47 protein-coding genes and 1 riboswitch (2 of these 48 cut by a window edge) are annotated in these 57303 nt (G+C 72.8%); of the genes, 28 read left to right on the plus strand and 19 right to left on the minus strand.

The window, feature by feature from the left end; all coding sequences use genetic code 11:
- Window positions 1-405 carry the final stretch of a hypothetical protein gene (locus ACFZCD_RS12890; RefSeq protein ID WP_391829955.1) on the plus strand. Its footprint begins 1668 nt before the window's first position, so 405 of the gene's 2073 nt are visible here — the last part of the coding sequence; the start codon falls outside the window, past its left edge; the stop codon is at window positions 403-405.
- Here ACFZCD_RS12890 and ACFZCD_RS12895 read toward each other — a convergent pair.
- Complete coding sequence (locus tag ACFZCD_RS12895) at window positions 353-955, minus strand: TetR/AcrR family transcriptional regulator (RefSeq protein WP_391829957.1); 603 nt, start codon at window positions 953-955, stop codon at window positions 353-355. The genes ACFZCD_RS12890 and ACFZCD_RS12895 overlap by 53 nt on opposite strands.
- Window positions 956-1155: 200 nt before the next feature.
- Here ACFZCD_RS12895 and ACFZCD_RS12900 point away from each other — a divergent pair, with 200 nt between their 5' ends.
- Window positions 1156-2832 (plus strand): MFS transporter, encoded by a 1677-nt coding sequence (locus ACFZCD_RS12900; RefSeq protein ID WP_391829959.1) that lies wholly within the window; start codon window positions 1156-1158, stop codon window positions 2830-2832.
- 99 nt (window positions 2833-2931) lie between these two features.
- On the opposite strand, the gene glgB is transcribed toward ACFZCD_RS12900, so the two are convergent.
- The 4 genes from glgB to ACFZCD_RS12920 all read right to left on the minus strand — a co-directional run bounded on the left by glgB (window position 2932) and on the right by ACFZCD_RS12920 (window position 11015).
- The gene (glgB, locus tag ACFZCD_RS12905) at window positions 2932-5319 is read right to left on the minus strand and encodes a 1,4-alpha-glucan branching enzyme (RefSeq protein WP_391829961.1); all 2388 of its coding nucleotides are present in this window, start codon (window positions 5317-5319) and stop codon (window positions 2932-2934) included.
- Window positions 5316-6959: a phosphotransferase gene (locus ACFZCD_RS12910; protein WP_391829963.1), complete on the minus strand. Its 1644-nt coding sequence runs from the start codon at window positions 6957-6959 to the stop codon at window positions 5316-5318. The genes glgB and ACFZCD_RS12910 overlap by 4 nt, the downstream gene beginning before the upstream one ends.
- Window positions 6960-7287: 328 nt before the next feature.
- On the minus strand, window positions 7288-9021 hold the full coding sequence (gene treS, locus ACFZCD_RS12915) for a maltose alpha-D-glucosyltransferase (protein WP_391829965.1): 1734 nt from the start codon (window positions 9019-9021) through the stop codon (window positions 7288-7290).
- A complete protein-coding gene (locus tag ACFZCD_RS12920) occupies window positions 9018-11015 on the minus strand; it encodes an alpha-1,4-glucan--maltose-1-phosphate maltosyltransferase (RefSeq protein ID WP_391829967.1) in 1998 nt (665 codons plus the stop codon). The genes treS and ACFZCD_RS12920 overlap by 4 nt, the downstream gene beginning before the upstream one ends.
- Before the next feature lie 711 nt (window positions 11016-11726).
- Here ACFZCD_RS12920 and glgP point away from each other — a divergent pair.
- The gene (glgP, locus tag ACFZCD_RS12925; RefSeq protein ID WP_391829969.1) at window positions 11727-14354 is read left to right on the plus strand and encodes an alpha-glucan family phosphorylase; all 2628 of its coding nucleotides are present in this window, start codon (window positions 11727-11729) and stop codon (window positions 14352-14354) included.
- A gap of 256 nt (window positions 14355-14610) precedes the next feature.
- Here glgP and ACFZCD_RS12930 read toward each other — a convergent pair whose 3' ends face one another.
- From ACFZCD_RS12930 to glgX, 4 genes are all read right to left on the minus strand, one after another.
- The gene (locus tag ACFZCD_RS12930; protein ID WP_391830371.1) at window positions 14611-16908 is read right to left on the minus strand and encodes a M4 family metallopeptidase; all 2298 of its coding nucleotides are present in this window, start codon (window positions 16906-16908) and stop codon (window positions 14611-14613) included.
- A 561-nt stretch (window positions 16909-17469) separates the two neighbouring features.
- The gene (locus ACFZCD_RS12935; RefSeq protein WP_391829971.1) at window positions 17470-19332 is read right to left on the minus strand and encodes an ABC transporter ATP-binding protein; all 1863 of its coding nucleotides are present in this window, start codon (window positions 19330-19332) and stop codon (window positions 17470-17472) included.
- Window positions 19329-21179 carry an ABC transporter ATP-binding protein gene (locus tag ACFZCD_RS12940; RefSeq protein ID WP_391829973.1) on the minus strand — a complete coding sequence of 617 codons (1851 nt, stop codon included), beginning with the start codon at window positions 21177-21179 and terminating at the stop codon, window positions 19329-19331. Before ACFZCD_RS12940 ends, ACFZCD_RS12935 begins: the two co-directional genes overlap by 4 nt.
- 63 nt (window positions 21180-21242) lie before the next feature.
- Window positions 21243-23606 (minus strand): glycogen debranching protein GlgX, encoded by a 2364-nt coding sequence (gene glgX, locus ACFZCD_RS12945; protein ID WP_391829976.1) that lies wholly within the window; start codon window positions 23604-23606, stop codon window positions 21243-21245.
- Between the two features lie 472 nt (window positions 23607-24078).
- On the opposite strand from glgX, the gene ACFZCD_RS12950 reads away from it, so the two are divergent.
- The 4 genes from ACFZCD_RS12950 (at window position 24079) to ACFZCD_RS12965 (ending at window position 27573) form a co-directional block, all read left to right on the plus strand.
- Window positions 24079-25221, plus strand: coding sequence for an Ig-like domain-containing protein (locus tag ACFZCD_RS12950; RefSeq protein WP_391830373.1), 1143 nt, complete (start codon window positions 24079-24081; stop codon window positions 25219-25221).
- A 136-nt stretch (window positions 25222-25357) separates the two neighbouring features.
- Window positions 25358-26125 (plus strand): enoyl-CoA hydratase/isomerase family protein, encoded by a 768-nt coding sequence (locus ACFZCD_RS12955; protein ID WP_391829978.1) that lies wholly within the window; start codon window positions 25358-25360, stop codon window positions 26123-26125.
- A gap of 207 nt (window positions 26126-26332) precedes the next feature.
- Window positions 26333-26941 (plus strand): ATP-binding protein, encoded by a 609-nt coding sequence (locus tag ACFZCD_RS12960; protein ID WP_391830375.1) that lies wholly within the window; start codon window positions 26333-26335, stop codon window positions 26939-26941.
- A 416-nt stretch (window positions 26942-27357) separates the two neighbouring features.
- Window positions 27358-27573 (plus strand): EF-hand domain-containing protein, encoded by a 216-nt coding sequence (locus ACFZCD_RS12965; RefSeq protein ID WP_391829980.1) that lies wholly within the window; start codon window positions 27358-27360, stop codon window positions 27571-27573.
- Between the two features lie 86 nt (window positions 27574-27659).
- Here the strand turns inward: ACFZCD_RS12965 and ACFZCD_RS12970 are convergent, their stop codons facing one another.
- Complete coding sequence (locus tag ACFZCD_RS12970; protein ID WP_391829982.1) at window positions 27660-27971, minus strand: hypothetical protein; 312 nt, start codon at window positions 27969-27971, stop codon at window positions 27660-27662.
- Between the two features lie 78 nt (window positions 27972-28049).
- Here ACFZCD_RS12970 and cutA point away from each other — a divergent pair, with 78 nt between their 5' ends.
- On the plus strand, window positions 28050-28385 hold the full coding sequence (cutA, locus tag ACFZCD_RS12975; RefSeq protein WP_391829984.1) for a divalent-cation tolerance protein CutA: 336 nt from the start codon (window positions 28050-28052) through the stop codon (window positions 28383-28385).
- Here the strand turns inward: cutA and ACFZCD_RS12980 are convergent.
- A complete protein-coding gene (locus ACFZCD_RS12980; protein ID WP_391829986.1) occupies window positions 28372-28929 on the minus strand; it encodes a hypothetical protein in 558 nt (185 codons plus the stop codon). The genes cutA and ACFZCD_RS12980 overlap by 14 nt on opposite strands.
- A gap of 174 nt (window positions 28930-29103) precedes the next feature.
- On the opposite strand from ACFZCD_RS12980, the gene ACFZCD_RS12985 reads away from it, so the two are divergent.
- Window positions 29104-29946 carry a hypothetical protein gene (locus tag ACFZCD_RS12985; protein WP_391829988.1) on the plus strand — a complete coding sequence of 281 codons (843 nt, stop codon included), beginning with the start codon at window positions 29104-29106 and terminating at the stop codon, window positions 29944-29946.
- 72 nt (window positions 29947-30018) lie between these two features.
- On the opposite strand, the gene ACFZCD_RS12990 is transcribed toward ACFZCD_RS12985, so the two are convergent.
- The 4 genes from ACFZCD_RS12990 to gcvT all read right to left on the minus strand — a co-directional run bounded on the left by ACFZCD_RS12990 (window position 30019) and on the right by gcvT (window position 34471).
- Window positions 30019-31401 (minus strand): L-serine ammonia-lyase, encoded by a 1383-nt coding sequence (locus tag ACFZCD_RS12990; RefSeq protein WP_391829990.1) that lies wholly within the window; start codon window positions 31399-31401, stop codon window positions 30019-30021.
- 164 nt (window positions 31402-31565) lie between these two features.
- Window positions 31566-32828, minus strand: a complete 1263-nt coding sequence (gene glyA / locus ACFZCD_RS12995; protein ID WP_391829992.1) for a serine hydroxymethyltransferase — start codon at window positions 32826-32828, stop codon at window positions 31566-31568.
- Window positions 32829-32874: 46 nt separating this feature from the next.
- Window positions 32875-33255: a glycine cleavage system protein GcvH gene (gene gcvH, locus ACFZCD_RS13000; protein ID WP_391829994.1), complete on the minus strand. Its 381-nt coding sequence runs from the start codon at window positions 33253-33255 to the stop codon at window positions 32875-32877.
- A 100-nt stretch (window positions 33256-33355) separates the two neighbouring features.
- Window positions 33356-34471, minus strand: coding sequence for a glycine cleavage system aminomethyltransferase GcvT (gcvT, locus tag ACFZCD_RS13005; RefSeq protein WP_391829996.1), 1116 nt, complete (start codon window positions 34469-34471; stop codon window positions 33356-33358).
- A 148-nt stretch (window positions 34472-34619) separates the two neighbouring features.
- Window positions 34620-34726, minus strand: a riboswitch (glycine riboswitch).
- A 164-nt stretch (window positions 34727-34890) separates the two neighbouring features.
- Here gcvT and ACFZCD_RS13010 point away from each other — a divergent pair.
- A complete protein-coding gene (locus ACFZCD_RS13010) occupies window positions 34891-35589 on the plus strand; it encodes an AAA family ATPase (RefSeq protein WP_391829997.1) in 699 nt (232 codons plus the stop codon).
- A gap of 68 nt (window positions 35590-35657) precedes the next feature.
- On the opposite strand, the gene ACFZCD_RS13015 is transcribed toward ACFZCD_RS13010, so the two are convergent.
- Complete coding sequence (locus tag ACFZCD_RS13015) at window positions 35658-36209, minus strand: hypothetical protein (protein WP_391829999.1); 552 nt, start codon at window positions 36207-36209, stop codon at window positions 35658-35660.
- Window positions 36210-36452: 243 nt separating this feature from the next.
- Between ACFZCD_RS13015 and ACFZCD_RS13020 the strand changes: the two genes are divergently transcribed.
- The 9 genes from ACFZCD_RS13020 to ACFZCD_RS13060 all read left to right on the plus strand — a co-directional run bounded on the left by ACFZCD_RS13020 (window position 36453) and on the right by ACFZCD_RS13060 (window position 46338).
- Window positions 36453-37262, plus strand: a complete 810-nt coding sequence (locus tag ACFZCD_RS13020; RefSeq protein WP_391830377.1) for an enhanced serine sensitivity protein SseB — start codon at window positions 36453-36455, stop codon at window positions 37260-37262.
- 146 nt (window positions 37263-37408) lie between these two features.
- Window positions 37409-38149, plus strand: coding sequence for an enhanced serine sensitivity protein SseB C-terminal domain-containing protein (locus ACFZCD_RS13025; protein WP_391830379.1), 741 nt, complete (start codon window positions 37409-37411; stop codon window positions 38147-38149).
- A gap of 322 nt (window positions 38150-38471) precedes the next feature.
- Window positions 38472-39470, plus strand: a complete 999-nt coding sequence (locus tag ACFZCD_RS13030; RefSeq protein ID WP_391830000.1) for an ABC transporter permease — start codon at window positions 38472-38474, stop codon at window positions 39468-39470.
- Between the two features lie 128 nt (window positions 39471-39598).
- On the plus strand, window positions 39599-41371 hold the full coding sequence (locus tag ACFZCD_RS13035; RefSeq protein WP_391830002.1) for an ABC transporter substrate-binding protein: 1773 nt from the start codon (window positions 39599-39601) through the stop codon (window positions 41369-41371).
- 128 nt (window positions 41372-41499) lie between these two features.
- Window positions 41500-42498, plus strand: coding sequence for an ABC transporter permease (locus tag ACFZCD_RS13040; RefSeq protein ID WP_391830004.1), 999 nt, complete (start codon window positions 41500-41502; stop codon window positions 42496-42498).
- An 80-nt stretch (window positions 42499-42578) separates the two neighbouring features.
- A complete protein-coding gene (locus ACFZCD_RS13045; RefSeq protein ID WP_391830380.1) occupies window positions 42579-43667 on the plus strand; it encodes an ABC transporter ATP-binding protein in 1089 nt (362 codons plus the stop codon).
- Between the two features lie 11 nt (window positions 43668-43678).
- Window positions 43679-44728, plus strand: coding sequence for an ABC transporter ATP-binding protein (locus tag ACFZCD_RS13050; protein WP_391830006.1), 1050 nt, complete (start codon window positions 43679-43681; stop codon window positions 44726-44728).
- A 38-nt stretch (window positions 44729-44766) separates the two neighbouring features.
- Window positions 44767-45426 carry a trimeric intracellular cation channel family protein gene (locus ACFZCD_RS13055; RefSeq protein WP_391830008.1) on the plus strand — a complete coding sequence of 220 codons (660 nt, stop codon included), beginning with the start codon at window positions 44767-44769 and terminating at the stop codon, window positions 45424-45426.
- A 78-nt stretch (window positions 45427-45504) separates the two neighbouring features.
- Window positions 45505-46338 carry a thioesterase family protein gene (locus ACFZCD_RS13060; protein WP_391830010.1) on the plus strand — a complete coding sequence of 278 codons (834 nt, stop codon included), beginning with the start codon at window positions 45505-45507 and terminating at the stop codon, window positions 46336-46338.
- A gap of 46 nt (window positions 46339-46384) precedes the next feature.
- On the opposite strand, the gene ACFZCD_RS13065 is transcribed toward ACFZCD_RS13060, so the two are convergent.
- Window positions 46385-46975 (minus strand): TIGR03086 family metal-binding protein, encoded by a 591-nt coding sequence (locus ACFZCD_RS13065; RefSeq protein ID WP_391830012.1) that lies wholly within the window; start codon window positions 46973-46975, stop codon window positions 46385-46387.
- A gap of 133 nt (window positions 46976-47108) precedes the next feature.
- Between ACFZCD_RS13065 and ACFZCD_RS13070 the strand changes: the two genes are divergently transcribed.
- Complete coding sequence (locus ACFZCD_RS13070) at window positions 47109-48107, plus strand: helix-turn-helix transcriptional regulator (protein WP_391830014.1); 999 nt, start codon at window positions 47109-47111, stop codon at window positions 48105-48107.
- A gap of 13 nt (window positions 48108-48120) precedes the next feature.
- Window positions 48121-49290 (plus strand): cysteine desulfurase family protein, encoded by a 1170-nt coding sequence (locus ACFZCD_RS13075; RefSeq protein ID WP_391830016.1) that lies wholly within the window; start codon window positions 48121-48123, stop codon window positions 49288-49290.
- Here the strand turns inward: ACFZCD_RS13075 and ACFZCD_RS13080 are convergent.
- On the minus strand, window positions 49283-49927 hold the full coding sequence (locus tag ACFZCD_RS13080) for an N-acetylmuramoyl-L-alanine amidase (protein WP_391830018.1): 645 nt from the start codon (window positions 49925-49927) through the stop codon (window positions 49283-49285). The genes ACFZCD_RS13075 and ACFZCD_RS13080 overlap by 8 nt on opposite strands.
- Window positions 49928-50169: 242 nt before the next feature.
- Here ACFZCD_RS13080 and mnmA point away from each other — a divergent pair, with 242 nt between their 5' ends.
- Complete coding sequence (mnmA, locus tag ACFZCD_RS13085; RefSeq protein ID WP_391830020.1) at window positions 50170-51327, plus strand: tRNA 2-thiouridine(34) synthase MnmA; 1158 nt, start codon at window positions 50170-50172, stop codon at window positions 51325-51327.
- 72 nt (window positions 51328-51399) lie between these two features.
- Here mnmA and ACFZCD_RS13090 read toward each other — a convergent pair whose 3' ends face one another.
- Entirely contained in the window at window positions 51400-51990 is a 591-nt protein-coding gene (locus ACFZCD_RS13090) for a hypothetical protein (protein WP_391830022.1), read from the minus strand.
- Between the two features lie 223 nt (window positions 51991-52213).
- Between ACFZCD_RS13090 and ACFZCD_RS13095 the strand changes: the two genes are divergently transcribed.
- The 6 genes from ACFZCD_RS13095 to ligA all read left to right on the plus strand — a co-directional run.
- Window positions 52214-52753, plus strand: coding sequence for a TIGR00730 family Rossman fold protein (locus ACFZCD_RS13095; protein ID WP_391830024.1), 540 nt, complete (start codon window positions 52214-52216; stop codon window positions 52751-52753).
- A gap of 27 nt (window positions 52754-52780) precedes the next feature.
- Window positions 52781-53470, plus strand: coding sequence for an SDR family oxidoreductase (locus ACFZCD_RS13100; protein ID WP_391830026.1), 690 nt, complete (start codon window positions 52781-52783; stop codon window positions 53468-53470).
- A gap of 22 nt (window positions 53471-53492) precedes the next feature.
- Window positions 53493-53945, plus strand: coding sequence for a MarR family winged helix-turn-helix transcriptional regulator (locus ACFZCD_RS13105; protein ID WP_391830028.1), 453 nt, complete (start codon window positions 53493-53495; stop codon window positions 53943-53945).
- A 177-nt stretch (window positions 53946-54122) separates the two neighbouring features.
- Entirely contained in the window at window positions 54123-55592 is a 1470-nt protein-coding gene (locus ACFZCD_RS13110) for a DHA2 family efflux MFS transporter permease subunit (protein ID WP_391830030.1), read from the plus strand.
- Window positions 55589-56650 (plus strand): methionine synthase, encoded by a 1062-nt coding sequence (locus tag ACFZCD_RS13115; RefSeq protein ID WP_391830032.1) that lies wholly within the window; start codon window positions 55589-55591, stop codon window positions 56648-56650. Before ACFZCD_RS13110 ends, ACFZCD_RS13115 begins: the two co-directional genes overlap by 4 nt.
- An 8-nt stretch (window positions 56651-56658) precedes the next feature.
- Window positions 56659-57303, plus strand: the 5' portion of a protein-coding gene (ligA, locus tag ACFZCD_RS13120) for an NAD-dependent DNA ligase LigA (RefSeq protein ID WP_391830382.1). The gene runs 1653 nt beyond the window's last position; only the first 645 of its 2298 coding nucleotides appear in the window; the start codon lies at window positions 56659-56661; the stop codon falls past the right edge of the window.

The raw sequence follows: 57303 nt of genomic DNA on the forward strand, positions 1-57303 counted from the left end.
GGCAGCAGCAACGGCCCCGGCCCCATCACCGGCCCCAGCGAGGTGACGAGCTCGCGGCCCGGTCCGGGCTCCAGCCGCAGCGTCGTGATCATCCCTGGCGGCAGCAAGAGCCCGAGCGTCAGCAAGAGCCCCAGCGTCAGCAAGAGCCCCAGCGCCAGTGTCAGTAGGAGCCCGAGCATCAGTAGGAGCCCGAGCGTCAGCAGGAGCCCGAGCGTCAGCATCAGCCCGAGCCGTAGCAGGGGCCCCATCATCCGCCGCGATCCCAGCCCGAGCAGCCCCGGTTCAGGCCGGGACGGCGACGGCGATCGCAGCGGCGGGGAGCCGCCGGAGCCGTTCGTAGCCCCGCCCCGCTCTATGGCGCTGCTGTCAGGCCGGCCACCAGCTCCTCAGCTTCCACCGCGGTGACTCCTGCCGCGGTGAGCGCGGTGACGGCGGCCGAGCGGCCGGCTTCGGCCGGGTCCAGGACGCCGTCGTTGACCGCCTGCATCAGGCCGAAGAGCACCTGTTCCCTGACGTAGGCGAGGGCGATCGCCGGGAGGGGCGAGACGAAGCGGCCCTCGTCCAGGCCGCGTTGCAGCATCGCCGCGCACTCGCGCCGGACCGGCTCCAGGCGGCGGTGGATGCCCTCGACGGTGACGCTGCGCTGGGCGAGGGAGATCAGGAGCCGGTAGCCGTCGGCGATCTCCCAGGCGGCGAGCATGGAGCGGGCGAGGGCCTTGGCGGGGTCGCCGACGTCGCGCAGGGCCTCCGCCTGGGCGATCTCGACCGCGTTCGCGGCGTCGTCGACGAGGGCGCTCATCAGGGCGTCGCGGCTCGGGAAGTGGCCGTAGACGGTGCGGCGGACGACGCCCGCGGCGCGCGCGATCTGGTCCATGCTCGCGTCCGCGTCGCGCAGCAGCTCGGCGAGCGCGATGTCCATGATGCGGCGGCGATTGGCGTCCGCTCTGCCGGCCATTGAGGTCTCTTCTCGGTCGATCGGGGCAGGAGGAAGGGCTGGAAAGGCGTGAAAGGAGTGAAAGGCGTGGGCGAGCCCGGGGCGCGGCCTCTTGTGGCCGACATCCCGCCCCTCATTTTGCACGCGGCCGCCCCGTCCCGTAATTTGCACAGTGCTGTGTAATTGCACAACCCTGTGCAAGTGTCTGGAAGGAGTGGCCGATGGGCCTCGCGATGTCGACACCGGTCGACGAGATGGACGGTCCGTACAAGAGGCGCTGGGCTGCGCTGGGCGTGCTCTGCATCAGCCTGCTGATCATCGTCATGGCCAACACGTCCCTGACGGTCGCGGCGCCCGACATGGTCAACGACCTCGGCCTGGGCAGCTCCGACCTGCAGTGGGTCATCGACGGTTACACCGTCCCCTACGCCGCGCTGATGCTGATCCTCGGCGCGGTCGGCGACAAGTACAGCCGCCGGGGCGCGCTCGTCCTCGGCCTGTTCGTCTTCGGCGCGGCCTCCGTCGCCGGCTCGCTGGCCGGCAGTCCGGCCGGTGTCATCGCGTCGCGCGCCGCCATGGGCGTCGGCGCCGCCATGATCATGCCGGCCACGCTGTCGCTGCTCGCCGCGACGTTCCCGCGCGAGGAGCGCGCCAAGGCCATCACGATCTGGACGGCCACCGCCGGCCTCGCCATCGCCGTCGGCCCGCTCGTGGCCGGTGCGCTGCTGGAGGACCACGGCTGGGCCTCCACCTTCCTCATCAACGTGCCGATCGCCGCCCTGGGCATCATCGGCGCGCTGGCGCTCGTCCCGCCGTCGAAGGCCGCGCGGCCCGGCGGGAAGGCGGCGAAGATCGACTACGTCGGCGGCCTGCTGTCCGTCGTCTGGGTCGGCTCCCTCATCTACATGATCATCGAGGGCCCGCACTTCGGCTGGGGGGCGAAGGCCGTCGCGGCCGCCGTCATCGCGGGCGTCGGCCTGGTCCTCTTCGTCCTCTGGGAGCTGCGCCACCCGCAGCCCGTCCTGGACGTCCGCCGCTTCACCGAGCGCGCGTTCGCCGGCTCGACCCTGGCCGTCGCGCTGTTCTTCCTCGCCGTCTTCGGCGCCTTCTACTACCTCACCCAGCACCTGCAGTTCGTCCTCGGCTACTCGCCGCTGGACACCGGCATGCGGATGCTGCCGCTGGCCGGTGCGGTGTTCGTGGGCGGCGCGCTGACCGCGTTCCTCACCCCCAGGGTGGGCATGAAGGTCACCGTGGCGTGCGGCATGACCGTCGGCACGGTCGCCATCGCGCTGCTGGCCCGGATCGACGAGGCGTCCACGTACGACGACTTCGTCCTGCCGCTGATCATCCTGGGCCTGGCCATCGGCCTGTCCCTGTCGCCCTGCACCAACGCCATCATGGGCTCCTTCCCGGAGGACCAGCTGGGCGTCGGCGGCGCCGTCAACAGCACCTCCATCGAGATGGGCGGCTCGCTGGGCATCGCCATCCTCGGCACCGTGCTCGCCAAGACCTACTCGTCCAACCTCGGCGACGCCGCGGCCGAGGCCGCCCGGGCCGGCGGCCCGAAGCTGCCGGAGAAGGCGCTCACCGCCGCGCAGGACTCGGTCGGCGCGGGCCTGGCCGTCGCCAAGGAGGTCGGCAAGCAGGTCGCGGCCGGCGCCGCGCCGAAGGTGGGGCCGGAGAAGGCCGCCGCCCTGGGCGCGCAGCAGGCCCAGACCGTGGTCGAGGCCGTGCACAAGTCCTTCGCGGACGCCGTCGCCCACACGAGCGTCGTCGGCGCGATCGTCCTGGGCGTGGGGACGGTGCTGGTCGCCGTGCTGCTGCCGGGCCGCAAGAAGGCCGGGCCGGAAGCCGCCGAGGCGGCCGAGGCCGAGAAGGAGACGGCAGCGGCCTGATGCCGTCGGGCGCCGCCCGATTCCGCCGCGCCCCGCATACGGTGCCCCGGACACCCCGGCAGGGGTGTCCGGGGCACCGTCGTGCCGCCGGCACCGTCCTCACACCGCGCGCCACCACACCGTCGCCAGCGGCGGCAGGGTCACGGTGATGCTCGCCGGCCGGCCGTGGTGGCGGGTGGCCTCCGTCTTGACCGGGTCCGGGGTGGTGACGCCGCTGCCGCCGTAGCGCCCGGCGTCCGTGTTGAGGATCTCCTGCCACGCCGTGAACCGGCCGGGCACGCCCAGCGCGTACCCGTGCCGCACCACGGGGGAGAAGTTGCTGACCGCCAGCAGGGGCGAGCCCTGGGCGTCGAAGCGGAGGAAGGCGAAGACGTTGTCCTCCGAGGCGTCGCTCACCACCCACTCGAAGCCCTCGGGCACCGTGTCCCGCTGCCACAGGGCGGGCGTCGCGACGTAGGCGGCGTTCAGGTCCCGGACGAGGTCCCGCACGCCCCGGTGGTCCGCCTCCGCGGAGTACGACGGGTCCAGGAGCCACCAGTCGGGGCCGTGCGCCTCGGACCACTCGGCCCCCTGCGCGAACTCCTGCCCCATGAAGAGCAGCTGCTTGCCGGGGTGCGCCCACATGAAGCCCAGGTAGGCGCGGTGGTTGGCGCGCTGCTGCCACCAGTCGCCCGGCATCTTCGAGACCAGCGAGCGCTTGCCGTGGACGACCTCGTCGTGCGAGATCGGCAGCACGTAGTTCTCGCTGTACGCGTAGATCATCGAGAACGTCATCTCGCCGTGGTGGTACTTGCGGTGCACCGGCTCCTTGGAGACGTAGACCAGGGAGTCGTGCATCCAGCCCATGTTCCACTTCAGGCCGAAGCCGAGGCCCCCGAAGCCGCCCGGGCCGGTGTGGTGGGTGGCGCGGGTGACGCCGTCCCAGGCCGTGGACTCCTCGGCGACGGTGACGACGCCGGGGCAGCGGCGGTAGACGGTCGCGTTCATCTCCTGCAGGAACGCCACCGCGTCCAGGTTCTCCCGGCCGCCGTGGGCGTTCGGCGTCCACTGGCCCGGCTCGCGGGAGTAGTCGAGGTAGAGCATGGAGGCGACGGCGTCCACCCGCAGGCCGTCGATGTGGAACTCCTCGCACCAGTACACGGCGTTGGCCACCAGGAAGTTGCGCACCTCCGTGCGGCCGTAGTCGAACTCCAGCGTGCCCCAGTCCGGGTGCGCGGCGCGCAGCGGGTCCGCGTGCTCGTACAGCGGCCGCCCGTCGAACTCGGCGAGCGCCCAGTCGTCGCGCGGGAAGTGCGCCGGCACCCAGTCCATGAGCACCCCGATGCCCGCCCGGTGCAGGGCGTCCACCAAGTACTTGAAGTCGTCCGGGGTGCCCAGGCGGGCGGTGGGCGCGTAGAAGCCGGTGATCTGGTAGCCCCACGAGCCGCCGTAGGGGTGCTCGGCGATCGGCATCAGCTCCACGTGCGTGAAGCCGAGGTCCTTGACGTAGGCGGGCAGCTGGTCGGCGAGCTGACGGTACGTCAGACCCGGTCGCCAGGACGGCAGGTGCACCTCGTAGACCGAGAAGGGGTGCTCGTGGACGGGCCGCTCCGGGCGCGCCGCCATCCACGCGTCGTCCCGCCAGACGTGGTGCGACGCGTGCACGACGGACGCGTTCGCCGGCGGGGCCTCCGTGCGGCGCGCCATGGGGTCGGCGCGCATCGTCCGCGAGCCGTCCGGGCGCGTGATCTCGAACTTGTAGAGCGCGCCCTCGCCGACGCCCGGCAGGAACAGCTCCCACACGCCGGTCGCGCCCAGCGAGCGCATCGGGTGCCCCGTGCCGTCCCAGTAGTTGAAGTCGCCCACGACGCGCACGCCGCGGGCGTTCGGCGCCCACACCGTGAAGCGGGTGCCCGTCGCCCCCTCGTGCTCCATCGGCAGCGCGCCCAGCGCGTGCCACAGCTGCTCGTGGCGGCCCTCGCCGATGAGGTGCAGGTCCAGCTCGCCGAGCGCGGGCAGGAAGCGGTACGGGTCCCGGACCTCCACCTCGGCGTCCTCGTAGGTCACCAGCAGGCGGTAGTCGGGGACGCCGCTGAGGGGCAGCACCCCGGCGAAGAGGCCGTCCCCCTCGTCGTACAGCTCCACCCGCAGGCCCTTGGCGCTGACCGCCACGGAGCGTGCGAAGGGGCGCAAGGCGCGGAAGGCCACGCCGCCGGGCACCGGATGCGCCCCCAGCAGGCCGTGCGGGTCGTGGTGCGCGCCGCTCAGCAGCCGCTCGCGGTCCTCCGTCCCCAGGGGCTCGGCGGGCCGCACCCCGTGCCGCACGGGCGCCCGGCGCGCGTCACCGGCCGGGGACTCCGGAACGGGACCGGGCGCGGGCGTCCCCGCCTCCCGCTCCGCCGCCGCGCCGTGCCCCGGCAGGAACGTGGCCGGGATTCCCGGCGCGGCGCCGGGGAGATCGGGTCCGGACTCGTGGGGCGGCCGGCCGGCCGGCGGTCGAGCGGTCACGGTGCGGTCCTCCTCGGACTCTCCCGGCCGGACGGGCCGGAAGCGGGGTCGGTGCTTCGGGAAGGGTGCGGTGCCACCGGGGGCCCGGCCGTGGAGCCGTCCGGGGGCGGGGGAGGGGTGGGCTCTGCGGGGCCCTCCGCCAGGCGGCGGATCGCCGCCATCGGGACGACCAGCCAGTCCGGCCGGTGCCGGGCCTCGTACAGGACCTCGTAGACGGCCTTGTCCGTCTCGTGGGCGCGCAGCAGCTGCGGATCCTCCCGCGGATCGCCGTGCACCGCCCCGTAGCCCTCGCAGAACGCGGCCCGGGCGCGCTCGGCCCAGCTCGTGCCGCTCGCCCGGCCGACCGCCGCCGCGTAGTCGAAGGAGCGCAGCATCCCGGCGACGTCGCGGGCGGCCGGCTGCGGGCGGGTGCGCTCGGCCAGCGGCCGGGCCGGCTCGCCCTCGAAGTCGATGATGGCCCAGCGCCCGTCGTCGGCCGTGCGCAGGGCCTGCCCCAGGTGGAGGTCGCCGTGGATGCGCTGGGCGCGCCACGTGCGCCCGCGCCGGCCGAGCGCGGCCAGGTCGTCGTAGGCGCTCCGCAGCGCCGCCCGGTAGGGGCGCAGCGCCGGGACGGCGTCGGCGGCGGCGTCGAGGCGCTGGGACATGGCGGCGGCGAGCTGTTCGAGCTGGGGGCGGCGCAGCACCACCGTGGGGAGCGCCTCGGCGAGCGCCCCGTGCACCTCGGCGGTGGCGTGCCCGAGGGCGCGGGCGGAGGCGGTGAAGTCGGCGCGGACGGCGAGGGCGCTGAGGGCCAGCTGCCAGCCGTCGGCGGAGTTGGGCAGGTAGGGCTGGAGCACGCCGAGCGTCATCGGCTCGGCGCCCGCGCCGGGCACGACGGCCTCGAACCAGGCGGCGGGCGCGGGCACCCGGGCGCAGCCGGTGCCGGCGAGCGCACGGGGCAGTTCGAGATCGGGGTTGGTGCCGGGGCAGACGCGGCGGAAGAGCTTGAGGATGTACGTTTCGCCGTAGACGATCGAGGTGTTGGACTGCTCGGCGCCGATGAGCCGGGGCGCGAGCCCGGCGCCGATGACGACGCCCTCCTCGCGCGTGAAGCGCAGGGGGCCGAGCCGGCCGGGCAGCCGCAGCCGCTCCAGCAGCAGGGAGGCCAGCCGGGGATCGGCCAGGCCCTCGTAGACGGCCAGGCCGTGCAGCGGCCCGCCGGCGGGGCGGCCGATGAAGGCGGGCGCCAGGTGCGGCGGCAGCACGTCGTGCACGCCGAGCAGGAACTGGTAGCAGTCCTCGGTGCCGGCGTGGACCGCGCCCCCCGGGGCCCCGGGACGGGCGGCGCCGGGCGCCCCGGGCTGCTGCGCGCGCACGAGCAGGTGGAGCAGGCCCGGCGCGGTGCTGCCGGGCTGGTGCGGCAGCAGCTCGGTGGCCGCGACGAGCGTGAAGCCGGTGATGGGGCGGCCCTTGCCCGCGAACCAGCGCTGGCGCGGCAGCCACTCGGAGAGCAGCGGCACCAGGGAGCCCAGCAGCCCCGCGTCGGCGGCCTCCGGCCCGGTCGCCTGGGCCGCCGGGGCGGCGCGGACCGAGGACAGCAGAGGACCGGGGGCGGCCCCCCGGCGTCCGGTGCCCCGGCGGGACGGTGCAGCGTCCGACATGGCGTCGCGTCCTTTCCCCGGGGCACGACAGATGGGGCACAGTGTCCCGGATCGCAGTCCCGGATTGCGGCATTGACCTGTACGCGGTGCGTGGGGTCCCCCCATCGGGGACGGGGGAGGATCCGGCGAGGATCGTCCGTACGGTCAGCGCCGGCGGCCCCTGGTGCGGTGCGCGCGGCGGCCGGGTTGCGGCCCCTGCGGCGGTCTCCGAAGCGGATGCGGCCCGTTCGGTCCGGCTCGTGCGTAGTAGTACGGGTTCCCGGGGTTCCCGGGGGAAAACCGCCCGTGCGCGGCGGGCCGGCGGGCTCCGGCGCGCACGGGAGCGCCCTCAGTGGCCGGCCGGCGGCGGCGCACCACGGCGGAGGCGGAACCAGTAGAAGCCGTGACCGGCCAGCGTGAGGAGATAGGGCAGTTCACCGATGGCGGGGAAGCGCACCCCACCGATCAGCTCGACGGGATGCCGGCCGCTGAACGCCCGGAGATCGAGCTCGGTCGGCTGTGCGAAGCGGGAGAAGTTGTTCACGCAGAGCACGAGGTCGTCCTCCCGCTGCCCCGGCAGCCGCACCTCCCGCAGGAACGCGAGCACGGCGGGGTTGCTGGAGGTGAGCTCGGTGTACGAGCCGAGCCCGAACGCCGGGTTCTGCTTCCGGATCTCGATCATCCGGCGGGTCCAGTGCAGCAGCGACGAGGGACTGCTCATCGCGGCCTCGACGTTGGTGACCTGATAGCCGTAGACCGGGTCCATGATGGTCGGCAGGTACAGCCGGCCCGGGTCGCAGGAGGAGAAGCCCGCGTTGCGGTCGGGCGTCCACTGCATCGGGGTGCGCACGCCGTCGCGGTCGCCGAGCCAGATGTTGTCGCCCATGCCGATCTCGTCGCCGTAGTAGAGGATCGGCGAGCCGGGCAGGGAGAACAGCAGCGCGGTGAACAGCTCGATCTGATTGCGGTCGTTGTCGAGCAGCGGGGCCAGCCGGCGCCGGATGCCGATGTTGGCGCGCATCCGCGGGTCCTTGGCGTATTCCGCGTACATGTAGTCGCGCTCTTCGTCCGTGACCATTTCGAGGGTCAGCTCGTCGTGGTTGCGCAGGAAGATGCCCCACTGGCAGCGCGAGGGGATGGCCGGGGTCTTGGCCAGGATTTCCGAGACCGGATAGCGCGACTCCCGCCGGACGGCCATGAAGATGCGCGGCATCACCGGGAAGTGGAACGCCATGTGGCATTCGTCGCCGCCGGACTCGTAGTTGCCGAAGTAGTCGACGACGTCCTCGGGCCACTGATTGGCCTCGGCCAGCAGCACGGTGTCCGGGTAATGGGCGTCGATCTCCGCCCGGACGCGCTTGAGGAACGCGTGCGTCTGCGGCAGGTTCTCGCAGTTGGTGCCCTCTTCGGCGAAGAGGTAGGGCACCGCGTCCAGCCGGAATCCGTCGATGCCGAGGTCCAGCCAGAACCGCAGCGCGGCCAGGATCTCCTCCTGCACCGCCGGGTTCTCGTAATTGAGGTCCGGCTGGTGCGAGAAGAACCGGTGCCAGTAGTACTGCTTGCGCACCGGGTCGAAGGTCCAGTTCGACGTCTCCGTGTCCACGAAGATGATGCGCGCGTCCGGATAGCGCTTGTCGTCGTCCGCCCAGACGTAGTAGTCCCCGTAGGGGCCCTCGGGGTCGCTGCGCGACTGCTGGAACCACTCGTGCTGATCGCTCGTATGGTTCATGACAAAATCGACGATGACGCGCATGCCCCGCTGGTGCGCGGCGTCCACGAACTCCACGAAGTCGGCCAGGTCGCCGAACTCCGGGAGCACCGAGGTGTAGTCGGAGACGTCGTAGCCGCCGTCGCGCAGCGGCGACTGGAAGAACGGCGGCAGCCACAGGCAGTCCACGCCCAGCCACTGCAGATAGTCCAGCTTGGCCGTCAGACCCTTGAGGTCGCCGATGCCGTCGCCGTCGCTGTCCTGGAAGGACCGTACGAGCACCTCGTAGAAGACGGCCCGCTTGAACCAGTCGGGATCCAGGTCCTTGGCCGGAGTGTCCTCGAACGTGTCGTGGACGGGCTCATTGACGATCATGGTGTGGGTGACCCTCCGATCGGTGAGGACGGTCGCAGCGAGAACACGTGCGCGGGCGCGAGGGAACGGCCCGGCTCGAGGCGCACATAGTTGTCCCTGCCCCAGTGATAGGTCTCTCCGGTGAGCTCGTCGCGCACCGGGACGGACTCGTGCCATCCGAGGCCGAGTTCCGGCATGTCCAACGAGACCGTGGCCTCGTGGGTGTGGTGGGGGTCCAGGTTGACAACGGTGAGGACGCACGAGCTGCCCGCACGCTTGGAATAGGCGATGACCGCGTCGTTGTCGGCGTGGTGGAAGCGCAGGTTGCGCAGCCTCCGCAGCGCCGGCTGACGCCGCCGCAACCGGTTGAGCACGGTGATCAGCGGGGCCAGGCTGCGCCCCTCGCGTTCGGCGGCCTCCCAGTCGCGCGGCCGCAGCTGGTACTTCTCCGAGTCCAGGTACTCCTCGCTCCCGGGGTGCACCGGCGTGTTCTCGCAGAGCTCGTAGCCGGCGTACATGCCCCACGCCGGGGAGAGCGTCGCGGCGAGCACGGCGCGCGCCTCGAAGGCGGCCCGCCCGCCGTTCTGCAGATACGCGTGCAGGATGTCGGGGGTGTTCACGAAGAAGTTGGGCCGCATGAAGGCGGCCGTCTCTCCCGACAGCTCGGTGAGGTAGTCGGTGAGCTCCTGCTTGGTGTTGCGCCAGGTGAAATAGGTGTACGACTGCTGGAAGCCGATCGCGCCGAGCGTGCGCATCATCGCGGGCCGGGTGAAGGCCTCGGCGAGGAAGACCACGTCGGGATCGGTGCGGCCGATCTCGGCGATCACCTTCTCCCAGAAGGCCACCGGCTTGGTGTGCGGATTGTCCACCCGGAAGATGCGGACGCCGTGGCCCATCCAGAACCGCAGCACGCGCAGGGTCTCGCGGACCAGCCCGTCGAAGTCCTCGTCGAAGGCCAGGGGGTAGATGTCCTGGTACTTCTTGGGCGGGTTCTCGGCGTAGGCGATCGAGCCGTCGGCGCGGTGGTGGAACCACTCCGGGTGCTTGGCCACCCAGGGGTGGTCCGGGGAGCACTGCAGCGCGAAGTCCAGCGCGACCTCCATGCGCAGCTCGCGGGCGCGGGCGACGAAGTGGTCGAAGTCCTCGAAGGTGCCGAGGTCGGGGTGGAGGGCGTCGTGGCCGCCGTCGGCCGAGCCGATCGCCCAGGGGCTGCCCACGTCGTACGGGCCCGCCGTGAGGGCGTTGTTGGGGCCCTTGCGGTAGGCGGTGCCGATGGGGTGGACGGGCGGCAGGTAGACGACGTCGAAGCCCATCGCGGCGATGGCCGGCAGCCGCCGGGCCGCCGTCCGGAAGGTGCCGCTGCGGGCGGGGCGGCGCCCCTCCGCCGGGACCGCCCCCTCGGAGCGGGGGAACATCTCGTACCAGGACCCGAACAGCGCCCGCTCGCGCTCCACCAGCACCGGCACCGGCCGGCTCGTGGACACCAGCTCGCGCAGCGGGTGCTCGGCCAGGGCCGCCGTGACCGGCGGGGCGAGGGCGGCCGCGAGCCGGGCGGTGGCCGGGCGGCCGGGGTCGCGCAGCGCGTCGGCCGCGGCCAGCACCGCCTCGCGGCCCTCCTTCTTCGGCACCCCGGCGGCGGCCCGCTCGTACAGCAGCGCGCCCTCCTCCAGCACGAGCCCGACGTCCATCCCGGCGGGGATCTTCACCGAGGCCGTCCGGCGCCACGACGCCACGGGATCGCTCCACGCCTCCACCGCGTACGTCCAGCGCCCCTCGCTGCCCGGGGTCACGTCCGCGCCCCAGCGGTCGGTGCCCGGGGCGAGTTCGCGCATGGGCGTCCAGGGGCCGCAGCGGCCGGCCGGGTCGCGCAGCACCACGTTGGCGCCGAGCGCGTCGTGGCCCTCGCGGAAGACGGTCGCGGTGACCTGGAAGGTCTCGCCGACGACCGCCTTGACCGGCCGGCGGCCGCAGTCCACGAGCGGCCCGAGGTCCAGGACGGGGATACGACCGATCATGGGATCACCTGTGGGGGTTCGGCGGGTACGGCGGCAGGGCGGAACGGTGGGGCGGGACTGGCGGGTTCTGCTCTTTCTATCTGCTCCGCCGGCAGCCGGCTGGGTGCGGGCATGACTGCTCCTGACCGCGTTCACTCGGGTGGGTGCGGAAGAAGTGCGGAAGGGCCGTGGGCGTGTGCACGGGGCGACGGCGGACTGCGACTGCCTGCATACCGGTTGAGCTTTCCCACCGGTCCCGGGCGGGCATGCCCGCACCGTGGGACCTACCGGTGCGTAGTTCCCCTGGCACCGGGTGGGGAGGACGGTCGGCACGCCGTCACCCGTACGAAGTCTCCTCGCTCGGCCGATCGTGTGCAATGAGCGAAAACCGGGTAACCGGCGGCCAGACGGGGGAATGGTGCGCGGTCCCGGCCGCCGAAGGCCGTAGCGGGAAGCGGCCGCCGCCGTTCCTGCTGTACGCGCGGCGTATATGCGTCTCGTACGGATGCTGTAGCCGCCGAAGTGAGGGATACGGTCCGCTTCCACGTCCCGTCCACCATACGGACACTCTTCCCGGCCGGACGGGTGAGCCGCGCATACGCCGGACGGCCCGCCCGCCGCCGGAGACCGCAGGCCGGGGCGGGGGCGCACTTCCCGCTTGCACCTGCCAGGAGCAGGCAGTTGCCGCGAAGCGCCACGAAGCCCCCCGGCCTCCCCGCTACCGTCGTGGGGGTGAAGGCCATTCGTCGATTCAGTGTGCGCCCCGTTCTTCCGGAGCCCCTACGACCGCTCAGCGAGCTGGCGCGCAACCTGCGCTGGTCCTGGCATCCCGAGACCCGTGAGCTCTTCCAGGCCGTCGACCCCGAGGGCTGGCGGGCCGCCGCCGGCGACCCCCTGCGGCTGCTGGGCTCCGTGCCCGCCGAGCGGCTCGCCGCCCTCGCCGACGACCGCCGCTTCCGACGCCGGCTCGCCGCGGCCGCCGACGACCTGCACGACTACCTCACCGGCCGGCGCTGGTACCAGGAGCAGCCCGACGGACTGCCCGCCGCCATCGCCTACTTCTCGCCCGAGTTCGGCATCACCGCCGCCCTCCCGCAGTACAGCGGCGGCCTCGGCATCCTCGCCGGGGACCACCTGAAGTCCGCCAGCGACCTCGGCGTCCCCCTCATCGGCGTCGGACTGCTCTACCGCCACGGCTACTTCCGCCAGTCCCTCTCCCGCGAGGGCTGGCAGCAGGAGCACTACCCCCTGCTCGACCCCAACGAGCTGCCGCTCACCATGCTCCGCGAGCCCGACGGCAGCGCCAGCCGCATCTCCCTCGCCCTGCCGGGCGGCCGCTCCCTGCGCGCCTACATCTGGCAGGCCCGGGTCGGCCGCGTGCCGCTGCTCCTCCTCGACTCCGACGTCGAGGAGAACGGCCCCGGCGAGCGCGAGGTCACCGACCGGCTCTACGGCGGCGGCGGCGAGCACCGGCTGCTGCAGGAGATGCTCCTCGGCATCGGCGGCGTGCGCGCCGTGCGCACCTACTGCCGGCTCACCGGCCACCCCGAACCCGAGGTCTTCCACACCAACGAGGGCCACGCCGGCTTCCTCGGCCTCGAACGCATCCGCGAACTCGTCGGCAGCGGCCTGGACTTCGACGCCGCCCTGGAGTGCGCCCGGGCCGGCGCCGTCTTCACCACCCACACCCCCGTGCCCGCCGGCATCGACCGCTTCGACCGCGAGCTCGTCGCCCGTCACTTCGGCCCCGGCGGCGAACTGCCCGGCATCGACGTCGAACGCGTCCTCGAACTGGGCCTGGAGACCTACCCCGGCGGCGAGCCCAACCTCTTCAACATGGCCGTCATGGGCCTGCGCCTCGCCCAGCGCGCCAACGGCGTCTCCACCCTCCACGGGCAGGTGAGCCGGCAGATGTTCGCCGGCCTGTGGCCCGGCTTCGACCCCGAGGAGGTGCCCATCGACTCCGTCACCAACGGCGTCCACGCACCCACCTGGGTCGCGCCCGAGGTGCTGCGCCTGGGCGCCCGCCGCGTCGGCGCCGGCCGCGCCGAGGACGCCCTCGCCGCCGGCGGCTCCCAGCGCTGGGACGCCGTCGGCGAGATCCCCGACGCCGACATCTGGGAGCTGCGCCGCACCCTGCGCGAGCAGCTCGTCGAGGAGGTGCGCGAGCGGCTGCGCACCGCCTGGCGCGAGCGCGGCGCCGGCACCGCCGAGCTGGGCTGGATCGACGGCGTCCTCGACCCCGACGTGCTCACCATCGGCTTCGCCCGCCGCGTCCCCTCGTACAAGCGCCTCACGCTCATGCTGCGCGACCGCGACCGGCTCATGGAGCTCCTCCTGCACCCCGAGCGCCCCGTGCAGATCGTCGTCGCCGGCAAGGCCCACCCCGCCGACGACAGCGGCAAGCGCCTCGTGCAGGAGCTCGTGCGGTTCGCCGACGACCCGCGCGTGCGCCACCGCCTCGTCTTCCTGCCCGACTACGGCATGGCCATGGCCCAGCGGCTCTACCCCGGCTGCGACGTCTGGCTCAACAACCCGCTGCGCCCGCTGGAGGCCTGCGGCACCTCGGGGATGAAGGCCGCCCTCAACGGCTGCCTCAACCTCTCGGTGCTCGACGGCTGGTGGGACGAGTGGTACGAGCCCGACTTCGGCTGGGCGATCCCGACCGCCGACGGCGCGGCCATGGACGACAACCGCCGCGACGACCTGGAGGCGGCGGCCCTCTACGACCTGCTGGAGCGGCGGGTGGCCCCGCGCTTCTACGACCGGACGCAGGGCGGGCTGCCGGGCCGCTGGATCGAGATGGTCCGCCGCACGCTGACCACGCTCGGCCCGAAGGTGCTCGCCGGGCGCATGGTGCGGGAGTACGTCGAGCGGCTCTACGTGCCCGCCGCCGAGGCCCAGCGGGCCCTCACGCCCGCCGCGGCGAGCGAGCTGGCCGCCTGGAAGTCCCGGGTGCGGGCCGGGTGGCCGGGCGTGGCCGTCGACCACGTGGAGGCCGTCTCGGACACCGACCTCAACGGCACGGCGACGCTGGGTTCCACGGTCTCCCTGCGGGTGAGCGTCACGCTCGGTTCGCTGGACCCGGCGGACGTGGAGGTGCAGGCCGTCGCGGGGCGCGTCGACCCGGCCGACCGGCTGAGCCGGACCGCCACGTTCCCCCTCAAGCCGGCCGGCGGCCCCGCCCTGGACGGCCGCCGGCTCTACGAGGGCCCGCTCACCCTCGACCGCACGGGCCCCTTCGGCTACACGGTCCGCATCCTCCCCACGCACCGGCTGCTGTCCAGCGGCGCGGAGATGGGCCTGGTGGCCCTGCCGTCGGAAGCCACGGGAGAGGCGGCGGGGGTGCTGCTGCGCTAGGCGCGGCCGGCCGGGGCGGTAATGGCCGCGGCCCCGGGGGCGGATCCCGCAGGGGGTCCTTCCCGGGGCCGCGGCCGCGTATCCACTCGGTGCGGTGGCCCACGTGCGTGGGGCGCCGTCCGGGGGAGTCGTGCTCACCCCGGACGGCGCCCGGTTCGGAGGGGGCGTCAGCCTGCGCCCCGTGAGGGGCGCGGGGAACGGCGCGGCCGGCCGCGCACGGCCCGCAGGTGACCGGTCGCCCCTACGGAAGCCGCGCTCAGAAGCTGAGCTTCCAGCTGTTGATCGTCCCGCTGTCGGAGGCGTAGAGGTCCTGGACCTTCAGCTTCCACGTGCCGGGGGCGGAGACGGCCGACGCGTCGACCGTGTAGGTCTCCTTCACGTCCGCCGCGGAGTCCCAGGAGTCCGCGTCCTTCAGGCGCCACGTCTTGCCGTCGGGGGCGACCAGGTCGATCTGCAGGTCACCGCGGTAGGTGTGCGTGATGTTCACGTCCACCTTCAGCGCCGCGGAGCCGTTGCCGCTGCGCGTCACGACGATCGGCGAGGTCACGGCGGCACCCGCGTCCGGGATGGCGACGGGAGTGGTGTTCTCGAAGACGCTGCCGCCGCCCGTGGTGTTCACGGTCCACTTGAAGGACGTGCTGGCGCTCTTGCCGGCGGAGTCCTTGACCGTGACCGTCACATTGCTGGTGCCGGTGGTGGTCGGCGTGCCGGAGATCAGGCCGGTGGAGGCGTTGATCGACAGGCCCGCGGGCAGGCCGGTGGCCGAGTAGCTCAGGGCGCCCGAGGTGCTGCTGGTGGCCTTGATCTGCAGGGAGACGGCGGTGTTCACGAGGCTCGTCTGGTCACCGGGGGCGGTGATGCTGACCCCGGTCCCGGGGGTGGCCCGGCTGCCGACGTTGATGGCGGCCCAGGCGTTGGCCACGTTGTTGTACGTGTCGCTGCCCACGCCGAACAGCTCGCCCGCGGCCCACAGCGTCGCGTCGCGCGCGCCGGCGTAGTCGGTGGTGGACTGCATGCGCCCGGTGAGCGCCTTGAACCAGACCTTCGCGGCGTTGTCGCGGCCGATGCCGGTCACGGGCAGGCCGTCGGAGGTCGGCGAGTCGTACGAGACGCCGTTGATCACCTTGGCGCCGCTGCCCTCGGAGGCGAGGTAGAACCAGTGGTTGGCCGGGCCGGACGAGTAGTGCACGTCGAGGCCGCCGAGCCCGGAGTACCAGGCGTCCTTGGAGCGGCCGTCCCGGCTGGGCTTGTCCTGGTAGCGCAGCGGGGTGCCGTTGCCGTTGATGTCGATCTTCTCGCCGATGAGGTAGTCGCCCACGTCATTGGGGTTGTTGGCCCAGAACTCGACCGCCGTGGCGAAGATGTCGGAGGTGGCCTCGTTGAGGCCGCCGGACTCGCCGGTGTAGTCGAGGTTGGCGGTGGCGGCGGTGACGCCGTGCGTCATCTCGTGCGCGGCGACGTCGATCGAGGTGAGCGGCTTGGCGTTGCCGGAGCCGTCGCCGTACGTCATGCAGAAGCAGTCGTCCGACCAGAACGCGTTGACGTAGTTGCTGCCGTAGTGCACGCGGCTGTACGCGCCCACGCCGTCACCGCGGATGCCGGTGCGCCCGTGCACGTTCTTGTAGTAGTCCCACGTCAGCTGCGCGCCGTACTGCGCGTCCACGCCGGCGGTCGCCGGGTCGCTGGTGGAGCCGTTGCCCCACACGTCGTCCGCGTCGGTGAAGAGGGTGCCGGTGCCCGAGGAGCCGCGGTTGAGGTTGTACGTCTTGTGCCCGCCGCGCGTGGTGTCGTTGAGCTGGTACGAGCCGCCCGACTGCGTAGTGCCGATGGTGACGCGGCCGCTGTACTGGCTGTTGCCCGTGCCCTGCTTGACGCCCTGGAACTCGAAGAGCTTCTTGCCCGTCCGCGCGTCCGTGATGACGTGCAGCTGGTTGGGGGAGCCGTCCTCCTGGAGGCCGCCGACGACGGTCTCGTAGGCGAGGACCGGGGTGCCGTTCGCCGCCCAGACGATCTTGCGGGGCGCCTTGTCGGCCTTCGTGGCCTTCGAGCCCTGCGCCGCGGCGGCCTTCACGGCCTCCTTCTCGGCGGCCGGGGCGGAGAACGACGGGGTGGTCGTGGCGATCGCCAGCCGGGCCTTGGTCGCCTTGGCGACGCTCTTGAGGCTGCCGCCCTTGGTGGTGTCGACCACGAGGTCGCCGCCGAGGACGGGCAGGCCGTCGTACGTCCGCTCGTAGCGGGTGTGCACGGTGCCGTTGACGTCCTTGACGACGTCCTTGACGACCAGCTTCTCGTTCGCGCCGAGGCCGAGGGCCCGGGCGGTCTCCGCCTTGGCCGCGTCCGCCTGCCGCACGAGCTCCGCGCGCTGGGCGGGGGTGAGCTTGGCGGGCATGGCGCCGGGGTCGGCCTTGGCTATGAGCTGGCGCGGTGCCGTGCGCTTGGCGTCCGCGTCCGAGCGGGCGGTGGCGGTACCGGCCTGGGTGCCGACGGCGAGCATCGCCGAGACGGCGACCAGGGCGCCCGCGGCGACGGCTCTCTTCCGGGGGGTGGATCTCACGCTCTGCTGGGGGGTGGGTCTCACGCTGACTCCTTCTGCGAGGCAGATCAGGCAGAACAGAACAGGTGGAGCTGGGGGCCGGTGGACCCCGTCCGGCGGTTCCGGGCCGATGAAGCCGATGAAGCCGATGAAGCCGATGAAGCCGATGAAGCCGGTGGATCCGGTGAATCCGGCGGGTGCGGTGGGGCGGCGGATCCGGCGGTGCGGGGAATCCGGTGGTGCGCTGGGTGCGGTGGGGCGGGGTGGAGCGCGGCGCTTCCCCGGGTGCGGTGGCCGCCGGGTGCTGCCGGTCGGTCCCGCAGGGCGGGGCGGGAGGCGTGGGGCCTCGGGGAGCGGGCGGTGCACGTGCCGATGGAGCGGCACCGGCGCGCGGCGGCGGTGCCGTGGGGGAAGCCGCGTGTCAGTGGTGGGAAGAGTGCCATCGCAGACATGTACGTGTCAGGAGTCCGACGGCAAGTTGGCCGGAATCCGTCCGTTGACGAAAGACCGCCGTCCGCATAGCGGTACGGGCCCGCCGCGCCGGCGAGCCCGTACCGCTTCCCGTGCGCGCGGGAGAAACCCTCAGGCCAGGCTGTCGCGCCAGGCGCGGTGCAGATCCGCGAACCGGCCGGATCCCGCGATCAGTTCCGCGGGAGAGCCGTCCTCCACCACGCGGCCGTCGGCCATCACCAGGACGCGGTCCGCGATCTCCACCGTCGACAGCCGGTGCGCGATGACCACCGCCGTACGGCCGCGCAGCACCGTGGCCATCGCCCGCTGCACCGCCTGCTCGCCGGGGATGTCCAGCGACGACGTGGCCTCGTCCAGGATGAGCACCGCCGGGTCGGCGAGCAGCGCCCGCGCGAAGGCCACCAGCTGGCGCTGGCCTGCGGAGATCCGGCCGCCGCGCTTGCGGACGTCCGTGTCGTAGCCGTCCGGCAGGGCCGCGATGAAGTCGTGCGCGCCGATCGCCTTCGCCGCCCGCTCGATCTCCGCCCTGGTGGCGCCCGGCCGGCCGATGGCGATGTTCTCCGCGACGGTGCCGGAGAACAGGAACGCCTCCTGCGTCACCATCACCACGCCGCGCCGCAGCTCCGGCACGGCGAGCGCGTCCAGCGGCACGCCGTCGAGCAGCACCCGGCCCTCCGTGGGGTCGTAGAAGCGGGCCAGCAGCTTGGCGAGGGTGGACTTGCCGGCGCCCGTCGAGCCGACCACCGCGACCGTCTGCCCCGCGTGCAGCGTCAGGTCGAAGCGGGGCAGGACCTCGCCGCCCGTGCGGTAGGCGAAGCGCACCCCCTCGAAGACGACCTCGCGGCCGGGCATCCCGGACCGCCGCTCCGGCAGCTCCCGGGGCGCGGCGGGCTCGGGCACGCCGGGCCGCTGCGCGAGCAGCCCCGCGATCTTGTCGAGGGAGGCGGCCGCCGACTGGTACGAGTTGAGGAACATCGCCAGCTGGTCGATCGGGTCGTACAGGCGCCGCAGGTACAGCACCGCCGCCGCGAGCACGCCCAGCTCCAGACCGCCGTCCGCCACCCGGTACGCGCCCCACAGGACGACCGCGGCCAGCACCACGTTGGCCAGGAGGCGGGAGAGGAAGACGTAGCGGGCCATCTCCAGCATCGCCCCGACGTTGGCGCCCCTGTGCACGTCGTTGAGCTCCGCGAAGTGCTTCTCGTTGGCGCGCTCCCGGCGGAACGCCTGCACCGGCCGGATGCCGTTCATGGTCTCGGTGAACTTCACGATCACCGCGGCGATCGCCGTGGACCGCCTGCCGTAGACCGACCGGGCACGCCGGTGGTACGAGCGCATCAGCAGCCGGAGCGGCACGAACGAGAGCACGGCCACGGCACCGATGCCCCAGTCCAGATAGAGCAGGGTGGCCGAGATGTACACGACCGCCAGGCAGACCCCGACGAGCTCCTGCAGCCCGTCGTTGATCAGCTCCCGGATCGACTCCACGTCGGTGGTCGCCCGGGAGATGAGCCGTCCCGACGTGTAGCGCTCGTGGAAGTCGACGCTGAGGGAGCGGGCGTGGTGGAAGATGCGGGCGCGCAGGTCGAGCAGCACGTCCTGGCCGATGCGCGCCGAGACCCGCACGAAGGCGTACTGCAGCAGGCCCGCGGCGACGGCGCTCACCAGATACGCGACGCCGACGGCGATCAGCGGGCCGTAGTCGTCCCGGCGGACGGCGGGCACGCCGCGGTCGATGGCGAACGCCACCAGGAGCGGCCCCGCCTGGACGGCCGTCTGCTGGAGCAGCAGCAGGAGCGCGCTGACCCGCAGGCGGCCGCGGGCGGGGGCGAGCAGCGAGCGCAGCAGCGCCCGGGAAGCCCCCTCGGGGGCGGGCAGGACGTCCTTGTCGAAGGCGTCGCCGCCGGGCGGGCCGCCGGGCGCGGGGTCCGTCCGCTCGGGCCCGGTGGTGGTCTGGTCGGTGGCGGTGGTCATCGCCGGCCTCCCTCGTGCCGTGCGTACGGATCCTCCGCCGCGCCGCCCCGGTCCTCGTCGCCCGCCATGAGCAGGGCGTACTCCCGGCTGGTGCGCAGCAGTTCGTGATGGGTGCCGACGGCGGCGATGCGGCCGCCGGAGAGCAGGGCGACGCGGTCGGCGAGCAGGACCGTGGAGGGGCGGTGGGCGACGACGAGGGCGGTCGTCCCGGCCAGCACCTCGCGCAGCGCCGCTTCCACCAGCGCCTCGGTGTGCACGTCGAGCGCGGACAGCGGGTCGTCCAGGATCAGGAAGCGCGGGTCGCCGACGACGGCGCGGGCGAGCGCGAGCCGCTGCCGCTGCCCGCCGGACAGGCTCAGGCCCTGCTCGCCGACCTGGGTGCGGGTGCCCTCCGGGAGGGAGTGCACGAAGCCGGCCTGGGCGACCTCCAGGGCCCGCCGCAGCTCGGCCTCGCCGCCGCCCTCCGCGCCCATCAGCACGTTCTCGCCGACGCTCGCGGAGAACAGCGTCGGGTCCTCGAAGGCCACGGACACCAGCTCGCGCAGGCGCTCGCGCGGCATGGCGGCGATGTCCCGGCCGTCCAGGGTGATCCGCCCGGACGTCGCCTCGTGGAGCCGGGGGACGAGGGCGGTCAGGGTCGTCTTGCCGCTGCCCGTCGTGCCGACGAGGGCCATCGTCTCGCCGGGCCGGATGTGCAGGTCGACGCCGTCCAGGACGGGCGGGGCGTCCGCGGGCGCGTCGGGGTAGCGGAAGCCGACGCCCTCCAGGCGCAGGCCCTTTTCCTCCTCCGGCAGGGCGCTCTTCGCCTGCGGGGCGGCACCGGCTCCGGAGGCGTCGTCCTGCTGCGGGGCGGGGGTGTCCATGACCTCGAAGTACCGGTCGGCGGCCGTGGCGGCCTCGTTGGAGATCGCGATCAGGAAGCCGAACGACTCCACCGGCCACCGCAGCGCCAGGGCCGTCGACAGGAACGCCACCAGCGTGCCGGCCGACAGCTCGCCGTCGGCGACCTGCAGCACGCCGAGCACCAGCGCCGCGCCGATCGCCAGCTCCGGCAGGCTCATGATGAACGCCCAGAGCATGCCCAGCAGGTGCGCCTTGTGCAGCTCGGTGCCGCGCAGCCGGCCGGAGAGGGCGGCGAAGGCCTTCTCCTGGCCGCGGTGCCGGCCGAAGCCCTTGATGATGCGGATGCCGAGGACGCTCTCCTCGACGACCGTCGCGAGGTCACCGGACTGGTCCTGCGCGGTGCGCGCGGCCCGGGAGTAGCGCTCTTCGAAATACGCGCAGAGGACGACCAGCGGCACCACCGGGACGAGCAGCACGAGCCCCAGCATCCACTGCTGGATCAGCAGGACGACGAAACCCGCCACCACCGTCACGCTGTTGACCAGCAGGAAGGTCACGGGGAAGGCCAGGAAGATGCGCAGCAGCGTCAGGTCCGTCGTGCTCCGCGAGAGCAACTGGCCCGAGGCCCAGCGGTCGTGGAAGGCGACCGGCAGCCGCTGCAGGTGCCGGTAGAGGTCCGCCCGCATGTCCGCCTCGACCCGTGCCAGCGGGCGCGCGGTGATGAAGCGGCGCACCGCGAACAACGACGCCTCCAGCAGCCCGAGCAGGAGCACGAGACCGCCGCCCAGCCACACGCCCGACGGATCGCTCCCGGCGACCGGCCCGTCCACGAGCCACTTCAGCGCGAGCGGTATCGACAGGCTGGCGAACGACGCGACTATGGCCACCGCCGCGGCCATGGCCAGCCTCGCGCGCACCGGGCGCACGTACGGCCACAGGCGCAGCAGCGAGCGGACGGCGGACCGGCCGGCGGCCGGAGGGGGAGGTTCACGGGTCTCTGTCATCAGGAGTGAGCGTACGGTTCACCACTGACATCGCTCACTCGGTTTTTTGGGCCCAGCACCCCCTCACGGCAACGGAATTGGCGACTCCGCTATCGCTCCCGTCCCGTCCGAGGCCACCCGCCAGAGCAGCACCGAACGCGCCCCCACCGTGACGCGCGCCCCCGCCGCACGGCGCTCACCCGGCGCCTCCCCCTGCTCCTCCCGGGCCGTGTCGACGAGGAGTTCGTAGCCGCCGGCCCACGGCGGCCCCGGCAGCGTGAACACCACGTCCTCGGCCCCCGCGTGCAGCACGGCCAGGAAGCTGTCGTCCGTGACCGGCTCCCCCCGGTGCCCGCGCTGGGGGATGTCGCGCCCCGAGAGGTACATGCCGAGCGTCGCCGCCGGCGCGTACCAGTCGGCCTCGGTCATCTCCGAGCCCGCGGCCGTGAACCAGGCGAGGTCGCGCAGCCCGTCCGCGCTCTGCGGGCGGCCGGAGAAGAAGGAGCGGCTGCGCAGCACGGGGTGCGCGCGGCGCAGCGCGAGCAGCCGGCCGCACAGGTCGGTGAGGGCGCGCCAGCCCGGGTCCGCCAGTAGCGACCAGTCGATCCAGCTCGTCTCGCTGTCCTGGCAGTAGGCGTTGTTGTTGCCGTCCTGGGTGCGGCCCATCTCGTCGCCCGCGACCAGCATCGGCACCCCCGTGGACAGCAGCAGCGTGGTCAGCAGGTTCCGCAGCTGCCGCCGCCGCAGGGCCAGCACCGCCGGGTCGTCCGTGGGACCCTCCGCGCCGCAGTTCCAGGACCGGTTGGCGTCGGAGCCGTCGCGGTTGCCCTCGCCGTTGGCCTCGTTGTGCTTGTGCTCGTAGCTCACCAGGTCGCGCAGCGTGAAGCCGTCGTGGGCGGTGACGAAGTTGACGGAGGCGTACGGGCGGCGCCCGCCCCACGCGTAGAGGTCGCTGGAGCCGGAGAGCCGGTAGCCGAGGTCGCGCACGTCGGGCAGGGCGCCGCGCCAGTAGTCCCGTACGGCGTCGCGGTAGCGGTCGTTCCACTCGGTCCACAGCGGCGGGAAGGAACCGACCTGGTAGCCGCCCGAGCCCACGTCCCACGGCTCCGCTATCAGCTTCACCCGGCGCAGGACCGGGTCCTGGGCGATGACGGCCAGGAACGGCGAGAGCATGTCGACGTCGTGCATGGAGCGGGCGAGGGCCGCCGCCAGGTCGAAGCGGAAGCCGTCGACGCCCATCTCCGTCACCCAGTAGCGCAGGGAGTCGGTGATCAGCCGCAGGACGTTCGGCTGGACGACGTGCAGGGTGTTGCCGCAGCCGGTGTAGTCGGCGTAGCGGCGCCGGTCGGCCTGCAGCCGGTAGTAGCGGCGGTTGTCGATGCCCTTCAGGGACAGCATGGGGCCCAGCTCGCCGCCCTCGGCGGTGTGGTTGTAGACCACGTCCAGGATGACCTCCACGCCCGCCGCGTGCAGGGCCCGCACCATGCGCTTGAACTCGCCCACCTGCCGCCCGTCGGTCCCGGACGACGCATAGCCGGCGTGCGGGGCGAAGTAGCCGATGGAGTTGTAGCCCCAGTAGTTGCGCAGGCCGCGCCGCAGCAGGTGGTCCTCGTGCGCGAACTGGTGCACCGGCAGCAGCTCGACGGCCGTCACGCCCAGCCGCACCAGGTGCTCCACGGCCGCCGGGTGCCCCAGCCCGGCGTACGTCCCGCGCAGCTCTTCGGGGACGCCCGGGTGGCGCTTGGTGAAGCCCCGCACGTGCAGCTCGTAGATGACCGAGTCGGGCCACGGCGTCTTGGGGCGGTGGTCGTCCGCCCAGTCGTCCCCGTCGGCGACGACCACGCCCTTGGGGACGTACGGGGCCGAGTCGCGCTCGTCGCGGACCGTGTCGGCGACGTGCTGCTGGGGCCAGTCGCGCACGTGCCCGTACACCTCGGGGGGCAGCGAGAAGTCGCCGTCCACGGCCCGCGCGTAGGGGTCCAGGAGCAGCTTGGCCGGGTTCCAGCGGGCGCCCGTCCAGGGGTCCCAGCGGCCGTGGACGCGGTAGCCGTAGCGGCGGCCGGGCAGGACGCCGGGGACGAAACCGTGCCATATCTCGTGCGTCAGCTCGGTGAGGGGCAGCCGTATCTCGTCCACCTCCGGGCCGCCGTCCCCGCCGGCGGGCTCGCCGAACAGGCACAGCTCGACGGCCTCCGCCCCGCCGGCCCACAGGGCGAAGTTCGTCCCCGCCGGGGCGCCCCCGGCGGCGGGCTTGAAGCGGGCCCCGAGCGGCTCGGGGCTGCCGGGCCACACGGCGGTGCCGGGCAGCGGCCGCAGGGCCGGGTCCGTGCGGGGCCGGCCGTTGACCGGGGCCTCGCCGGTGCCCCCGGGGCGGGCCGCCGGGCGCCGGACCGGCCCCCCGCCGAACTCGTCCCCCCGGTCCGCCTCTTGCTCGGGTGCGCTCGACACGTCTTCGCCTCCGGCGGCTCGCGGGCAGCGCGCCGGTCGCCCGGCGTCCCGTGCCGGGCGGCGGCGGTTCCGTCCTTGCCCCCAGTTCTGCCCAGAACCACGCGTGCGCTCACACGGGTGATCGGGCGACGGGCCGGGCGCCGCAAGGCCTCTGCCCGCTTCCGGAACCGCGGCCCACCCCGGGCCGGAGCACCCGGGTGGCCGGATTATGATGCTCACCTTCAGCCACAGGGATCACCCCCGCCGCATGTCTCGTACCACCGTTCCCATTTGGGACCCAACGGTGACATTCCACGGGTCTGCGGCAGCGGAGCCCTGTGGTTGTCTATCGCCAGCGCGTGAGCCGCGCTTCGGGGGCGCCGCGTGGCCGCGGGCCGTGCGAGGGGAGACAACCGATTTGAACGTGCAGCTGATACCGAGCAGGCGCGCAGCCCGGCGCAAGGGGCTGTTCGCGCTGCTGCTCGGCGCGCTGATGCTGCTGGTCACCGCCTGCGGCGGGGACGACGACGGGAAGAAGGCCGGTGGGGCCAAGGCCGTTCCGTCCGGTCCCTCGGAGGCCGTGGTGGCCATCGCGCCGGACGACGGAGCGAAGGGCGTCGCGACGTCCGGCGCGCTCAAGGTGACCGCGGAAAAGGGCACCCTGACGTCGGTCAAGGTCGCCGACGCCAAGGGCCGTACGATCGACGGCAAGATCACCGACGACGGCAGGGCGTGGGAGCCCGCGGCGCACCTCGGCGCCTCCACGAAGTACACGGTCGACGCCCTGGCCAAGGACAAGGACGGCCGCCCGGCGGCCAAGCACGCGTCGTTCACGACGCTCACGCCGCAGAACACCTTCGTCGGCTACTTCACGCCGGAGGACGGCAGCACGGTCGGCGTGGGCATGCCCGTATCGATCAATTTCAGCCGCGGCATCGAGAACACCAAGGCCGTCGAGCGGGCCGTCAAGGTGACCGCCGAACCGGCCGTCGAGGTCAAGGCGCACTGGTTCGGCAACGACCGGCTCGACTTCCGCCCCGAGAAGTACTGGGCCGCCGGCACCAAGGTGACGGTCGACCTGAACCTCGACGGCGTCGAGGGCCGCGCGGGCGTGTACGGCTCGCAGACGAAGACCGTGAAGTTCACCATCGGCCGCAGCCAGGTCAGCACGGTCGACGCCAAGTCGCACCAGATGACGGTCGAGCGCGACGGCAAGCCCTTCAAGACCATCCCGATCTCGGCCGGCCGCCCGGGCAACCCCACCTACAACGGGCAGATGGTCATCAGCGAGAAGCTCGACGTGACCCGCATGGACGGCAGCACGGTCGGCTTCGGCGGCGAGTACGACATCAAGGACGTGCCGCACGCGATGCGCCTGTCCACCTCCGGCACCTTCCTGCACGGCAACTACTGGTCCGGATCGGGCACCTTCGGCTCGGAGAACGCCAGCCACGGCTGCGTGGGCCTGGAGGACGAGCGCGGCGGCGGCGACCCGAACACGCCGGCGGCGTGGTTCTACAACAACTCCCTCATCGGCGACGTCGTCATCGTCAAGAACTCCGACGACAAGATGATCAAGCCGGACAACGGCCTCAACGGCTGGAACCTGCCGTGGTCGGAGTGGAGCAAGAGCTGACGCAGCTGCGGCGCCGGTAGCGCCGAAACCTTTCCCCGGGCGGCCCGGTGCACTGTGACGAAGTGCACCGGGCCGCGCCGCATGCCGTCCCTTTCCGGCGCAGACCCCCCGTACCTCCCGCGGCTAACCTGCTGCCATGACTGTGCATCTTGAGGTTGCCGAGGGCGTGGGCACCATCCGCCTGGACCGCCCGCCGATGAACGCGCTGGACATCGCCACCCAGGACCGGATCCGCGAGCTCGCCGAGGAGGTCACCCGCCGCGAGGACGTCCGCGCCGTCGTGCTGTGGGGCGGGGAGAAGGTGTTCGCGGCCGGCGCGGACATCAAGGAGATGCAGAAGATGGACCACGCCGCGATGGTGGCGCGGTCCCGCGGGCTCCAGGACTCCTTCACCGCCGTCGCCCGCATCCCCAAGCCGGTCGTCGCCGCCGTCACCGGCTACGCCCTCGGCGGCGGCTGCGAGCTCACGCTCTGCGCCGACTTCCGGATCGCCGCCGACAACGCCAAGCTCGGCCAGCCCGAGATCCTGCTCGGCCTCATCCCCGGCGCCGGCGGCACCCAGCGGCTGGCCCGGCTGATCGGCCCGTCCAAGGCCAAGGACCTCATCTTCACCGGCCGTCAGGTCAAGGCCGACGAGGCGCTCGCCCTCGGCCTGGTCGACCGCGTCGTGCCCGCCGCCGAGGTGTACGAGCAGGCGCACGCGTGGGCGGCGCGGCTCGCCACCGGCCCCGCGCTGGCGCTGCGCGCCGCCAAGGAGGCCGTGGACACCGGCCTGGAGACCGACATCGACACCGGCCTGGCCATCGAACGGAACTGGTTTGCGGGCTTGTTCGCGACCGAGGACCGGGAGATCGGTATGCGCAGCTTTGTCGAGGACGGACCGGGTAAGGCCAAGTTCGTCTGACCTCCGGCCGGTTGACGGTGGTCCGTACGGGGCGGCCACCGCTGCCGGGGTTGACGCACGGTCGTGCCGGTGTCCACCCCGGGGTGCCTCTTGTGGGGGAATTACACCGCGTGCACGCCCCGCGGCGAGGGCCCTTCCGGCCGCTTCCGGCGATCTCTCCGGGGGCCCTGGTCGCCGCAGGTCAGTGCGGGTTTCCGGGATGATCGCCTGCCGTTGGCATATGTCGCGGCAGGCGCTCGGAGTGGGTCATTCCGGTCAGATGAATCCCCGCGTTCCAGCCCCGGGTGTGCTTGCGGCGGCCATGATGGGGGCATGGCGGGCCTGGAGGGAACGGAGCAGCCACGGCAGCGGGGAGGCACGGCCGCTGCACGGTGGTCGCCGACCGTAGAGGATGAACTGGCGCTCAAGGCGCTCGATCTGTACGGCAACCCCACGCAGGGCGAGGTGCGCCTGCCCTCCCGCCCGGAGTCCGCCGTCGCCGCGCGGCGGCTCACCCAGTCCGTGGTGCTGCGCCACTGGGGCCTCTCGGGGCAACTCACCGAGCATGCCGTCCTGCTGGTGTCCGAGCTCGTCGGCAATGCCGTCCGGCACACCGGTGCGCGCTACTTCGGCCTGCGGATGCTGCGCCGCCGGGGGTGGCTGCGGATAGAGGTGCGCGACCCCTCGCGCGGGCTGCCCTGCCTCATGCCCGTGCACGAGCTCGACGTCACCGGCCGGGGCCTGTTCCTCGTCGACAAGCTCTCGGACCGCTGGGGGGTCGACCTGCTGGCGCGCGGCAAGACCACCTGGTTCGAGATGCGGGTCGCCGACCGCTGACGCGCCCGGCGCAGCGCCCGGCACGACGTCCGGCACAACGAAGAGGCCCCCGTTTCGCCGGCGTGCGGCGGACTGGGGGCCTCTTCGTGCGCCGCGGAGAATTGGGGTGTGTTCCGCGGCGTGCTGACGACCTGGCTCGGGTCAATGAGGGTCGTGTGCTCCGACTATGGCAGACGGGGCGCGGTCCAGCCAAAACGGCTATCCGTTCAATTCGGGCAAGTGGCGCCATTTCGCTCTGAAATCAAAGGTGAGTTGAGCCACGCGCCTTGAATTACACGAATAGATCATGGGGATCGCTTATTTTTATGCGAAATCACAGAGAGTGATATCCGGCCGTGATCGAACTCCCCGGACGGGCCGCTACTCTGTGCCGGTCACACCGGCACGCCAATCGGCACACCAAAGGGGAGGCTCTTATGGCCGACATCGAGAGCGCACGCGAGACGTTCGCCAAGTTCGACATCGACGGGGACGGATTCGTCACCGCCGCCGAGTACAAGAAGGCCATGGCGCAGCTCGGCGACCACTTCGTCACCGAGACCGTCGCCCAGTCGATCATCGACTCCAAGGACACCAACGGCGACCGCCTGATGTCCTTCGAGGAGTTCTGGGCGTCGCTCAACAAGGGCTAGCCGCTCAACGAGGGCTAGCCGCTCGCTCCACGAGCGCCAGCCGCTCCACGAAGGCCGGCCGGCACGGCGGCCGGGCCGCGGCCGGGTCAGCGCCAGCCGCGCCGCTGCGCCCCGGCCCGCCGCCGCCGGTCGTTGCACAGCAGGCAGCGGCCCCAGCCCGCGGGCAAGGGGTCCTTGTCGTCCCCGTAGAGGGGATCCACGGGCCCCTTGGGATGCTGCGCGCAGCCCGTCGCCCCCAGCCCGCCGCCCAGGGCGTTCGCCGCGGTCAGCGCCCTGCGCAGGGCGTCCACCAGCTGCTCGGCCTCATGGGGTGCGGGCGCGGCGGCGTCGAGAGAAAAGGCGATGTCCGAGGCGGTGGTGAGCGCGCTCTGGAGTTCGCGCAGGTCTGCGTAACTCATGCCTGCGAGCGTAACCGCCGCCACTGACAACGCGGCCCGGCCGCCCGCCCCGCGGCCCCCTGCGGTACGGTCGGCGCCATGCCGGAGGCCCAGTACATCGCCGTGATGACGACGACCGACAGCGAGGAGCGCGCCCGGCACCTCGCCACCACCGCCGTCGAGGCGCGCCTCGCCGCCTGCGCGCAGATCGACGGGCCCGTCACGAGCGTCTACCGCTGGCAGGGCGAGGTGCGGAGCGACACCGAGTGGCGCGTCCTCTACAAGACCACCGCGGACCGCTACCGCGAGCTCGAAGCCCGCATCCAGGACGAGCACACCTACGAGACCCCGGAGATCGTCGCCACCCCCGTCACGGCGGGCAGCGACGCGTACCTGGCCTGGCTCCGGGCGGAGACGCGCGTCAGCCGCGGCTGAGGAGCCAGCTCCGCTCGGCGCCCGCGGAGCCCCTGTCGCGGACCGTCCGCACGCCCTCGCCCGTCGCGTCGCGCGAGGTGCCGGTGCGGTGCGAGACCTGTTCCCAGATCCGGCCGTCCGCCTCCGCGGTGACCTTCTGCCGCTCGCCCGAGCCGGTCCGCTCGGTCCGGAAGCGCTGCCCCGCCGCGTCCGCGTCGCACGGCACGGTGACGAGCAGCGCGCCCTGTCTGCCGATGCAGCGGTAGGGCTGGGACTGCGGGGAGAACTGGTGCGTGGCCGCGCTGTAGACCCAGGTCTGGGCGGCCCGCCCGGACTCCCGGCACGGCTGCAGGGCCACCAGCCAGGGCCGCAGGGTGCCGCGCGGGTCCCGGTAGCCGGACCCCTCGGCGGTCAGGCAGCCGCCGAGGGCGCCGTTGTGGATGCGCACGGCACCGGCGGGCGCCGCGGGCGCGGGACCGGCGTCGGCGCCGGCCGTGGGTGCCGTCACGCCGAGGGCGGCGACGGCGCCGAGGATCGCTGCGGTGGCGCGGAAGGAATGGCGCATGGCGAGAGCTCCTCGATCAAGGGTGGAAACGGAACGAGGGCGCTGACATTACTGACGGCTCAAGGGCGCTGACACGTGGTTTCCAGTCATGGTCATTTCCCCTCGCAACCTGTGATCACTCGGGATATCCTGGCCAAAACTTTACGAAGTGCGGACAAAGGACAGTTAAGACCCTTGAAGGCGATACGTAAGAGCGTCATGGCGGCCACCGGGATCGCGCTGGCCCTGAGCCTGGCGGCGTGCGGGGGCGGCGACGAGCCGGCGGGCTCCGGCGGCGGGAAGAGCGACAACAGTGCCGACAAGGCGCTCAAGGCGGCGGACCCGGCCGGCACGCTCAAGGCGGCCGCGGCCAAGGGGGCGCAGCAGAACACGTTCCGCACCAAGGGGACGCGCAAGGACCAGGACGGCGAGTACGTCAGCGAGGGCGCGTTCCAGGTGAAGCCCGGCGCCTCCGACGTGAAGGACGTGGGCCCGAAGACGGCCGAGGCCCCGGACGGCGTCAGCCACATGATCACCATCAACGACACGATGTACTTCAACGGGGAGAAGGTCCCCGGCAAGAAGTGGTGGACCTTCAGCACCGAGGGGGCCGACAAGAGCAAGGACCCCTCGTCGGAGCTCTTCGTCCGGCTGACGTCCGCCCTCGCCACGTCCAAGGACGTGAAGAACACGGGTGTCGAGACGGTCGGCGGCCGCCGCGCGGCCCGCTTCCAGGGCACGGTCGTCGTGTCGGAGCTCGCCGCGTACAAGGGCGACGCGATGCAGGAGAAGGACCGCGACTTCACGGTGAAGCAGTGGAAGCAGGAGGGCGTGGAGAAGACCGTCCTCACCGTCTGGGTCGACAAGGACGGCGTGGTCGCGAAGACCGAGGAGTCGGGCAAGGGCTCCAAGGGCGAGTACCGCCGGACCGACGAGTACCGCGACTGGGGCGCGGACCTGGGCATCAAGCCCCCGCCGGCCGCCGAGACCGCGACCGAGAAGGAGGTCCTGGAGGCCGAGATGAAGAAGCAGAAGTAGCGCCCCGCACGCGAGAGGCGCTCCTGCCCGGCAGCTGCCGGGCAGGAGCGCCTCTCGCGCTTCAGCGGTGTGTCAGCACTCGATGATGTTCACGGCGAGGCCGCCGCGCGCCGTCTCCTTGTACTTCACGCTCATGTCCGCGCCCGTCTCCTTCATGGTCTTGATGACCTTGTCGAGGGAGACGTGGTGCCGGCCGTCGCCGCGCAGGGCCATGCGGGCCGCGGTGACCGCCTTCGCGGCGGCCATGCCGTTGCGCTCGATGCACGGGATCTGGACCAGGCCGCCGACCGGGTCGCAGGTCAGGCCCAGGTTGTGCTCCATGCCGATCTCGGCCGCGTTCTCCACCTGCTCGGGGGAGCCGCCGAGGACCTCGGCGAGGCCGCCCGAGGCCATGGAGCAGGCGGAGCCGACCTCGCCCTGGCAGCCGACCTCGGCGCCGGAGATCGAGGCGTTCTCCTTGAAGAGCAGGCCGATCGCACCGGCGGCGAGCAGGAAGCGCACGATGCCGTCCTCGTCCGCGCCCGGCACGAAGTTCATGTAGTAGTGCAGGACGGCCGGGATGATGCCCGCGGCGCCGTTGGTGGGAGCGGTCACGACGCGGCCGCCCGCGGCGTTCTCCTCGTTGACGGCCATGGCGTAGATCGTGATCCACTCCATGGCGCGGGCCTGCGGGTCGCCCTCGGCGCGCAGCTGGCGGGCGGTGTTCGCGGCGCGGCGGCGGACCTTCAGGCCGCCCGGCAGGATGCCCTCGCGGGACATGCCGCGCGACACGCACGCCTGCATCACGCGCCAGATCTCCAGGAGGCCCTCGCGGATCTCCGTCTCCGTGCGCCAGGCCTTCTCGTTCTCCATCATCATCGCGGAGATCGACAGGCCGGACTCGCGGGACATGCGCAGCAGCTCGTCACCGGTGCGGAAGGGGTACTTCAGCACGGTGTCGTCGAGCTTGATGCGGTCCTCGCCGACCGCGTCCTCGTCCACGACGAAGCCGCCGCCGACCGAGTAGTAGGTCTTCTCCAGCAGGGGGGCGCCGGCCTCGTCGTAGGCGAAGAGGGTCATGCCGTTGGCGTGGTACGGCAGGGAGCGGCGGCGGTGCAGGATCAGCTGGCTCGACTCGTCGAAGTCGATCTCGTGGGCGCTGCCGATCTCCGCGCCGAGCAGCCGCAGCCGCTTCGACTCGCGGATCCGCTCGACCTCCGCGTCCGCCAGCTCGACGTCCACGGTGCGCGGCGAGTAGCCCTCCAGGCCGAGGAGGACGGCCTTGGGGGTGCCGTGGCCGTGGCCGGTGGCGCCGAGGGAGCCGAACAGCTCCGCGCGGACGGAGGCGGTGTGGGCCAGCAGGCCCTCGTTCTTCAGCCGTCGCGTGAACATCAGCGCGGCCCGCATGGGGCCGACCGTGTGGGAGCTGGACGGGCCTATGCCGATCGAGAAGAGATCGAAAACGGAGATGGCCACGGTGGCTGCTCCCTGTCTGCTTGGGGGTGGTACGGGGTGGTGCGAGGGCCGTGCTCGGGGGCGCACCCGCCGGTACGGGGGGCGCGCGTGGTGCGGGGCACCGGGCGCTCACTCTTCAGTGTGCCCGGTGCCCCGTACCGGCGGGTGAACCGGATGCCGATGTGTTACTTCAGGCCGGGGTACAGCGGGTGCTTGTCCGCCAGGGCCGTGACGCGGCCGCGCAGGGCCTCCGCGTCGTAGACCGGCTTCAGCGCCTCGGCGATGATGTCGGCAACCTCACGGAAGTCCTCCGCCTGGAAGCCCCGGGTGGCCAGCGCCGGCGTGCCGATCCGCAGACCCGAGGTGACCATCGGGGGCCGCGGGTCGTTCGGGATGGCGTTCCGGTTGACCGTGATCCCGACCTCGTGGAGGCGGTCCTCGGCCTGCTGGCCGTCCAGCTCGGAGTTGCGCAGGTCCACCAGCACCAGGTGCACGTCCGTGCCGCCGGAGAGGACGGAGACGCCCGCCTCGGCGACGTCGGCCTGCACCAGGCGCTCGGCCAGGATCTTCGCGCCCTCCAGCGTACGCTGCTGGCGCTCCTTGAACTCCTCGCTGGCCGCGACCTTGAAGGAGACGGCCTTCGCGGCGATCACGTGCTCCAGCGGACCACCCTGCTGACCGGGGAAGACAGCGGAGTTGATCTTCTTGGCCAGCTCGGCCGTGGAGAGGATCACACCGCCGCGCGGACCGCCGAGGGTCTTGTGCGTGGTGGTGGTCACGACGTGCGCGTGCGGCACCGGGGAGGGGTGCAGCCCGGCGGCGACGAGGCCCGCGAAGTGGGCCATGTCGACCATCAGGTACGCGCCGACCTCGTCGGCGATCCGGCGGAAGGCCGCGAAGTCCAGCTGGCGCGGGTACGCGGACCAGCCGGCGACGATCAGCTTCGGGCGGTGCTCCTTGGCGAGGCGCTCGACCTCCTCCATGTCGACCAGGTTGGTCTGCTCGTCGACGTGGTAGGCGACCACGTTGTAGAGCTTGCCGGAGAAGTTGATCTTCATGCCGTGGGTCAGGTGCCCGCCGTGGGCGAGGTTCAGACCCAGGATGGTGTCGCCCGGCTGGAGCAGGGCGAACATCGCGGCCGCGTTGGCCTGCGCACCGGAGTGCGGCTGGACGTTCGCGTGCTCGGCGCCGAAGAGCGCCTTGATCCGGTCGATGGCGATCTGCTCGACGACATCGACGTGCTCGCAGCCACCGTAGTAGCGGCGGCCGGGGTAGCCCTCGGCGTACTTGTTGGTGAGGACCGAGCCCTGGGCCTCCATGACCGCGACCGGAGCGAAGTTCTCCGAGGCGATCATCTCGAGGGTGGACTGCTGGCGGTGGAGTTCGGCGTCGACAGCGGCGGCGACGTCGGGGTCGAGCTCATGGAGGGAGCTGTTCAGAAGCGACATGAGTTCTTCCTGGACTTCCTGGGCGGAGGAGGAGGTGAGGGCGAGGTCAGCCTGCGGTGAAGGCGTCGTACTCGGCGGCGGAGAGGAGGTCCGCCGGCTCGTCCGTGATCTTCACCTTGAACAGCCAGCCGCCCTCGAAGGGGGCGGAGTTCACCAGCGCGGGGTCGTCCACGACGTCCTGGTTGGCCGCGGTGACCTCGCCGGTCACCGGGGAGAACAGGTCGCTGACCGACTTGGTCGACTCCAGCTCGCCGCAGGACTCGCCCGCGGTGACGGTGTCACCGACGGCCGGGAGCTGGGCGAAGACGACGTCACCGAGCGAGTTCGCGGCGAACTCGGTGATGCCGACCGTGGCCACGCCGTCCGCGTCGACGGCCGACAGCCACTCGTGCTCCTTGCTGTAGCGCAGCTGCTGGGGGTTGCTCATGGCTAGATTCTCCTGGATGCGCGTGAGTGCTTGTGCAACGGGTCTTGACAGAGGGAGATGAGAAGGGGCAGGGAAGCCCCCGGGCGAGCCACGGGGAAGATCAACGCTGCCGCTTGTAGAAGGGCAGGGCGACGACCTCGTACGGCTCGTGGCTGCCGCGGATGTCCACGGCCACGCCCTCGGTGCCGGGCGCGGCGTGCGCCGCGTCGACGTAGGCGATGGCGATCGGCTTGCCGAGCGTGGGGGAGGGGGCGCCGGAGGTGACCTCGCCGACGACCTCGCCGCCGGCCACCACCGCGAAGCCCGCGCGCGGCACGCGGCGGCCCTCGGCGATCAGCCCGACGAGCTTGCGCGGCGGCTGCGTCTCCGCGCGCTCGGCGGCCGCCTCCAGTGCGGCGCGGCCCACGAAGTCGCCTTCCTTCTCGAACTTCACGACCCGGCCCAGGCCCGCGTCGAACGGGGTGGTCGCGGTCGTCAGCTCGTGGCCGTACAGCGGCATGCCGGCCTCCAGGCGCAGCGTGTCGCGGCACGAGAGCCCGCAGGGGACCAGGCCCGCCTCCGCGCCGGCCTCGGTCAGCGCCTGCCACAGCTTCTCCGCGTCGGCCGGGGCGACGAACAGCTCGAAGCCGTCCTCGCCGGTGTAGCCGGTCCGGGCGATGAGGGCGGGCACGCCGGCGACGGTGCCCGGCAGGCCCGCGTAGTACTTCAGGCCGTCCAGGTCGGCGTCCGTGAGGGACTTCAGGATGCCGGGGGAGGCGGGGCCCTGGACGGCGAGGAGCGCGTACGCGTCGCGGTCGTCACGGACCTCCGCGTCGAAGCCCGCCGCGCGCTCGGTCAGCGCGTCGAGGACGGTCTGCGCGTTGGAGGCGTTGGCGACGACCATGTACTCGGCTTCGGCGAGGCGGTAGACGATCAGGTCGTCGAGGATGCCGCCGTCCTCACGGCAGATCATCGTGTACCGGGCGCGGCCGGTGGCGACGCTCCCTATGTTGCCCACCAGGGCGTAGTCCAGCAGGGCCGCGGCCTGCGGGCCGGTCACGGTGATCTCGCCCATGTGGGAGAGGTCGAAGAGGCCCGCGCGGGTGCGGACGGCGACGTGCTCGTCGCGCTCGCTGCCGTAGCGCAGGGGCATGTCCCAGCCGGCGAAGTCGGTCATGGTCGCGCCGAGCCCGCGGTGCAGGGCGTCGAGTGCGGTGCGGCGAGGGGTGTCGGTCATGGTGTGGGCTCCCGGACATGGCAGTGAGGACGTCCTCCCCATCTGTCATCGGAACCTGAGAGGTTCACCGGGAGCCGTCGCGACACGCGGGGCCCGGCTTGCACCTTGGGTGGAGCCGCACGCGGTGCGGCCCGCTTTTCAGATCTGCCTCGTCCGCGCGGTACGGGGCCTGAGAGATTCAAGGGAGGAACTTGCTCCTTCGGCGCCCAGCGCACACGGCGTGGCGTGCTGCTGGGACTCTCCCGCGCGGATTCGAGCGGCCGGTATGCAGTTGGATACGCAGTTGGCGCGCACATCATTGCACGTGCGGGCGCGATACGGACTGCCTGGCGCCCCTCGAATTCGATTACCTTGCCTTTACGTTCCGTGGGTAGGGGGCAGTGACGGGCGGTGACCGGGCCGGGGGAGGGGCACAACGCATGGGAACAGCGCCGACGGCGGGGACGACCGGGGCCGCGAGAGCGCACGGCGCGGCCGCGCCGGGGGGTGGTGCGGTGCGGGCCCGGGCCCGGGTGCTCGACCTGCGCGGCGGGGCGGGCCGGGGGGAGCTGCGGTTCCCCGCCGGTGACCTGCTGATCGTCTCCGGCCTGCCGGGGAGCGGGAAGTCCACGCTCATCCGGCGCGCGGTGCCCCCGCTGGACGCCCGCGAGGGGATCGTGTGGTGCGTCGACTCCCAGGACACCCGGGAGCGGCTGGAGCGGCGCACGCCCGGCTGGCTCCCCTACGGCGCCTACCGGCCGCTCGCCCGGCTCGCCCACTACGCGGCGCTGCGGCGCGCCCTGCGCTCCGGTGCGAGCACCGTCGTCCACGACTGCGGCCAGCGGGGGTGGGTCCGCCGCTGGGTCGCGCACGAGGCGCGGCGCCGGGGCGCCGGGGCCCACCTGCTGCTGCTCGACGTGCCCCCGCGCACGGCACTGGCCGGGCAGGCGGCGCGCGGGCGGGGCGTCTCGCCGTACGCGTTCGGGCGCCACCGGCGGGCGATGGCACGGCTGGTCGCGGAGGTCACGGCCCGCTCCGTCCCGGAGGGGATGGCGTCGGTGGTCGTGCTGGACCGGCGCGCGGCGGATGCGCTGGGCAGGATCGTGTTCGCGCAGGGGAGGAGCGGAGACTTCGCGTAGGGGAGGGGCGGAGACGCGAGCCCGGTGCGGTGCTTTCCGGGCGTTCCCCGGCGTCTCCGCAGTGCCCCTTACAGCGGCAGCCGGCTCGTGACGGGTGCGCCGCCGGGCGCCACGGGGAGCTTCGCCAGCAGCTCCTTCACGACGGTCAGGGCCTCCGTGATCGCCGCCTGGACGCCCGCCGCGTCCTTCTTCTCCGCCGCGTCGATCAGCTTCTGGATCGCCGCCGCCAGCTTCGCCAGCAGGTCCCTCACGTCGCCCGCGGGGTCGGCCGCCTGACGGCCCGTTCCGGGCGGGGCCTGCCGCACGGAGTCCGCGAGCCGCGCCGTCGACGAACGCACCCGCTGCTGCAGCTCCTTGAGCGCCGCCACGTCCGGCGTCCGGGACTGGGACTCCTTGCCGATCCGGGAGACCAGCGTGAGCGTCTCCCCCAGCGCACCGACCGCGTCGAGCTGCTGCTGGAGCGCGGCCGCCGGCGGTACCCGGCGGTCCGGGGCCACGACGACGGACATGTCGGGGTCCGGTGCGTTCACGGCCGCCAGGGAGGGGCCCGCGACGGCGACGGCGACGGAACCGCAGGCGGCGACGGCTATCGCCGACGCGGCGAACTTGGTGACACGCATGCTGGAGTTCCCTTCGGTCGGGCAGCTGTCCGACCACCCTGTGGCCGGTGGTGTCCCTGCGCAACACGGCGGACACGCAGGGTGGCGTGACAGGAGTGGGTGGCGGCCCGTCCGGACGGCCCTGACCTGGGACATCACCGGCGATTCCGCCCGCCGGCGGAGGTGTCCGGGGGTTCAGCCGTTAGGGTGCGGGTGCGGCCTTGTCGAGACGGTGGTTGGACGGCGTTGGACGAGTTGGACGAGATGAGCATCCCCGGGCAGTACGGCGGCTGGAGCCCGGCCGCCGGCAGCAGCACCCCCGGCGCCCCCGGCGCCGCCCCGCCCGCCTGGCCGGCCAATGAGCTCGAAGAGGCGCTCGCCGCCTCCGTGGGCGTGCCCGGCGCGGGCCCCCGCATCGTGGAGGCGCTCGGCCGCAGCCACGTCTGGATTCCGCTTCCGGCCGGCGGCGGCCCGGACAGCCCCGACCTCGACGTGCCCACGCTGGAGCTCGACGGCGCGGCCTTCGTGCCCGTCTTCAGCTCCGAGGGCGAGCTCCTGCGCGTCGCCGGCGAGCGGATGCCGTACGCCGTCGCCCCGGCCGTCGAGTTCGCCCGCGGCCTGCCCCCGCAGGTGGGCATCGTCGTCAACCCCGAGGGCTCCGTGGGCGCACCGCTGCCCCCGCCGGCCGTCGCCGAGCTGTGCCGGGCCGGCCGCACCGCCCTGGACGGCGACGCCACCGGCGGCCGGGTGCGGCTCTTTGAGCCCGACTGGCAGGACGAGCCCACCGCCTTCCTGGCCGCCGCGGGCCTGGAGTTCACCGCCGCCCGCGTCGTCCGGACCGCGCGCCGCGCCCTCGCCAGCATCGAGGGCGCCCCTCCCGCCCTGTTCATCGGTGCCGAACTGGACCTTCCGGACCCGGAGAGCCGCACCGCCGCCCTGGAGGCCCTCGGCCGCGCCCTCGGCTCCGTGCCCGTGCCCTGGCCCGTCCAGCTGGTCTTCCTGGACGTGGCGCGGGACCCGGTCGGTGACTGGATGCGGGAGCGGATCCGTCCGTTCTACGACCGCGACCTGTGACTCCGCCCCTGTCCGCCCCGGCGGGCTCGTAAGCTGGTCGGACGACCACGGGGGCGCGCCGGCGCCCGCCGGGTCGCAGCAGCAGTCAAGGCCGAGAGAAGAGGCGGACCCAGGTGAGCGCGGGCGCGGAGAGCGGCGTGGAGCAGATGCTGCGCCAAGTGGCGCCCGGGCGGTACGACGCGTACGAGGCGCTGCTGCGGTCGCTGGCCGAGGGCAGGGTCTGGATGCTGCTCTGGCACGGCCAGGCCGGTTCCCCCGACGCCCAGTACGGCAACATGGAGGTCGAAGGCCTCGGCTACGCCCCGTGCGTGACGTCCGCACAGGAGCTGGCCGCCAGCGGCTGGAACCGCGCCCACGAGGTGATCTCCGGTCGCGCCGTCGCCGAGGCCCTCTACCCCGGCCGCTGGGGCCTGTGGCTCAACCCGCACGCGCCCGGCGGTGGTGTCGGCATCCCCTGGCTCGACCTGCGCCGCATCGCCGGCGGCCTGGACCGGCTGCCGGCCGGGCCGCTGCGCCTGAGCGAGCCCGCGGTCGAGATCCCGCAGTTCTACGCCCTCCTCGGGCAGAACGCCCACCGCACCCCGGCGGTGCGCTCGCTGCGCCGCGCCTGGGTGCAGCCCGCGCTCGGCAGCGCGTATCTGGCGATCGGCCTGGACCTCTACGACACGTCGCCGGGGTCCGTGGAGTCCGTGCGGCTGATGATGCAGCAGTCGGTCGGCGCGGTGCCGGACGGCCTGCCGGTGTCCACGGTCGCGATGTCGGACGAGCACGATCCGGTCGCGATGTGGATGCGGGCCAACGGCCGCCCGTTCTACGACCGCGACGCCCACGGGGCGCCCGCGGCGCCTTCCGGTTACGGCTATCCGCCGCAGACCGGCGCCTACTGACGGCCCTCCCCGGCCCCTATCCGGCCGCCCTTGTCCGCATAACGGAACTCTTCTCCACACATCACGGTTGCGCATCCTTTGCCAACCGGGTCTGGCGGGTGATCGCGGGGGCGTTGAAGACTCCCGCCACAAGGACTCCCGGTCCTGCGTACGACCTGCTCCGCGTGCACTTCCTGCAACTTCTTGCACTTCACGCACCATCGCACCTGTGTCGCACCTGCACCGCACTTCTCACGCACCTTTCGCACCAGTGATGTGAACCAGCCGCAAGCGCGGCGGGCGTTGGGCCGGCCCGTGCCGGCCGAGAGGGGTCCACCAGACGATGACGGCACCACTGCACGACACGGACGCGGCGCAGACCGCGGCCGTCGATGTCGCCGCCGACGTCCCGGCCGGGGCGATCGAGGGCCGCTCCCCCTGGCGGATCGCCTGGATCCGACTGAAGCGCGACAAGTTCGCCCTGGCCGGCGGCGCCGTCGTGCTGCTGCTCATCCTCGTGGCGATCTTCGCCCCGCTGATCGTGAGCGCGCTGGGCCACCCGCCCAACGAGTTCCACGAGGACCAGATCGACCCCCTCTTCAGCACGCCCAAGGGCGACTGGGGCGGCATCAACTCGGACTTCCTCTTCGGCGTCGAGCCCACGAACGGGCGCGACGTCTTCAGCCGCATCGTCTACGGGGCCCGCGTCTCGCTCCTGGTGGCCTTCCTGTCGGCCGTCGTCGCGGTCTTCCTCGGCACGGTGTTCGGCATCGTCGCCGGCTTCTTCGGCGGCTGGGTCGACGCGGTGATCAGCCGGGTCATGGACCTCCTGCTGGCCTTCCCGCAGCTGCTGTTCATCATCGCGCTGGTCTCGGTGGTCCCCGACTCCCTCTGGGGGCTGACCGGTTCGGGCGTGCGCATGGGCGTGCTGATCGCGGTGATCGGCTTCTTCGGCTGGCCCTACATCGGGCGCATCGTGCGCGGCCAGACGCTCTCGCTCAGAGAGCGGGAGTACGTCGAGGCCGCGCGCAGCCTGGGGGCCGGCCGGGGCTACATCCTCTTCCGCGAGCTGCTGCCCAACCTGGTGGCGCCGATCACCGTCTACACCACGCTGATGATCCCCACGAACGTCCTCACCGAGGCCGCCCTCAGCTTCCTCGGTACCGGAGTCAAGCCCCCCACGGCATCGTGGGGCGAGATGCTCGCCAGAGCCGTCGACCACTACGAGGCGGACCCGATCTTCATGATCATTCCGGGTCTCGCCATCTTCGTCACCGTCCTCGCCTTCAACCTCTTCGGCGACGGTGTCCGGGACGCTCTGGACCCGAAGGGTTCGCGCTAGGCCCGCCCGGGGGCCCGTGCCCGCCGATCCGCTCGTGTCCCACCGCCCCTGTCGGTCCGTCAGGAGGCTCTGTCCGCAAACCCGCCGGCCCGTTCCCGGGCGGCGACGATCACGGAGGTCGCGACACCTTGAGAACACAGAGAACTTCGAGGCGGAGGCCCGCCGCGGGGGCGGCCCTCGTGGTCGCGGCCCTGGTCACGACGGCCGCCTGCGGCGGCGGTGGCGGCGGCAAGAGCGGCGGGGACGGCAAGGGCCCGGGCTTCGACGCCGCGGTCGACAAGATCGCCAGCGCGTCGGACAAGAAGGGCGGCGAGCTGAAGTTCATCGGCACGCAGGACGCCGACTCCTGGGACCCGCAGCGCGGTTACTACGGATTCATGTGGGACTTCGCCCGCTACTACACGCGCACGCTGGTCACTCCCAAGCCCGCGGCCGGTGCCGCGAGCTCCACGGTGGTGCCGGACATGGCCACCGACACCGGCAAGGTCTCGGACGACAAGAAGACCTACACCTTCACCCTCAGGGACGGGCTGACCTGGGAGGACGGGCAGCCGGTCACCACGCAGCAGATCAAGTACGGCATCGAGCGCACCTGGGCCACCGACAAGATCTCCGGCGGTCCCACCTGGCTGATGCAGGTCCTGGACCCCGACAAGACGTACAAGGGACCGTACAAGGACGAGAGCAAGGACAAGCTCGGGCTGAAGGCGATCGAGACGCCGGACGAGAAGACGATCGTCTTCAGACTCCCCAGGCCCAACGGCGACTTCCTGCAGATGCTCGCGCTGCCCGCCGCGGCCCCGGTCCGCCCGGACAAGGACACCGGCGAGCGGTACGGCCAGAAGCCGTTCTCCAACGGGCCGTACAAGTTCGTCTCCTACACCCCGAACAAGGGCCTCGAACTGGTCCGCAACGACCAGTGGAAGAAGGAGTCCGACCCGGTCCGCAAGGCCCTGCCGGACAAGATCTCGGTCGCCCTGATCACCAACGCCGACGACATGGACAACCGGCTGATCAAGGGCGACTACGACGTCGACCTGAACGCCACCGGGATGGGCTCGGCGGGCCGCCAGAAGGCCCTCAAGGAGCACAAGGGCAACATCGACAACCCGCAGACCGGCTTCATCCGGTACGCAGCCTTCCCGAAGACCGTCGCCCCGTTCGACAACGAGCACTGCCGCAAGGCCGTCATCTACGGCGCCGACCACACCTCGCTGCAGACCGCGCGCGGCGGCCCCCAGGCGGGCGGCGACCTCGGCATCAGCATGCTGCCGCCGGTCGTCAAGGGCTTCGACGCCGGCTACGACCCGTACAACATCAAGGCGGGCAAGCCCGACGTGGCCAAGGCCAAGGAGGAGCTGAAGGCCTGCGGCAAGCCGGAGGGCTTCAAGACGACGATCGCGGTGCGCAACAACAAGCCGCAGGAGGTCGCCTCCGCCGAGTCGCTGCAGGCGTCCATGAAGGCCATCGGCATCGACGCGCAGATCGACAAGTACGACGGCGCCCAGAACAGCGGCATCATCGGCTCGCCGAAGAACGTCAAGGCCAAGGGCTACGGCATCATCATCATGGGCTGGGGCTCCGACTTCCCCAGCGGCCAGGGCTTCCTCCAGCCCATCGTCGACGGCCGCTTCATCCAGCAGAGCGGCAACCAGAACTACCCCGAGCTCGACGACCCCGCCGTCAACAAGCTCATCGACGACGGCATCGCGGAGACCGACCCGGACAAGGCCGGGAAGATCTACCAGGAGGCCAACAAGAAGGTCATGGAGGGCGCCTGGTACCTGCCCTTCACCTACGAGAAGAACATCATCTGGCGCAGCTCCCGGCTGACCAACGTCTACACGGCCGACGCCTACAACGGCCGCTACGACTACGTCTCGCTGGGCGTCGTCAAGTGACAGACCGTCCGCTCCGCCGGCGCACCCGCCGCTAGGCCCGAAGGGCAGGTGAGGGCCGAGCGCGACGGCCGGGGACGCCCCCCTCTTCCCCAGGGGGGCGCCGCCGGACCGCCGCCGGGCCGACCGCAGTGTTCGCTTATATCGTCAGGCGGCTGTTCGCCGTCATCGTGATGCTGCTCGTGGTCATCCTGGTGACCTTCGGCATCTTCTTCGCGATCCCGAAGTTCACCGGGACCGACCCCGCGCTGATGTACGTCGGCAAGCAGGCGGACCCGGCGGCCATCGAGGGCATCCGGCAGAAGCTGGGGCTCGGCAAGCCGATCCTCGAACAGTTCTGGAACTTCGTCACGGGCCTCTTCGCCGGCCGGGACTACGTCAGCACCGGGGACTCCGTCCACTGCCCGGCGCCCTGCTTCGGCTACTCGTTCCGGCACGAGAGCCCCATCTGGCCCGAGCTGACGAGCCGGCTGCCCGTCACCCTCTCGCTCGCCGGCGGCGCCTGCGTGCTGTGGGTGACCGGCGGCGTCCTGACCGGCGTCGTCTCCGCCCTCAAGCGCGGCACCGTCTGGGACCGCACCGCCATGACCGTGGCGCTCAGCGGCGTCTCGCTGCCGATCTACTTCACGGCCCTGCTCTCGCTCGCCGTCTTCAAGTACAAGCTCGGCTGGGTCGGCGGCGAGTACACGTCCTTCGCGGACGACCCCGGGAGCTGGTTCGGCGGCCTGATCCTGCCCTGGGTCACCCTCGCCTTCCTCTACGCGGCGATGTACGCGCGGCTGACGCGCGCCACCATGCTGGAGGTGCTCGGCGAGGACTACATCCGCACCGCCCGCGCCAAGGGGCTCGCCGAACCCGTCGTCATCGGCAAGCACGCGATGCGCTCCACCATGACCCCGATCCTCACCGTGCTCGGCATGGACCTCGGGGCGCTGGTCGGCGGCGCCATCCTCACCGAGACGGCCTTCAGCCTGCCCGGCCTCGGCCAGGCCGCGGTGGCGGCGATCAACGAACGCGACCTGCCGATGATCCTCGGCGTCACGCTCATCACGGCCTCCGCCGTCGTCTTCGCCAACCTGGTCGTGGACCTCCTGTACGCAGTGATCGACCCCCGAGTGAGGCTCTCGTGACCACCGTCCCCGCCCAGGGCCCGGGGGACGCCCCCGCCGGCAAGGGCGTCCCCGCCGCAGGAAAGCGCGGCCGCACCGCCGTGGAGGCCGTGTCCGCGGGACCGCCCCCCACGGCCTTTCTCGAAGTGCGCGACCTGCGCATCCACTTCCCCACCGACGACGGCCTGGTCAAGTCCGTCGACGGGCTCTCCTTCCAGCTGGAGAAGGGCAGGACGCTCGGCATCGTCGGCGAGTCGGGCTCGGGGAAGTCGGTCACCTCGCTCGGCATCATGGGCCTGCACACCGTCGGCCAGTACGGGCGCGGCAAGGCCCGCATCTCCGGCGAGATCTGGCTCGACGGCAAGGAGCTGATGACCGCCGGGCCCGACGAGGTGCGGCGGCTGCGCGGCCGCGAGATGGCCATGATCTTCCAGGACCCGCTCTCCGCCATGCACCCGTACTTCACGATCGGCCACCAGATCACCGAGGCGTACCGGGTGCACCACCCCGGCGCCGGCAAGAAGACCGTCCTCAAGCGGGCCGTCGAACTGCTGGACCGCGTCGGCATCCCGCAGCCGGACCGCCGGGTCGACGACTATCCCCACCAGTTCTCCGGCGGCATGCGCCAGCGCGCCATGATCGCCATGGCGCTGGTCAACAACCCCGAGCTGCTCATCGCCGACGAGCCGACCACCGCCCTGGACGTGACCGTGCAGGCGCAGATCCTCGACCTCATCCGCGACCTGCAGAAGGAGTTCGGCTCGGCGGTCATCGTCATCACCCACGACCTGGGCGTCGTCGCCGAGCTGGCCGACGACATCCTGGTGATGTACGGGGGCCGCTGCGTGGAGCGCGGGCCCGCCGAGCAGGTCTTCTCCGAGCCCCAGCACCCGTACACCTGGGGCCTGCTCGGCTCCATGCCGCGCATCGACCGCGAGCAGACCGAGCGGCTGATCCCCGTCAAGGGCTCCCCGCCCAGCCTCATCAACGTGCCGTCCGGCTGCGCCTTCAGCCCGCGCTGCCCGTACGCCGACGTGCCCCCGGGCGGCATCACGCGCACGGAGCGGCCCGAGCTGCGCCTCGTCACGGGGGACGGGGCCGGGGCCGGCGGCCGGCACTGGTCCGCCTGCCACCTGCCCCAGGAGGAGCGGACCCGCATCTGGACCGAAGAGATCGCGCCCAAGCTGTGAAGGACCACGAGATGACGATTCCCGGGCAGCAGGCGCCGCCGTCCGACGGGCCCGAGGCCCTCCTCACGGTCGAGGGCCTGGTCAAGCACTTCCCGATCACCAAGGGGCTGCTGCGCCGGCAGGTCGGCGCCGTCCAGGCCGTGGACGGCCTCACCTTCGACGTCCGCACGGGGGAGACCCTGGGCGTGGTGGGGGAGTCCGGCTGCGGCAAGTCCACCATGGGGCGGCTGATCACCCGGCTGCTGGAGCCCACGGGCGGCCGGGTCGCGTTCCGGGGCAGGGACATCAGCCACCTCGGGGTGGCCGGCATGCGCCCCATGCGGCGCGACATCCAGATGATCTTCCAGGACCCGTACTCGTCGCTGAACCCCCGGCACACCGTCGGCACCATCGTCGGCGCGCCCTTCAAGCTGCAGGGCATCACGCCGGAGGGCGGGGTGAAGAAGGAGGTCCAGCGGCTGCTGGAGCTGGTGGGGCTCAACCCGGAGCACTACAACCGCTATCCGCACGAGTTCTCGGGCGGCCAGCGGCAGCGCATCGGCATCGCGCGGGCCCTCGCGCTCAAGCCGAAGCTCGTCGTCGCCGACGAGCCGGTCTCCGCGCTGGACGTGTCGATCCAGGCCCAGGTGGTCAACCTGCTCGACGACCTCCAGGACGAGCTGGGTCTCACGTACGTGATCATCGCGCACGACCTGTCGGTCATCCGCCACGTCTCGGACCGCATCGCCGTGATGTACCTCGGCAAGCTCGTGGAGCTCACCGACCGCACGTCGCTCTACACGAAGCCGATGCACCCGTACACCAAGGCGCTGCTCTCGGCGGTGCCGGTGCCCGACCCGAAGCGGCGCACCAAGCGGGAGCGGATCCTGCTCAAGGGCGACGTGCCCTCGCCGATCTCGCCGCCGCCCGGCTGCCGCTTCCACACCCGGTGCTGGAAGGCGACCGAGGTGTGCAAGGTGCAGGAGCCGCCGCTGGTGGCGCTCGAACCGGGGCACCAGGTGGCCTGCCACCACCCGGAGAACGCGCCGGAGCCGGCCGTGGCGGGGGCGACCGGAGGATGAGCGTCCGAAACGGTGTCCGGGCCGAGTAAGAATGTCTGGTGCTCACCGACCTGTTCAGTCCCTCCGTCCAGCATTCGCTGGACATCGCCGGGATCTTCGTCTTCGCGATCTCCGGCGCGCTGCTCGCCGTGCGGAAGAACTTCGACGTCTTCGGCATGGCGGTGCTGGCGGAGGTCACGGCGCTGGGCGGCGGGCTGATCCGGGACGTGATCATCGGAGCCGTGCCGCCCGCGGCCTTCACCGACCTCGGTTACTTCCTCACGCCGCTGCTCGCGACCGTGATCGTGTTCTTCCTGCACCCGGAGGTCGAGCGGATCACCAAGGCGGTGGGGGTCTTCGACGCCGCGGGCCTCGGGCTGTTCTGCGTCACGGGCACGGTCAAGGCGTACGGGCACGGGCTCGGTCTCGTCTTCGCGGCCACGCTGGGGCTGGCCACGGCGGTCGGCGGCGGCGTGCTGCGCGACATACTCGCCCACGAGGTGCCCTCGCTGCTGCGCTGGGACCGCGACCTGTACGCCGTGCCGGCCATGGTCGGCGCCGCACTGGCCGCGCTGCTGCTCCGCTTCGGCGCGCTGGACGGCCCGACGTACGCGGTGCCCGTGGTGACGGCGTTCGTGCTGCGGCTGCTCGCGATGCGCTTCCACTGGCGCGCGCCGCGGGCGTGGCACCGGCGGAGCGCGGCCGCCGAAGAGGTCTGAGGGGCGCCGCACCGGCCGGTCGTTGATCCTTCACCCGGAATCTACCCATGAGTAACTTCGGGGTGTAGCGTGACCGGCATGGCACAGGCGATCATCGGTGACAGCGAATTCGACCGCGACACCGCGGTGACCACCCGCGGCCCCGGCGTGCACGACGCCGCACTCCCCGCCGGGTGGACCATCAACGGAGCGGTCAACGGCGGCTTCCTCCTCGCCCTGCTCGGCCGGGGCCTGGCGGCGGAGCTGCCCCACCCCGACCCGTTCACCGTCACCGCGCACTACCTGTCCGTCTCCCGGCCCGGCCCCGCGGTCCTCCGCACCCAGACCGTGCGCACCGGCCGCGCCCTCTCCACCGGCCAGGCCTCCCTCCTGCAGTACGACGAGGACGGCGGCGAGGTCGAGCGGATCCGCGTCCTCGCCACCTACGGCGACCTCGGCGACCTCGGCGACGACGTCCGCACCACGGCCAAGCCGCCCGCCCTCCCCCCGTACGAGCACTGCCCGGGCAGCGAGGACGGCGACGGCTCCCACCCCCTCGCCGAGATCGCCCGCCGCCTCGACATCCGCCTCGACCCCGCCACCGCCGGCTGGGCGGCCGGCGCGCCCAGCGGCCGCGGCGAGATGCGCGGCTGGTTCGGGCTCGCCGACGGCCGCCCCATGGACCCGCTCGCCCTGCTGCTGGCGGTCGACGCCCTCCCGCCCACCACCTTCGAGATGGGTCTGACCGGCTGGGTCCCCACCGTCGAGCTGACCGCCCACATCCGCTGCCGGCCCGCCCCCGGGCCCGTCCGCGTCGCCGTCACCACGCGCAACCTCGCGGGCGGCTTCCTGGAGGAGGACGCCGAGATCTGGGACAGCGAGGACCGGCTCGTGGCCCAGTCCCGGCAGCTGGCGGTGGCACCGAGGCGCTGAGCGCCGCGGCTCTCCCGGACCCCCGTACCCGGAGAACCGTCCGGGGCTACGCCACCTCGCGGCCCAGCCACGCCGCCAGGCGCGCGTACGCGTCCGCGCCCTCGGGCGCGGGCCGCACCGGCCCGAACGGGACCCCGGGCCCCCGCCGGTCCGCCGGCAGGAACCGCTGCGCCCAGCCCAGGGCGAGCTCGGCGAGCTCCTGGTCGAGGGGGAGCGGGTGCCCCAGCGCCTGCGACAGGTCCCAGGCGTGCGTGACGCTCTCCAGCACCATCCCCGACGTCAGGTACACCGCCCCCGGGAACGTCCCCCACTCCACGCTCACCGGGCGCTCCAGCGTCGCGTCGTCCGCCCACGCAGCCGTCAGCCGCTCCCGCGCCGCCCCGTAGGCCCGGCCCCAGCCGTCGTCCGCGACGTCCGTGGGCGGCTTGCTCCACTCCACCGCGCCGGTCTCGCCGAGCTGCGCACCGTCGATCGCGCCCGCCACGAGATGCCCCAGCAGGGCCCGCACGTCGAACTCCGTGCACGGGGTCGGGTCGCCGAGCCGCTCCGCGGGCACGGCCTCGATCAGGGCCGCGATCTGAGCGACCGCGCGCTCCAGGAGGGGGCGGGGGTCCGTGGGGGCAGCGGTGCCGGTCATGGGTGACTCCAGGTGTGAACGGTCGGGCGGCCGCCGGGCAAGCGACGGGTCCGCCGGGAACACGCAGAGCATCCCGCCCTAACCTGACAACCCCCGTCAGGTTTTCCCCCGGCCCCGGGGTCATCCTTGAGCGGTGAAATCCGACCGCCTGCTGTCGACCCTGCTGCTCCTCCAGACCCGCGGCCGCGTGCCCGCCCGCGAACTCGCCGACCGCCTGGAGGTGTCCGTCCGCACCGTCTACCGCGACGTCGAGTCCCTCTCCGCCGCCGGCGTGCCCGTCTACGCCGAGCGCGGCCGGCACGGCGGCATCGCGCTGCTGCCCGGCTACCGCACGGACGTCACGGGACTCACCGCCGACGAGGCCCGCGCCCTATTCGTGCTGGGCACCCGCAGCGCCCACGCCGACCTCGGCCTCGACGGCGCCCTCGGCTCCGCCCTGCGCAAGGTCATGGCCGCCCTGCCCGCCCCGCACCGCCCCGCCGCCGAGGCCACCAGCCGCCGCATCCTCGTCGACCCCGTCCGCTGGCTGGGCGGCCCCGCGCCCGCGCCGGCCGTCGACGTCGGCGAACTGCAGGCCGCCGTCCTCACCGACCGGCGGCTGCGCCTGCGCTACCGGCACGGGGGCCAGGAGCACCCCCGTACGTACACCGTCGACCCCTACGGCCTCGTCGCCAAGGCAGGCGTCTGGTACCTCGTCGCCGACCGGCGGGCCCGCCCGCAGCTCTTCCGCACCGACCGCGTCGCCGCCGTGACCGTCACCCCGGACCCCGTGCGACGCCGGGCCGGCGTGGAACTCGCCGACGCGTGGGACGTCCTGCGGCGCGAGGTCGAGCAGCGGCCGGCGGACGTGCGCGTCACGGCCACCGTGCGGCGCTCGCGGCTCGACATGTTCCTGCGCCTCCACGGCCCCTCCGTCGCCGCCCCGCCCTCCGCCGGCGACCCCGCCACCGTCGAGCTCCGCCTGCCCGAACTCCGGTCCGCCCGCGCCCTGCTGTCCTTCGGCCCCGACGTCGAGGTCCTCTCCCCGCAAGAGGTCCGGGACGACCTGGCGGGGGTGGCGGCGGCGACGGCGGAGCTCTACCGGCGCCCGGGGGCCGGAACGCCCGGTGCCGTTCCCGGACCGGCCTCGTAGAATCGTCCCCACCATGGCCTACCTCGACCACGCCGCCACCACCCCGATGCTCCCGGAGGCGGTGCAGGCGATGACCGCCCAGCTCGCCCTCACCGGAAACGCCTCCTCGCTGCACGCCGCCGGGCGGCGCGCGCGCCGCACCGTCGAGGAGGCCCGCGAGTCCCTCGCCGCCGCGCTCGGCGCGCGCCCCAGCGAGGTGGTGTTCACCGCGGGCGGCACGGAAGCCGACAACCTCGCCGTCAAGGGGCTGTACTGGGCGCGCCGGGCCGCCGACCCCGCCCGTACGCGCGTCCTGGCCAGCCCCGTCGAGCACCACGCGGTGCTCGACGCGGTCGACTGGCTCGCCGAGCACGAGGGCGCGACGGTGGAGTACCTGCCGGTCGACTCCTGCGGGCGCGTGCACGCCGACGCCCTCCGCGAGGCCATCGCCCGCAACCCCGGCGACGTCGCCCTGGCCACCGTCATGTGGGCCAACAACGAGATCGGCACCGTCATGCCGGTGCACGAACTGGCGGCCGCCGCGGCCGAGTTCGGCGTGCCCCTGCACGCCGACGCCGTCCAGGCCTTCGGGCAGCTCGACGTCTCCTTCGCGGACTCCGGGCTCGCCGCCATGACCGTCAGCGGCCACAAGGTCGGCGGGCCGTACGGCATCGGCGCCCTGCTCCTGGGCCGCCAGTACGCCCCCGTGCCGCTGCTCCACGGCGGCGGCCAGGAGCGCCACGTGCGCTCCGGCACGCTCGACGTGCCCGCCGTCGCCGCCTTCGCCGTCGCGGGCGAGCTGGCCGCGGCCCGGCGCGCGGACTTCGCCCGCGAGGTCGGCGCCCTGCGCGACCGGCTCGTCGCCGGGGTCCGGGCCGCCGTCCCGGACGCCGTCCTCGGCGGCGACCCCGACCCGGCCGGCCGCCTGCCCGCCAACGCCCACTTCTCCTTCCCCGGCTGCGAGGGCGACTCCCTGCTGCTCCTCCTGGACGCCCAGGGCATCGAGTGCTCCACGGGCTCCGCGTGCACCGCGGGCGTGGCCCAGCCCAGCCATGTGGTCCTCGCCACGGGCACCGACGCGGACCTGGCCCGCGGGACGCTGCGCTTCTCCCTCGGGCACACGTCCACGGAGGACGACGTCCGTGCCGTGACGGAGGCCATCGGGCCGGTGGTGGAGCGGGCGCGCTCGGCGGGCCTCAGCTAGCGGCGGCCGCCGCCCGTACGAGCCGCAGGTAGCGGTCCCAGTCCCAGTGGGGGCCGGGGTCGGTGTGATCGGTCCCCGGCACCTCGGAGTGGGCGACGATGTGCGTGCGGTCCACGGGTATCCCGTACCGGGCGCAGACACCGGCCGCGAGCCGGGCGGAGGCGGTGTACATGGCGTCCGTGAAGTCCGCGGGCCGGTCCACGTAGCCCTCGTGCTCGATGCCGACGCTGCGCTCGTTGAACGCGCGGTTGCCCGAGTGGAAGGCCACGTCCAGCTCGCGGACGGTCTGCGCGACGTGCCCGTCCTTGCGGACGACGTAGTGCGCGGCCGCCCGGTGCAGGGGGTCGCGGAAGACGCGGAGGGCGTCGCCGTAGCCGCCCTGGACCACGTGGACGACGATGCGGTCGACCGCGTAGTCGTCCGGCCGCTCCGCCCGCCGCCAGTTCGCCGACGAGGCGGCGGCCCACTCGGCGCCGGGGTGGTCGACGGCGCCGTCGGTACGGGGTCTCTCCCGCCCGGACACCCGCCACCACCACCGCTCGATCCCGTCCCGCCCGGCATACCCGGCAGCCGCGGCAGCGAGGGCGGCACCTCCCCCGACGATCACCTTCCGCCGCGAGATGTGCTCCCCATCCACGTGTGCCCCCCTGCTGTGCGCGTTCCCCTCTCTCCCCGAAACGCGCACGGGCCTGCGGCCGGTTCCGGGCAAGCACTTTCCGCCGCGACGGCGAGCAGCCGGGACGGTGCTGTCCGGCGGTGCCGGCCGGCATCGGGCTGTCCGGTGTCGCCGGGCACCGAGGGGCGCCCCACGCCGTATCGGCACCCCCTCCGAAAACCCCCGCGCCACGGCGCCAGCCGCCCCCGTACTCTGGTAGGGCTATGACTGACTTCCCCGGTGCCCCCGATCCCCAGGCCCCCCGCAAGGGGCTCCGCGTGCTCGCTGCCATGTCCGGGGGTGTGGACTCCGCCGTGGCCGCGGCCCGCGCCGCCGAGGCCGGGCACGACGTGACGGGCGTGCACCTCGCGCTGTCCGCGAACCCGCAGTCGTTCCGGACGGGCGCCCGCGGCTGCTGCACCATCGAGGACTCCCGCGACGCCCGCCGCGCCGCGGACGTGATCGGCATCCCCTTCTACTGCTGGGACCTGGCGGAACGCTTCCGCGAGGACGTCGTGGAGGACTTCGTCGCCGAGTACGAGGCCGGCCGCACGCCCAACCCCTGCCTCCGCTGCAACGAGAAGATCAAGTTCGCGGCGCTGCTGGACAAGGCGCTCGCCCTCGGCTTCGACGCCGTGTGCACGGGCCACTACGCCACCGTCGTCGTCAACGAGGACGGCACCCGCGAGCTGCACCGCGCCAGTGACATGGCGAAGGACCAGTCCTACGTGCTCGGCGTGCTGGACGACCGGCAGCTGGCCCACGCGATGTTCCCGCTGGGCGACACGGTCACCACGAAGGACGAGATCCGCGCGGAGGCGGAGCGCCGCGGCCTGGCCGTGGCGAAGAAGCCCGACAGCCACGACATCTGCTTCATCGCCGACGGCGACACCCGCGGCTTCCTGGCGAAGCGCCTGGGCAGGGCCGAGGGCGACATCGTCGACGAGACCGGCGCGAAGGTGGGCACGCACGAGGGCGCGTACGGCTTCACGATCGGCCAGCGCAAGGGTCTCCGCATCGGCCACCCGGCCCCGGACGGCAAGCCGCGCTACGTCCTGGACATCTCGCCGGTGAACAACACGGTGACGGTGGGCCCGGTCGAGGCCCTCGACGTCACCGCCCTGACCGCGATCCGCCCCCGCTGGTGCGGCGTGGCCCCGCAGGGCCCCGGCACGTACACCGCCCAGCTGCGCGCCCACGGCGGCGAGACCGAGGTGTCCGCGGAGCTCGTCGGCGAGGAGCTGCGCGTCCGCTTCACCGAGCCGGTCCGGGGCGTGGCCCCCGGCCAGGCGATCGTGCTGTACGACGGCACGCGCGTGGTCGGCTCGGCGACGATCGCGACCACCGAGCGCGCGGCGGCGCAGGCGGCGCACAGCGCCTGACCGCACCCCCGCCCCGCATGCCGAAAGCCCCCGCGCGCCCGGCCGGGCGCGCGGGGGCTTTCGGCGCACCCGTTACGACTTGGTGCGCATCACGTTGTTGACCTCGCACTTGCCGCTCACGCTGGCGCCCGCCTTCGGCACGTACACCTGGGACACGTCCTGCGTGTCGGTCTTGCCGGGGCCGACGAAGGGGATGGTGCGGTTGCGGGTGCCGATGACGGTGCCGTTCGAGTCGGTGAACTTCACCGCGAACGTGTACGTGTAGTTGTCCGTCAGGCTGGGGTTGGTGACGCTGATCTTCGCGGTGATGCCGCGGGCGTCGCTGTAGTCACAGCTGACGATCCTGAGGTCGCGCGAGGCGTCCGCGTTGCTGCCACCGGTGGTGGTGCCGCCGGAGGTGAGTCCGCTCGTCGTCGAACCGCTGCTCGTGGAGCCGCTGGTGGTGGTGCCGCCCGTCGTGAGGCCCCCGTCGGTGCTCGTGCCGCCGCTGGTCGTGCTGCCGGTCGTGCCGCCCGTCGTGCTCGTACCGCCCGAGGTGGAGCTGCTGCTGTGGTGGCCGGAGCTGCCACCGCTGCAGCTGGCGCCGTGGTGACCGCGGGCTCCGGTCAGGGCGACGACGGCGATCCCGAAGACGGCGGCCGCGCGGACATGACGAAGCTTCACTGGAAATTCCCCCGATAATTGGCCGGAAACAGCGCCTGTTGAGCGCCCCGCTGACGAGTGCACGTCACGCTAACAGCGCACTTACAAGGCTCCAAACCAGGCCGCTCCCTGTGACGAACCCGCAACCGAACGGGGCCGTAACGGGGACAGGAAAGGGGCCGAAAACGGCCCACAGGGGCCCGGGCGGTGCGACCCCGTACGGACGCCCCGTACGGTGGCGTTCATGAACATCGCAGTCTTCTGTTCCGCCGCCGACCTCGACGCCCGCTACACCGCTCCCGCCCGCGAGTTCGCCGAGCTCATCGGCCGCGGCGGGCACACGCTCGTGTGGGGCGGCTCGGAGTCCGGGCTGATGAAGGTCATGGCGGACGGGGTGCAGGAGAGCGGCGGCCGGCTGGTCGGCGTGTCGGTCGAGTTCCTCGCGGCGCGGGCCCGCCGGAACGCCGACGAGATGGTCGTCACCCGCGATCTCGCCGAGCGCAAGGCGCAGTTGCTCGCCCGCGCCGACGCCGTCGTCATCATGGTCGGCGGCACCGGCACCCTGGACGAGGCCACGGAGATACTGGAGCTGAAGAAGCACGGCATCCACGACAAGCCCGTCGTCCTGCTCAACACGGCGGGCTTCTACGACGGCCTCAAGGAGCAGTTCCAGCGCATGGAGGGCGAGGGCTTCCTCCCCCTTCCGCTGACCGCCCTCGTGTTCTTCGCGGAGGACGGGGTGGGCGCCATGGCCTACCTGGAGGAGTCCGCAGGTCTGCGATAGTCCGCGCGGTAGGGCAAGCTGGCTCCCATGGCAACACATCTGATCACCGGGGCCGGCTCCGGCATCGGGGCGGCGGTCGCGCGCCGGCTCCTCGACCGGGGCGACGAGGTCCACCTCTTCGCGCGGGACGCGGGCCGGGCCAGGGAGCTGGCGGCGGAGTTCCCGGGTGCCCGCACCCTCGTGGCCGACCTGTCCAACCCCGACCGGCTCTCCTGGGCGCTCGACAAACAACCGCTGCCGGACCGCGTCGACACGCTGCTGCACATCGCGGGCGTCGTCGACCTCGGCACCGTCGGCGAGCTGACGCCGAAGACGTGGAACAGCACGCTGGCGGCCAACCTGGTTTCCCCGGCGGAGCTGACCCGGCTCTTCCTGCCGCAGCTGCGGGTGACGAAGGGGCACGTCGTCTTCGTCAACTCGGGCGCGGGGCTGAACGCCCACGCCACGTGGGGCGCGTACGCCGCGAGCAAGCACGGCCTGAAGGCGCTCGCCGACTCGCTGCGTGCCGAGGAGCACGCGGCCGGCGTGCGCGTCACCAGCGTCTACCCCGGCCGCACCGCGACCCCCATGCAGGCGAAGGTGCACCAGCAGGAGGGCAAGCCGTACGACCCGGCGCGGTGGATCGACCCCGAGTCCGTCGCGACGACGATCCTCCTCGCCGTCGACCTCCCGCGCGACGCGGAGATCAACGACCTGTCCGTCCGGCCCGGCCGCTGACGCGGCGGCGTACGCTGACGGCATGAGCAGCAGCGCAGTGCAGGACACCGCGGCCGTCGGGTGCTCGGTCAGGGAGATACGCGCCCTGGTCGTCGAGCTCAACAAGCGCATGGACGCGCATCAGCGCGGGCGCAGCGCCGAGTTCGACCTCACGCCGACGCAGGCGAAGGCCCTGGAGGAACTGGGGCGGCCGAAGACGGCGCGCGAACTGGCGGCCGTCCTGTGCTGCGAGCCGCCGAACGTCACCTACGTCATCGACAAGCTGGAGAAGCGCGGCCTGGTCGTGCGCGAGCCGCATCCGCAGGACAGGCGGGCCAAGCAGCTCGTGCTGACCGAGGCGGGGCGGGAGTTGCGGCTGGAGCTGCTGCGCCGCATCGGGCGCGACTCGCCGCTGGACCACATGTCGCACGAGGAGCGGGCGCTCCTGCGCGACCAGCTGGCGAGGGCGCTGGACGGAGCGCAGACCGGGATCTGACGCGTCCGGGATCTGACGCGTCCGGGATCTGACGCGTCCGGGATCCGGCGCATCCGGGATCCGGCGCGTCCGGCCGTGGAGCCCCCGGGGGATGTCCCCCGGGGGCTTCCGTATAGCCCTCGCAAAGTTATAGCTGTAATGATTGCGTGTGTAATCGATACAGCTTTAACTACTTTCATGATCGCTCAGTCTCGTGCGCAGGAGGCCCGGCCCGCGGCCCCCGCAGCCGCCCCCGCCGCCCCTGCGGCCCCCACGGCTCCCGCAGCCTCCGCAGCCGCCCCCGCCCGGCCCGGGCTCACCCTCTTCACCCTCGCCCTCGGCTTCGTCCTGGCCGCCCTGGACGTCACGATCATCAACGTCGCCGGCTCCTCCCTCCGGGCGGGCCTCGGGCTCTCCCTCTCCGGCCTGACCTGGGTCGTCAGCGGCTACGCCCTCACCTTCGCCGCCCTCCTGCTCCTGGCCGGCTCCCTCGCCGGCCGCTACGGCGCCCGCCGGACCTACCTCGCCGGGCTCGCCCTCTTCACCGCCGCGTCGCTGCTGGCCGCGGCCGCGCCCGGGGCCGGCGTCCTGATAGCGGGGCGGGCCCTGCAGGGCGCCGGTGCCGCCCTGTTCATGCCCAGCTCCCTGACGCTGCTCCTCGCCGCCTTCCCCGGCAGCCGCGAGCGGGCCCGCGTCCTCGGCCTGTGGTCCGCGATCGTCTCCGTGGCCGCCGGTGCGGGCCCGGCCGCCGGCGGCCTCCTCGTCGGCGCGTTCGGCTGGCGCTCGGTCTTCCTGGTCAACCTGCCCCTCGGCCTCCTCGGCCTCGTGCTCGCCCGCCGCTTCGTCGCGCCCCTGCCCGGCCGGCCCGCCCCGCTCGCCGCGGCCGGCCACGCGCTCGGCCTGCTCGCCCTGGCCGCCCTCAGCTTCGGGCTGATCGAGGGCCCGGATCTGGGCTGGGCCGCGCCGCGGGTGCTGCTGCCGCTCGCCGTGGCCGTCCTCGCGGGCGCCGCCTTCGTCGTCCGCGAGCGCCGCGCCGCGCACCGCGTCCTGCCCCGTGCGCTCTTCTCCGACGCCCGCTTCCCGGCCGCCAACGCCATCGGCTTCCTCTTCAACTTCGGCCTCTTCGGCGGGCTGTTCATGCTGGGTCTCTTCCTGCAGAACGCCCGCGGGGCGAGCCCCGTACAGGCCGGCCTGGAGCTGCTGCCCGTCCAGGCCGTCTGGCTCCTCGGCAACGTCCTCTACGCCAGGATCGGCCCCCGCCTCGGCAACCGTGTGATCCTCACCGTCACCCTCGCCACCTCCGCCGCCGGCACCGCCGCCCTGGCCCTGACCGTCTCGCCCGGCATGCCGTACTGGGTGCTCGCCGGCGTCCTCGCGGTGCTCAACGCCGGCATCGGCATGGCCTCCCCGGCGATGACCGGCGCCACCATGGAGTCGGCCGGCACCGAGCACTCCGGCATCGCGGGTGCCGCGCTCAACGCCAACCGCCAGATCGGCTCCCTCGTCGGCGTCGCCGCGGTGAGTGCCGGGCTCGCCGCCACGGACGGCTGGTACCCGGGCGCGGCGGCCTCCTTCGGGATGACCGCGGGCGCCTACGCGGCGGCGGGGCTGGTCGCCTGGCTCGGCCTGCGCACCGGCCGCCGTACGCCCCGTAGGCTTCCTGCGTGAGCGAGAAGAGCAATAACGAGCAGGGGACCGGCGGCCGTCCGGCCGGCGAGGGAAAGAGCTGGGGCGCCGCGGCGGCCACCGGCATCGGATCGATGCCCGGGGGTGACGCCCGGGAAGCCGCGAAGACCGTCACCGGGTCCCTGGAGGCCCTGCCGTACCTCCCGGAGCTGCCCGCCCGCGGCCCCGGGGCCGACATGACCGGCCGCACCACCGGCCTGCTGGTCGACGTCTACGCGCACGTCGAGCCCAGCGGATGGCGCATCAGCGACCGGCCGGGGCGCGACACCAAGCGCGCCCGCTCGTGGCTGGGCGAGGACCTCGACGCCCTGGAGGAGTACACCCAGGGCTACGAGGGGGCGCTCAAGGTCTCGGCCGTCGGCCCCTGGACCCTCGCGGCCGCCCTGGAGCTGCGCGGCGGCGAGGCCGCGCTCGGCGACCCGGGCGCCTGCCGCGACCTCACGGCCTCCCTCGCCGAGGGCCTGCGCGACCACCTCGCCGACGTGCAGCGGCGGGTGCCCGGCGCCCGCATCGTGCTCCAGCTGGACGAGCCGTCCCTCACCGCCGTCCTCACCGGGCACGTGCGCACCGCCAGCGGGTACCGCACCTACCGGGCCGTCGACCGGACCGTGGTCGAGGGCGCCCTGCGCGACCTCGTGACGGTGGCCCGCGAGACCACCGGCCAGGCGCCCGTCGTGCACTCGTGCGCCCCCGGCGTGCCCTTCGCGCTGCTGCGCCGCGCCGGATTCCAGGGCATCTCGTTCGATTTCTCGCTCTTCACCGAGCGTGAGGAAGAAGCGGTGGGAGAGGCGGTCGAGGCGGGTACCGCGCTGTTCGTGGGCGTGGTGCCCGGCACGGACGGCCCGTTGTCAGACCCTGCCGGTAGCGTCATGGGTGTCAGGACGCTGTGGCGCAGGCTGGGGCTGGCACCGGAGACTCTCGCGGAGTCCGTGGTCGTCACTCCCTCGTGCGGTCTCGCGGGCGCTTCGCCCGCATATGCCCGCACGGCCCTCGCGCACTGCGTCCGGGCGGCGAAATCACTCGCAGACAACCCTGAGTGACGGCGCTCATGGAGCAACGGGAGGACGAGACGGTGGCTGTCGAACAGCAGGGCGGACGGCAGGGCGAAGAGCTCGCGGCGGGCTCCGCCGTGCCCGCGGAAGCGCGGGAGAAGCACGCGCTGCTGGCCGAGCGGATCGAGGAGCACCGCTTCCGGTATTACGTCAAGGACGCCCCCGTCATCAGCGACGCCGAGTTCGACAAGCTCCTGCGCTCGCTGGAGGCCCTGGAGGAGGAGCACCCGGAGCTGCGCACGCCGGACTCGCCCACCCAGAAGGTCGCCGGGGCCTACGAAACGGCGTTCTCCGCCGTCGAGCACCGCGAGCGCATGCTCTCCCTCGACAACGCCTTCGACGACGAGGAGCTGGCCGCCTGGGCCGAGCGCATCGCCAAGGACATCGGCGGCGGCACCCCATACCACTTCCTGTGCGAGCTCAAGGTCGACGGCCTCGCCGTCAACCTCACGTACGAGCACGGCCGCCTCACCCGCGCCGCCACCCGCGGCGACGGCCGCACCGGCGAGGACATCACGCCCAACGTCCGCACCATCGCCGAGATCCCCGACCGCCTCAAGGGCGACCGCATCCCGGCCCTCGTCGAGGTCCGCGGCGAGGTCTACTTCCCCATGGAGAAGTTCGAGGAGCTCAACGCCGGC

It is taken from the genome of Streptomyces sp. NPDC008001 (genome assembly GCF_042958085.1).
Lineage (GTDB): Bacteria > Actinomycetota > Actinomycetes > Streptomycetales > Streptomycetaceae > Streptomyces.

Bases quoted from the DNA above. Each gene is read 5' to 3' on its own strand.
- ACFZCD_RS12940 (WP_391829973.1), bottom strand. From the start codon at position 21,179: ATGACAGAGACCCGTGAACCTCCCCCTCCGGCCGCCGGCCGGTCCGCC.
- ACFZCD_RS13015 (WP_391829999.1), bottom strand. From the start codon at position 36,209: ATGCGTGTCACCAAGTTCGCCGCGTCGGCGATAGCCGTCGCCGCCTGC.
- ACFZCD_RS12910 (WP_391829963.1), bottom strand. From the start codon at position 6,959: ATGTCGGACGCTGCACCGTCCCGCCGGGGCACCGGACGCCGGGGGGCC.
- ACFZCD_RS12950 (WP_391830373.1), top strand. From the start codon at position 24,079: ATGCTGCTGGTCACCGCCTGCGGCGGGGACGACGACGGGAAGAAGGCC.
- gcvH (WP_391829994.1), bottom strand. From the start codon at position 33,255: ATGAGCAACCCCCAGCAGCTGCGCTACAGCAAGGAGCACGAGTGGCTG.
- ACFZCD_RS13025 (WP_391830379.1), top strand. From the start codon at position 37,409: ATGCTGCGCCAAGTGGCGCCCGGGCGGTACGACGCGTACGAGGCGCTG.
- ACFZCD_RS13010 (WP_391829997.1), top strand. From the start codon at position 34,891: ATGGGAACAGCGCCGACGGCGGGGACGACCGGGGCCGCGAGAGCGCAC.
- ACFZCD_RS12965 (WP_391829980.1), top strand. From the start codon at position 27,358: ATGGCCGACATCGAGAGCGCACGCGAGACGTTCGCCAAGTTCGACATC.
- ACFZCD_RS12900 (WP_391829959.1), top strand. From the start codon at position 1,156: ATGGGCCTCGCGATGTCGACACCGGTCGACGAGATGGACGGTCCGTAC.
- ACFZCD_RS13095 (WP_391830024.1), top strand. From the start codon at position 52,214: ATGAACATCGCAGTCTTCTGTTCCGCCGCCGACCTCGACGCCCGCTAC.
- ACFZCD_RS12980 (WP_391829986.1), bottom strand. From the start codon at position 28,929: ATGCGCCATTCCTTCCGCGCCACCGCAGCGATCCTCGGCGCCGTCGCC.
- ACFZCD_RS13020 (WP_391830377.1), top strand. From the start codon at position 36,453: ATGAGCATCCCCGGGCAGTACGGCGGCTGGAGCCCGGCCGCCGGCAGC.
- treS (WP_391829965.1), bottom strand. From the start codon at position 9,021: ATGATCGTCAATGAGCCCGTCCACGACACGTTCGAGGACACTCCGGCC.
- cutA (WP_391829984.1), top strand. From the start codon at position 28,050: ATGCCGGAGGCCCAGTACATCGCCGTGATGACGACGACCGACAGCGAG.
- ACFZCD_RS13065 (WP_391830012.1), bottom strand. From the start codon at position 46,975: ATGACCGGCACCGCTGCCCCCACGGACCCCCGCCCCCTCCTGGAGCGC.
- ACFZCD_RS13110 (WP_391830030.1), top strand. From the start codon at position 54,123: ATGATCGCTCAGTCTCGTGCGCAGGAGGCCCGGCCCGCGGCCCCCGCA.
- ACFZCD_RS13030 (WP_391830000.1), top strand. From the start codon at position 38,472: ATGACGGCACCACTGCACGACACGGACGCGGCGCAGACCGCGGCCGTC.
- glyA (WP_391829992.1), bottom strand. From the start codon at position 32,828: ATGTCGCTTCTGAACAGCTCCCTCCATGAGCTCGACCCCGACGTCGCC.
- ACFZCD_RS12935 (WP_391829971.1), bottom strand. From the start codon at position 19,332: ATGACCACCGCCACCGACCAGACCACCACCGGGCCCGAGCGGACGGAC.
- ACFZCD_RS13060 (WP_391830010.1), top strand. From the start codon at position 45,505: ATGGCACAGGCGATCATCGGTGACAGCGAATTCGACCGCGACACCGCG.
- ACFZCD_RS13100 (WP_391830026.1), top strand. From the start codon at position 52,781: ATGGCAACACATCTGATCACCGGGGCCGGCTCCGGCATCGGGGCGGCG.
- ACFZCD_RS12920 (WP_391829967.1), bottom strand. From the start codon at position 11,015: ATGATCGGTCGTATCCCCGTCCTGGACCTCGGGCCGCTCGTGGACTGC.
- ACFZCD_RS12895 (WP_391829957.1), bottom strand. From the start codon at position 955: ATGGCCGGCAGAGCGGACGCCAATCGCCGCCGCATCATGGACATCGCG.
- ACFZCD_RS12970 (WP_391829982.1), bottom strand. From the start codon at position 27,971: ATGAGTTACGCAGACCTGCGCGAACTCCAGAGCGCGCTCACCACCGCC.
- ACFZCD_RS13105 (WP_391830028.1), top strand. From the start codon at position 53,493: ATGAGCAGCAGCGCAGTGCAGGACACCGCGGCCGTCGGGTGCTCGGTC.
- ACFZCD_RS12955 (WP_391829978.1), top strand. From the start codon at position 25,358: ATGACTGTGCATCTTGAGGTTGCCGAGGGCGTGGGCACCATCCGCCTG.
- ACFZCD_RS13075 (WP_391830016.1), top strand. From the start codon at position 48,121: ATGGCCTACCTCGACCACGCCGCCACCACCCCGATGCTCCCGGAGGCG.
- gcvT (WP_391829996.1), bottom strand. From the start codon at position 34,471: ATGACCGACACCCCTCGCCGCACCGCACTCGACGCCCTGCACCGCGGG.
- ACFZCD_RS13050 (WP_391830006.1), top strand. From the start codon at position 43,679: ATGACGATTCCCGGGCAGCAGGCGCCGCCGTCCGACGGGCCCGAGGCC.
- mnmA (WP_391830020.1), top strand. From the start codon at position 50,170: ATGACTGACTTCCCCGGTGCCCCCGATCCCCAGGCCCCCCGCAAGGGG.